Source organism: Mycolicibacterium sediminis, from assembly GCF_010731735.1.
Lineage (GTDB): Bacteria > Actinomycetota > Actinomycetes > Mycobacteriales > Mycobacteriaceae > Mycobacterium > Mycobacterium sediminis.
The window spans coordinates 4,449,651-4,506,132 of record NZ_AP022588.1 but is presented as its reverse complement, the minus strand read 5'-3'; the positions used below and the strand labels follow the sequence as shown (position 1 = coordinate 4,506,132).

Genomic DNA, 56,482 nt, shown 5'->3' with positions numbered 1-56,482 from the left:
CAGCCGGTCGCTGCGCGAGGAACTCGCCGATCGCGACAACGTGCAGACCCTCCTGGGTGAGGCGATCCGGCTCGACCCCGACGCCCGGACGGTCACCGCGCGCCGCCCCGACGAGACGGAGTACACGCTCGACTACGACTATCTGGTGATCGCGGCGGGGATGCGGCAGTCCTACTTCGGGCACGAGGAGTTCGCGGCGTGGGCGCCCGGCATGAAGACACTCGACGACGCACTCAGCATCCGCCGCCGGGTGTTCGCGGCGTTCGAGATCGCCGAGACGCTCCCGCCCGGTCCCGAACGGGACGGCTGGCTCACGTTCGTCGTCTCGGGCGGCGGTCCGACCGGTGTCGAGTTGGCCGGACAGATAAGGGAATTGGCGACACGGGCGCTGGCCAACGAGTTCCACGCGATCGAGCCCGAGGAGGCACGGGTCCTGCTGTTCGACGGCGGCGACCGCGTCCTCAAGTCGTTCGCGCCGAAGATGGCGCACCGCGCAGGCCGGACGCTGGAGGCGCTCGGAGTCGAACTGCACTTCGGCGTGCACGTGACCGACGTCCGGCGCGACGGCGTGACCGTACGTCCCAAGGGCGGCGGGCCCGACGAGGAGTACGCCGCGCGCACGGTGCTGTGGACCGCCGGCGTCGAGGCGGTGCCGTTCGCCAAGCACGCCGCGAAGATGCTCGGCGCCGACACCGACCGGTCGGGCCGCATCACTGTCGGCCCCGATCTGTCGGTGTCCGGCCATCCCGACGTGTTCGTGATCGGCGATCTCGCGGGCCGCGACGGACTACCGGGCGTGGCGGAGAACGCCATGCAGGGTGGGCTACACGTCGCCGCGTGCATCCGTCGCGACCTCGGCATGCGCGGCCGCAAGGACTTCCGGTACCGCGACCTCGGCTCGGCGGCCTACATCAGCCGCGGCCACGCACTGCTGCAGGCCGGACCGGTGAAGCTGACCGGCAAGCTCGGGTGGCTGGGCTGGGGGTTCATCCACATCGCGTTCCTCACCGGCGTGCAGAACCGCGTCAGCACCGTCGCGACGTGGATGGCCACGATCGCGCGGGCCAACCGGACGGACCGCACGTTCATCCTGGGCGGCTCGGGTCACCCCGAGGAGCCGTACACGTGGGAGTCCCCGGTGCACCAGGGCAATCATTCGACCGACGACGGTCAGAACGCGTAGCGGATCCGGCCCGCTGCGACGGACCTCACCCCTCGCGATGGCCCGTTGATAACGCGACGGGCGGGCTGCGCGATAGGCTGTCAGAGGTTCGACCCAATACCGGAAGCGATGTGAATGCCGTGAAGCGCGCGATTCTCCTGTTCGGATGTGCCGTGATCGCCGCGTCGGCGCCCCTCGTCGCTGCCGCCCCCGCCTCTGCCACGTGCCCCTACGGCACTGCCCAGACCCGCTTCGACGGCGTCTGCACCAAGAGCGGATCCAGCGGACCCGCCTACCTGCCCCCCGCCGCGTCGCGGCCCAGTGCGGACGTCGTACTGAACCCGAACGGGTTCTCCACCGTCAACGGCATCCCCTGCACGCCCGAGCGCATCGGCAAGTGCTACGCCCTGCAGGAGAGCCAGGGCGGCTGACGCCGTTCGCCTTCGGTCGAGCACCTACGTCACGGCGGATCGACGACGTCCCGGAACGCGCTCGCCGGATGAACGGTGGCACCCGCCGAACGGGCGCGACGCGTCAGCGTCGAATCCGACGTCACGACGCACACTCCCCCCGGATCGTCCGCGCCCAGCAGTAGTCGAACGATCTCGTCGTCGGCGGAGTCCGGCCCCGCGGCATCCGCGTGGTCGACGTCGATCACCGTGGAACGGATCGGCGGATCGGGCGGCCGCTCGAACACGACCGTGACCTCGAGGCGCTCGGAGGTCGCCCACCGCTCGAGGCGGTGGACCAGGGTGACCATGGCGCCGTGGCGGTCCCGCCACCATCCGTCCGGCCGTGAGCCGATGACGTTCATCCCGTCCACGATCCACCGCACCCCCCGACGGTACGGCGGGACGGGTCAGGTCGTCGTGCGCGTGCGGAGCAGGTCGGCTGCCTCGTCCTGGTAGGCGTGCTCGGCCCACTGCAGCGGGGTCGTGCCGAACCGTGCGTCGACGGCCGACGGATCCGCACCGGCGTCGAGCAGCGCCCCGACGAGGTCGAGGTCCCCGTCCCACGCCGCGTGGTGCAACGGGGTGACGCCGTCGTCGTCGCGGGCATTCGGGTCGTCGGGGAAGCGTGGCGTCACGAGGTCGACTCCCGAGACGTCGATCCCGTGCCGTGCGAACAGTGCCAGACGATCGGCGAAGCCGTGCTCGGCCGCCCAGCGGACCTGCCGGCGCCACATCTGCGGACGCGTCTCCATGGCCTCGCCGAGGCGGCGCTCCCACGGACTCGGGCCGGCATCGGCCAGGCCGTGGGTGAACAGCAGGTGCAGATGCGAGTCGTCGGGCCGGAACATCCGGTTGTAGAGCGTCTGCTGATCCGCGGGATGCGCGCCGCGCCGAAGCAGCAGGTCCGCCAGCGCCGTGGCGCACCGGTGCCGGGGCTGGCGTCGGGGGCCCTGCTCGCCTTCGCCGAACACGCCCGTCAGCACCGTGAACGGCGTCGACATGCCGCGCCACAGGTACCCGGCGTCGGCATCGGCGCCCGCGTCGAGGAGCAGGCCGGCGGCCGCGAGCACCTCGTCCTCGCCGCGGTCGACGGGGACGCGCGAGTAGGCCAGGTACGTCAGCGGCGTCCACCCGAACGGTCCACCGCGTTCGTCCGCCAGACCCGGCCGGGACGCGAGGTGGCGTCCGAGAGCCCGCGGATCGTGCGCCGTGGCGGCCGCCCACACGTGCCGGTCGACGAGGGTGGGGTCCGATTGCAGCACGTCGGCCGCGGCCTGCCACCGCGGCGGCGCGTCGGTGTCGTCGTAGTGCAGCGTCCCCGCGGCGCAGAACCGGTCGGCTGCGTCGAGGCCGTCCTCGTCGACGCGGGTGGGGTCGACGGCGAGGTCGCGGACGGCGTGCAGATATCGGACCAGCGCGGGCCACCCGGTGAAGCCGTAGCCGCGAGCCACGGCCAACTGGGCCGCGTGCAGTGCGGTGCCCGACTCACGCTGCAGGTCGCGCGCGGCGGCGCGCAGTCGGTCCAGCGAGGGATTGTCGGGTAGGGAACTGGCCATGACGGCCTCCTCTCGAGAGCCCGGCGTCCGCGAGGTCGGGCCGAGAAGAGGTCGGCGGCGATCATCGTCAATGCAGGGAGGCTGAGCCTCTTCGAGCGGACGTCGGGCGGTCCTGCGCGCCCACCGGGGAAGTTATCAGTCCCCGATGACGGGCGCCACCCTCATGGGAACCACACGCGCCGCTCAAGGCCCGGTGGTGGGCGCGCCGACCTCGACCAGCATCTTGCCGACGTTCGCTCCGGTGAACATCCCGTTGAGCGCGTCGACGCACGACTCGATGCCGTGGTAGATGGTCTGCCGGTGCTTGAGCAGACCATCCTGCTCCCACCGGTGCAGCGCGGTGAAGGCCTCGTCGAAGCGGCCCCACTGGTCGAGGGCGTTGAAGCCCTGCATCGTCGCCGTCTTCGCGAGCAGGTTCACGTAGTTCGACGGTCCGGGATGCTCGCCGCTGAGGTAGCTCGAGATGACCCCGCACAGCACCACCCGCGCGTTGCGGGCGAGCCTGCCCAGCACGGCATCGAGGATCGGGCCGCCCACGTTGTCGAAGTAGACGTCGACGCCGCGCGGACAGTGCGCCTTCACGGCGCTCGCCAGATCGGCCTCGCGGTAGTCGATGCACGCGTCGAAGCCGAAGGACTCGACCACCGCCTCGCACTTCTGCGGACCGCCCGCGATGCCGACCACGCGTGCACCGTGCACCTTGGCGATCTGCCCGGCGATCGATCCGGTGGCGCCTGCCGCGGCGGACACGACGACGGTCTCCCCCTCCTTCGGCCTACCGATGTCGGTCATCCCGAAGTACGCCGTCGCGCCGGTGGGTCCGTAGACCGACATGATCGCCAACTGGTCGGTGAGGCCGGGCATCGGCGTGCTGAACAGATCGTCGCGGATCAGGCAGTACTCCTGGAAGCCCGAGAGGGTCGTCACCAGATCGCCCACCGCGTACGCGTCGCAGCGCGACGCGACGACCTCGCCGATGCCCGCCGCGCGGATCACCTCGCCGAGCCCGACCGGCGGCAGGTAGCTCGGCTGGTCGTCGAGCCACGTCCGCACCGCGGCGTCGATCCCGACGTACGTGGTGCGCAGCAGCGCCTCACCCTCCGCGGGTTCCGGCATCGGCGACTCGACGAGCTCCGTGTCGTCCGGCGCGACGAGGCCCGTCGGCCTGCGTCGCAACAACACCTGGCGGTTCACGGAATCAGGCACGCCGTGAACCTACCCAAACCCGGGGCGGCGTCGGCGAGAATCCTCGGGGTGACCGATGGAAGACCGACCGTGCCCGTCCTGCTGCGGGATGCCGCGGCTGTATTCGGCGACCACGACTACGTTGTGACCGCCTCGGACCGACTGACCTACGCCGACGCCGAGCGGCGGTCCGCGGAGGCGGCGCGGTGGTTGCTCGCGCGAGGCGTCGGCAAGGGTGCGCGCCTCGGGCTCTTCCTCCCCAACGGTGTCGACTGGGTGGTGTGGTGGCTCGCTGCGTCGCGGATCGGGGCGCTCGCGGTCCCGATCAGCACCCTCTACACGCCGGCCGAGATCTCGAAGGTGGTGCGGTCCGGGGACATCGGTGTGCTGGTGGCTCCCGACAGGGTCCTCGACGTCGACGTCGGCGACCGCTTCGAGGCCGCCTTCGGAGACCTCGTCGATCAGACGGCGGATCGCATCGTGCTGGTCGACGCGCCCTACCTCCGGTCGATCGTGACGGTCGGCGCCTCGGCACGCAGTTGGGCGACGCGGTGGGGCGGCGACGACGGGGTGCCCGACGCGGTCCTGGCCGCCGTCGAGGGGGAGGTGTCCGCCGCGGACCTCGCCGTCATGATCCACACGTCAGGGTCCACCGCCGACCCCAAGGGAGTGCTGCACACCCACGGCACCCTGGTGCGCCAGACGTCGACGTGGCCCGCCGCGATCCGGGCGGTCACCGGTTCCGACGGACCGGCGCGCATCCTCTGCGCGATGCCGTTCTTCTGGGTCGGCGGGCTGCTGGCCGCCACCGGCGCACTGCACGAACCGGTCACCGTCATCGTCATGCCGAAGCTGGACGCGGGGTCGGCGCTCGACCTGATCGAGCGCGAACGGGCCACCGGCGTCATCGGATGGCCCGCCTTCACGCAGCGGCTGCGCGACCACCCCAGCTTCGCCGGACGGGATCTCGGCAGCGTGCCGCAGCTGCGCGACGGTCCCCTCGACATCGCCATGACCGGGGTGCCCGATGGACATCCCGTGCACCGCACCATGTCCGAGACCGCGGGCGGCTTCGCGTTCACCGAGATCGCGGTGGTCGACGACGACGGCCTGCCCGTGCCGGACGGCACGGTCGGCGAACTGTGGATCCGGGGGGCCGGCGTCATGAGCGGTTACAACAAGCGCGAGCGAGCCGACACGTTCGACCCGGACGGCTGGTACCACACCGGGGACCGGGTGTACCGGCGCGCGGGCGATCCGCGCCTGTTCTACGTCGGCCGCACGAGCGAACTGATCAAGGCGGGCGGCGCAAACGTGTCCCCGCTGGAGGTCGAGGCCGTCATCGGCGGGTTCGACGACGTCGTGCAGTGCGTCGTGGTGGGAATCGACCACCCCGAGCGAGGTGAGGAGGTGTGCGCGGTCATCGTGCCCGCCGCACCAGTAGACCCGTCGTCACTGGCCGCGCGCGCCCGCGAACGGCTGTCCGGCTACAAGGTGCCGACGCGGTGGCTGACCGCGAGCCACGACCAGATACCCACGCTGCCGAGCGGCAAGCTCGACCGCCGGACGGTACGCGCCATGGTCGTCGACGGCGTGGTCGCTCCCCTGGTGGCGCCGTGACCGCGGAGGACCGGAGGCGGTGGGACGAACGGCATTCCGCCCACGGGCCACGACCGATCGGACCGCCCGAGGTGTTCGCGGACCACGTCGATCAGTTCCCGTCCGCCGGGTACGCGCTCGAACTCGCCTGTGGGAGTGGCTCCGTCGCCGTGTGGCTGGCACGCCGCGGGTCGCACGTCACTGCGGTGGACGTCTCGCCGGTGGCCATCGCGGCCGCCGTGAGGCTCGCCGAGGCGGCGGGCGTCGCGGACCGCTGCAGGTTCTCGGTCGTCGATCTCGACGACGGTCTCCCCGAGGGCCCGCCGGTGAACGTGCTGGTGTGTCAACGGTTCCGCGATGGCCGGCTCGATCGGGACGTGCTCGCCCGCATCGCACCCGGCGGGGTGCTCGCCGTGACCGCGCTGAGCGAGGTGGGCGCGGAGCCCGGCCGATTCCGTGCCGCAGCGGGCGAACTGACCCGCGCGTTCGGATCCCTCGACGTCATCACCGCGGGCGAGGCGGACGGACTGGCCTGGCTCCTGGCCAGGCGGTAGGACGCGTCAGACGCGCGCCGGCTCCACGGGTGCGAGTTCGGTGAAGCCGCTGATGGTCAGCACCGGGACCAGGATCGGGTTCGCCACCACGCGGATGCGGTCGGCATGGGTGAACAGCACGTTGATGCCACCGCTGTCGAGGTAGTCGACCCCGGTCAGGTCGACCTCCACCCGCGGGGCCTCTGCGTCGGACCCCTCCACGGCGGCCTCCAGTGCCGTCGTGAACGACGCGACGTTGCTCAGATCGATCTCTCCGGTGGCGACCACGGCGCGGGAACCGTCGTCGCGTCCGACGGTGTCGAGCGTGAGCGGCGTGGTCACGAGGTCATCCTCGAGAGGAGCCGGACCGTCGTCCCCGAGTCCTCCCTGTCGATGGCGACGTCGTCGAGAAGCCCGCGCATGAGCGCGATTCCCCTGCCGCGGGTGATGTCGGGCGACGTGCGCTCGGGCTTCCAGGTGCCCGTGTCCACGATCGAGAGCTGGACCTCGTTGACGAGCATGGTGGCGTCGAGGGTGATGAGTCCGTCGGGCCGGTCCCGGTGCCCGTGCTCGATGGCGTTCGCGACGGCCTCGCCCACCGCGACCAGGATGCTCTGCATCTGCTCGTTGGCCAGCTCGGCGCGACCCATCCAGTTCCGCAACGCCGTTCGGGTGTCGGCGAGATAGCTCGCGTGGGCGGGGAACGTCATGTGCAGCGGCGCCGGCTGCCGGTAGAGCAGGACCGCGACGTCGTCCTCGTAGCCGTCGCCGGCGGCGAGGTCGGTCATGACCCGGCCTGCCAGTTCCTCCAGGGCCGTCGCGCTGCCGTCGCGCATGACCTCCGTCGCGCGCGCGATGCCCTGATCCAGGGAATGGCGGCGGCGCTCCACCAGACCGTCGGTGTAGAGGAGCAACGTGGCGCGGGGCGGGATCACCACGTGCGCCTCCGGACGCTCCCGGTTCGTCCTGATCCCGATCGGGATCGTGTGTCCGTCGGCGAGTTCGGACGAGGACCCGTCGGCGTTGACCAGGATCGGCGGCGGGTGCCCGGCGCTGGAGTACGTCAGGTCGCCGGTGTCGGTGTCGAGGACCGCGCAGAAGGCCGTCGTGCACGCTGCCCCGGGCAGTCGCACGGCGAATCGATCCAATGCAGACAACGCCGCACTCGGACTGAGCTTTTCGAGCAGCAGTGCGCGGCACGCGCTGCGCAGCTGCCCCATGATGGTCGCCGCGATCAGCCCGTGGCCCACGCAGTCGCCGACGATCAGGCCGAACCGGCCGTCGTCGAGTTCGACCACGTCGTACCAGTCGCCGCCGACCTGCAGTGGCTGGGTGGCGGGCTGGTAGCGCACCGCGAAGCCGTTGGGCAGGCTGACGGGTCCGAGGATCGAATGTTGCAGCGCCAGAGCAGTTTCCCGCTGTTGGTCGACCTGGAGGACTCGTTGCAGGCCCTGGCCGACACGACCCGCCAGGACGACGAGCAGGGTCTGGTCCTCCGCGGTGAACGGCCGTCGCTCCGACAGGTCGATCCAGAACACCAGCACTCCGCGCGGGTGCTGCAGAGCTATGCCCGCGGACCCGGTCCGGTCGGTGTCGGTGACCAGCAGGTCACCCTCGCTCAGGGCCTGGATGGCACGGCGCACGTCGGTGGACAGATCCACCCATCGCGAAGGCTCCCCCACCGATGAGAACTCGACGTCGGCTGCGCCGGTGAAGGTGACCGCGAGCACCCGCCGCGCGTTCCACAACCGCCGCAGTTCCTCGGCCGTGGAACGCAGGGCCTGGTCCAGCGTGTCGGCCTCGGCCAGGATGCTGTTCACCTCCGCCAGTGAGGTCTCCCGCTGCACTGTGTAGTGCTCGGCGGTCGCGTCGCGGAGCGTGCCCACCGTCGCCTTGAGCCCGGAATTCGGGTCGGTGGCCTGACTGAAGTTGAACGTCACCCACACCCGGTGGCCGTCCCGGTGAATCACGGGCACCGTGTAGCTGCCGCGGTCGCGACCGACGAGGCCGGCGAAGGACTGCGCCACCAGCCGGTAGGCCTCGGGATCGGCTCGCTCGTCCGGCCACCACGGGTGCACCGCCTCGTACGGCAGCCCCTCCGGCCCGTATCCGAGGACATCGGTGAACGCGGCGTTGATCTCGATGACGGTGCCGTTCTCGTCGCAGACGAAGAACGCCTCCTGCAGGGACTCGACGAGTGCCGTCCTCCACCGGGAGTGGTTGTTGCGCAGGCGAGCCATCTCGACGTTCGCGCGCACCCGTGCGAGTAGTTCGGCGGCGGCGAAGGGCTTGACCAGATAGTCGTCCGCACCTGCCTGCAGGCCCTCGATCGACTCGTCCTGACCGGCCCGCGCCGAGAGCAGCAGCACCGGCACCGCCGCCGTCCGGGAATCCGTGCGCAGCGCCCCGACCAGCGCCAGCCCGTCAAGTCGGGGCATCGTCACGTCGCTGACCACGAGGTCGGGCATCGTGGCGCGGACCCGTTCGAGGGCCTCCTGACCGTCGACCACCGCGGTGACGTCGTAGCCGGCAGCCCGCAGGAGCCGGGTCAGGTACTCCCGCATGTCGGCGTTGTCGTCCGCGACGAGGACCCGGGTGGGTGCATCCGCGTCGGCGGAGGCGGGCACGGTCGGATCCAGGGCGAGGGCGTCCGTCGGCCGGCTGTCCTCGGGCAGCCAGCGCAGCGCCTCCTGCACGAAGGGATCCGCGGTGGCGGCGGTCGATCGCGCGCCGGGCGCGGCCACGATCGACTCCGGTGCCAGGTGTGCCGAGCCGAACGGCAGGCGGATGGTGAAGGTGGTGCCGACGCCCTCGCGACTGTCGGCGGTGATGCTGCCGCCGTGCAGGCTCACCAGCTCCTGGACCAGGGCGAGCCCGATCCCGCTGCCCTCGTTGGACCGGGCACGGGCGTTCTCGATGCGGTGGAAGCGTTCGAACAGGCGGGGAACCTCGTCGGCGGCCACCCCGATGCCGGTGTCGGCGATCGTCACGACCGCCTCGGCGCCCACCCGTTCCACGCGCACCTCGATGGACCCCTCGAAGGTGAACTTCACGGCGTTCGACAGCAGGTTGAGGACGACCTTCTCCCACATGTCCCGGTCGACGTAGACGTCGTCGGCGAGGGCGGCGCAGTCCACCACGAGGTCGAGTCCCGCCCGGTCGACCGCGGAGCGGAAGACGCTGGCGAGGTCGGCGGTGACCGCCGCCAGGTCGACGGGCTGGTAACTGGCCTGCATGCGGCCCGCTTCGATGCGGGAGAAGTCGAGCAGCGTGTTGACGAGCTTCGACAATCGTAATCCGTTGCGGTGCACGACGTCCAGCTCCCGTCGGGCGCGGTCGTCGATGCCGTCGGTCCGCTCCCGCAGTTCCGCGACCGGCGCGAGGATCAGCGTCAACGGCGTCCGGAACTCGTGGCTGATATTGGAGAAGAACGTGGTCTTCGCCCGGTCGAGTTCGGCGAGTTCCTCGGCGCGTCGCCGTTCGGCGAGGAAGTTTCGCGCCGCGGCGATCTCCGCGGCGACGTGGGCGGCGACGAGTTCGACGAAACCCTGGTACCCGTCGTCGAAGGGCCGGTACCGGTTGAGACCCGCGACGAGGAAGCCGCACGGCGTCGCGCCCTGCTGGAGCAGCGGGACGATCAGCGCCTGTCCGGGTGGGTCGGGCCAGGCCCCGCGCGGCAGCTCGGCGTACCGCTCGCCCGTCAGGTCGATCACGGTCGACCGGCCCGCGAGCGCTTCGTCGAAGGGCCACGGGGCGTCGGCGTCGTCGGTCAGCGCGGTGGGCGCGGCTGGGTGCCCGGGGGTGATCCCGCTCGCGGCGCCGAGTCGGGCGCTGCCCTCTCGGTCGAAGAGGTAGGTCAGAGTGAACGGCAGATCGCGCAGGTTGCGTCCGAGTTGGTGCGCCGACGCCGCCAGCATGTCCTCCTCGGCGAGCATCACGCTGGGATCCGATCCCAGGTCGCGAAGCGTCGCGAGGCGCCGCTCGCTGATCACGCGGTCGGTGTCCTCGCTGACCACGCAGAGCATGCCGACCACGTCGCCGGCGTCGTCGCGCAGCGGGCTGTAGGAGAAGGTGTGGTAGCTCTCCTCCGGATATCCGGACCGCTCGACGAACAGCAGCAGCGACGAATCCCAGGTGGCCAACCCCGTCGACAGCACCCGTTCGATCCGCGGTCCGATGTCTGGCCAGATCTCGGCCCACACCTCGCTCGCCGGCCGGCCCAGTGCCCACGGGTACTTGCCCGCGAGCGTGTCGCGGCGGTAGGCGGCGTTGCAGAAGAAGGCGAGGTCCGGACCCCACGCCATCCACATGGCGAATCGCGACGACAGCAGGATGCTGACGGCGGTCTGCAGGCTCTGGGGCCACTGCGCCGGCGCACCGAGCGCCGTCGCCCCCCAGTCCACCCGCAGCAGGTCGGCACCGATCTCGGGATCGGCGTCGAAGACCGCGGCGTCGGTCGTCGCGGGCGAGCGTCGCTCGGCGCGCCTTTCGCTCACCCGATGTCCTCTCGCCGACACGCTGGAACGGCTCTCGCCAGAGGCGCGCCCCACGTGGACGCGCGACGACCAGGTCGCTGAGGTGTCTACCCTAGGATCTGCCGTTGGCAAACGTCACCGGGGAGGTCGTCACCCACCGTCTCCTTCGGATCGCGATGACCAGAAACCGTGACGGACGGCGGCGCGACCGCGAGCATCGGGTCAGTGACACGCATCATTCGCTTCAACGCCTTCGACATGAACTGCGTCGCCCACCAGTCCCCCGGTCTGTGGCGCCATCCCGAGGACCGGTCCGCCTCGTACAAGGACCTGTCCTACTGGGCCGAACTGGCGAAACTCCTCGAGCGCGGCCGGTTCGACGGGCTGTTCATCGCCGACGTCCTCGGGACCTACGACATCTACGGCGCCAGCGACGAGGCGGCCATCCGGCAGGCCGCACAGATACCCGTCAACGATCCGCTGCTGCTGGTGTCCGCGATGGCCCTGGTGACGGAGCACCTCGGCTTCGGGATCACCACCGGCACCGGCTTCGAGCACCCCTATCCGTTCGCCCGGCGGGTGTCGACGCTCGATCACCTCACCAAGGGCCGCGTCGGCTGGAACGTCGTCACCGGGTACCTGCCCGCGGCGGCGCGCAACATGGGCCAGACCGACCAGCCGGCGCACGACGCACGCTACGACCACGCCGACGAGTACCTCGAGGTGCTCTACAAACTGTGGGAGGGCTCCTGGGAGGACGACGCCGTCGTGCGCGACCGCGAGCGCGGCGTCTTCACCGACCCGGACAAGGTGCACCACATCGGCCACCAGGGTGCGCACTTCAGCGTCCCGGGCATCCACCTGTCGGAACCGTCTCCGCAACGGACGCCGGTGCTCTTCCAGGCCGGCGCCTCCCCGCGCGGCGTCCGCTTCGCCGCCGAGAACGCCGAGGCAATCTTCACCGCCGCACCGACCAAGGCGATCCTGCGGGAGACCGTCGACACGATCCGCCGGGAACTCGAACTCGCGGGCCGCGACCCGTACGCGGCGAAGATCTTCAACCTGTCGACGGTCATCACCGCCGCCACCGAGGACGAGGCGCGCGCCAAGCACGCCGAATACCTGTCCTACGGCGATCCGGAGGGCGCACTGGTCTTCATGTCGGGGTGGATGGGCGTCGACCTGTCCCGGTACGGCCGCGACGAGCCGATCGGGAACGTGGACTCGAACGCGATCCTGTCCGCGGTCAAGGCGTTCCAGTCCGCGGATCCCGACGGTGGCGAGTGGTCGGTCGACGACATCGCGACGTGGGGGAAGATCGGTGGGATCGGTCCGCTCATCGTCGGTTCCGGCGCCCAGGTCGCCGACGTGCTGCAGGAGTGGGTCGACGAGACCGACGTCGACGGCTTCAACCTCGCCTACGCCATCACGCCGGGGACCTTCGCCGACTTCGTCGAGCACGTCGTGCCCGTGCTCACCGAACGCGGTGCCTACCAGTCCGACTACGCGCCGGGGACGTTGCGCAACAAGCTCTTCGGCCGCGGCGACAAGCTGCCCGAGGAGCATCGCGGTGCGAGCTACCGCGTTGGCGGCGCACGCTCCACCATCATCGAGCGTCCGTCGACCGTTCCCTCCTCGGCCGCCTCGTCGGCGCCGCAACCCACCTCCGGTCGTTAGGATTTCACCGTGTCCGTGAAACTGCACTGGTTCCTGCCCACCTACGGCGACAGCCGACTGATCGTCGGCGGCGGCCACGGCACCCCCGCGGGCGTCGCGCACAGCGACCGCGACGCGTCCGCCGACTACCTGGCCTCGATCGTGCGCGCCGCCGAGACCTTCGGCTTCACCGGCGCGCTGATCCCGACCGGCGCGTGGTGCGAGGATGCCTTCGTCACCGCCGCGCTGCTGGCGCGCGAGACGACGTCACTTGCCTTCCTGGTGGCGTTCCGGCCGGGACTGGTCAGCCCGACGCTGTCTGCGCAGATGGCCGCCACGTTCGCCCGGCACGCACCCGGGCGGATCCTGCTCAACGTCGTGGTCGGCGGCGAGGCGCACGAGCAGCGGTCCTTCGGCGACTACCTCGACAAGGACGCCCGCTACGAGCGGTGCGACGAGTTCCTCGACGTCGTGCGCCGACTGTGGGCCGGTGAGACCGTCACGCTCGACGGCAACCACATCAAGGTCGACGAAGCCGCTCTGGCGCTACCGCCGAACCCGGTGCCGCCGTTGTACTTCGGCGGCAGCTCGAAGGCAGCCGGCCCGGTGGCCGGGCGCCACGCCGACGTCTACCTCACCTGGGGCGAGCCGCCCGAGGCCGTCCGCGAGAAGGTCGAGTGGATCCGCAAGGAGGCCGCCGACCAGGGCCGCACGGTGCGCTTCGGCATTCGGCTGCACACGATTTCGCGGGACACCGCCGACGAGGCGTGGGTGCAGGCGGGCCGGCTCATCGAGGCCCTCGACGAGGAGACCGTGCGCGACGCCCAGGCGGGTCTGAGCCGTAGCCAGTCCGAGGGGCAGAAGCGGATGCTCGCCCTGCACGAGGCCAACCGCGCCGACGGCAGCTGGAACGACGCGCGCAGCCTCGAGATTGCACCGAACCTGTGGTCGGGCGTCGGACTGGTCCGCGGCGGCGCCGGGACGGCCCTCGTGGGCAGCCACACCGACGTCGCCGACCGCATTGCCGAGTACGCCGAGATCGGCATCGACGAGTTCATCTTCTCCGGCTACCCGCACCTCGAGGAACTGTTCTGGTTCGGCGAGGGCGTCGTGCCCATCCTGCGCGAGCGCGGCCTGTTCGACGGCGGGCGATCGACCGCCGCACCCGCGTCGATCCCGTTCGTCGGTACGCCTCGGTGACCTCGACCGCCGCCGTGGCCGATGCGCTCGCGGCGGACGACGTCCCCGCGGTGGCCCGTCGGATCGCGGCGGAGTTCGCGGCGGGTGCCTCGACGCGGGACGCCGAACGCCGCCTGCCGCACGACGAGGTTCGGACGCTGAAACGGTCTGGGCTGCTGGCCCTCTCGGTACCGGCCGAGTTCGGCGGGCTGGACGCGCCGGCGACCGTGGTCGCCCAGGTGTTCCGCACGATCGCCGAGGCGGACCCGTCGCTGGCCCAGATCCCGCAGTCGCATTACACGTTCCTCGAGGCGTTGCGGTCGCAGGGCACCGCCGCGCAGCAGGAGTTCTTCTACTCGCTGGTGGAGGCTGGGGCGCTGTTCGCCAACGCCCAGACCGAACGCGGCCCGCACGCGGTCGACGTGGACACCACCACGCTTGCTCGGGACGGCACCGACTTCGTCCTGTCGGGGCGCAAGTTCTACTCGACGGGCGCACTGTTCGCCGACTGGCTGATCGTGCGGGCCTCGCTCGTCGAGGGCGCGGGGGAACCGGACTCGTCGACGCCGAAGTCGTTGGCGTTCATCCCGATCGAGGCGGCCGGCGTCGAGGTGGTCGACGACTGGGACGGGCTCGGCCAGCGCACCACCGCCTCGGGCACCGTCACCTTGGACGATGTACGGGTGCCCGCCGAGCACGTCGTACCGTTCTCGCCGATCTTCTCTCGTCCGACCGTCTACGGCGCGCACGCCCAGCTCATCCACGCGGCCATCGACGTCGGCATCGCCACCGGCGCCCTCGCCGAGGGCGTCCGGCAGGCGGCTTCTGCCCGTCCGCACTTCGAGGCCGGCGTGGCGACGGCCGCCGACGATCCGACGTTGATCCACGTGGCGGGCGAACTGGTGGTCACCGTGCGTGGGGCCCGCGCGCTGCTGGCCGACGCCGCACGCGAGGTCGACGCCGCTCGCGCCGACCTCACCGACGAGTCCGCTGCCGCGGCGTCCATCGCCGTCGCCGTGGCGAAGGTTGCGGCCGTCCGCGCGTCGCTGGAGGCGTCGAGTGTGCTGTTCGACCTCGGCGGGACTCGCAGTGCGTCGGCGTCGGCGAATCTGTCCCGCTACTGGCGGGATGCGCGCACGCACACGCTGCATGACGCGACCCGGTGGAAGCTGCAGCACATCGGCCGGCACGCCCTGTCGGGCACGCGACCGCCACGCCACGGTCAGGTGTAGAGACTCCCCCGACTGTGACTCTCACGACGCTGAGCGGCTCCGAGCGTCGTTAGAGTCACACTCGGCGTTGAAAATTGAACGCCGCCGGCTACGCGTCGAACGCACCGTCGAGGTACGCCGTGCGGCAGGCGCGGCGGGCCAACTTGCCGCTGGTGGTCCGCGGGATCGCCCCGGCGGGCACGAACCGGACGTCGGTGACCTAGACGCCGTGCCGGTCGGCGACCGCCGCCCGGATCGCCTCGGCGGCGGGCGCGGGATCGGCCCGGCCGGCGCCGGTCGCCCGCTCGGCGACGATCACCACGTCGTCGTCGGAAGCGGTGAACGCCGCCGCGTAGCCGCGTCGCACCAGCGCGGACGCGTTCGCGGCGGTGGCCTCGAGATCGTGGGGATCGTGTCGGCGCCCTCCGGCGGCGACGACGTCGGCGAGCCGTCCGAGAACGTACAACTCGCCATCCAGGTAGAACCCGAGGTCGCCGGTGCGGAGCCAGGCGGCGTCGGCCGGCACCTCGCCCGCGTGACCGTCGGGGCGTCGTGACGTCACGGTCGCCGCGAAGGCGTGCCGCGTCTCCTCGGGCCTACCCCAGTAGCCGCGTCCGACGTTGGCGCCGTGCAACCAGGGCTCACCGACGGTGCCGTCGGCTACCTCGGCACCCGTCTCCGGGTCGACGATCACGCACCACTGGCTGCGCGCCACCTGCCCGCACGACACCAGCTCGACCGCTTCGGGGGCGTCGGCCGACACCGGCACCACGTCGCCGCGCGTCAGGCGGTCCCGGTCGGCGTGCAGGACGGTGGGCCGCGCGTCGGGCCCGATGGTCGCGACGAACAGCGTGGCCTCGGCGATGCCGTAGGACGGCTTGAATGCGGTGGGCGACAGGCCGTACGGCGCGAAGGCCTCGGTGAACGTCTCGATCGCGGCGCTGCTCACCGGTTCCGAACCGATGATCATCACGGCGTTGCTCAGGTCGACGTCGTCACCGGGACCGGGCCGGCCCCGCTGAGCGGTCCACTCGTAGGCGAAGTTCGGGGCGGCGGTGATGACGCGGCCCTCGCGGCCGCCGTCGGACAGTGCGCGGATCCAGCGCTGCGGGCGCCGGATGAACGCCGTCGGCGACATCAGCGTCGAGTGGCCGCCGTACACCGCGGGGAACCCGATCATGGACAGGCCCATGTCGTGGTACAGCGGTAACCAGCTCAGGCCGTGCGTGTTTCGGTCGAGTAGGTCGATCGACAGGATCATCTGGATGAGGTTGGTGCCGACCGCGCGGTGCGTCACCTCGACACCCACCGGTGCCCGTGTCGCACCGGAGGTGAACTGCAGGTGTGAGACGTCCCCGAGGTCGAGGTCCTGCGGCGTGAAGTCGTCGCCGGCCGCATCCGCGACGCCGTCGATGGACAGCACGCGTGGCCGACGGGACGCCGGGACGGTGTTCAGGAAGCCCTCGACCGAGGCGCGCGCGGCGTCGGTCGCCAGCACCAGTGCGGGCGTCGCGTCGGCGAACGCGGTGCCGAGCCGCTCGGCGTGCCCCTGGAGTTCGGGTGCGAAGAGCGGCACCGCGATGGTGCCGGCCTTGATGGCGGCGAAGAAGCCGACGACGTAGTCGATGCCCTGCGGGGCCAGGATGGCCACGCGATCGCCGTGCGAGGCGAACCGCTGGATCTCGGCCGCGACGGCCGCGAGGCGGACACCGAGGCGGCGCCACGTGATCTCGACCGGCTGGCCGGTGTCCGAACGGGTGTGGTCCAGATACCGGTAGGCGACGTTCTCGCCGACGGCGGCGATGTTGCGCTCGATCAGCGAGATCAGGTTGACGCCAGGGGGGAGGACGACCCCGCCCCGTGCGTCCAGGCAGTCCTCGATGCGCAGAAGGCCGGTGCGACTTGATGACTCGTCAGCGACGCCGGTGACCACGAGTTCAGTCTAGGCGGGCTCGCGAGTGCTGGTCAGGTGTCGGTGACCACGGTCACCGGACGGTCGCACCGACCTCTGCGGTGGACGGAAGGGCTATCCGGCGGCGGCGAGTGCCGCGTCGTAGTCGGGCTCCTGGCCGATTTCGGGCACCAGTTCGGTGTAGGAGACGTTGCCGTCGGAGCCGACCACCACGACCGCACGGCCGAGCAGTCCGGCCATCGGGCCGTCGGCGATTGTGATGCCGTAGTCCGCACCGAAGCTGTCGCGGAACGCCGAGCCGGTGGTCACGTTCTCGATGCCCTCGGCACCGCAGAATCGCTTCTGCGCGAACGGCAGATCGTTCGAGATGCACACGACGGTCGCACCGCTCGCGGCGGCGCGCTCGTTGAAGGTGCGAACGCTGGTGCCGCAGACCGGGGTGTCGACCGACGGGAAGATGTTCAGCACGATGGACTTCCCGCGGAACTGCTCACTCGTGATCTCGCCGAGGTCGGTACCGGTCAGCGTGAACGACGGGGCCGGGCTGCCGACGGCGGGCAGTTCGCCGACCGTGTTGATGGGGTTTCCGCGCAAGGTTATCTGTGCCATGGACACAGTCTGCCAAGCCGGACGGGTGGGTGGGCGGTCAGGGTGCTCGCCGGCGTCACGTCGCGGCGCGCGTCACCACTCGATGATGCGCGACAGGTACGGCGCCATGTCGGTGGTGCGGACGGGAGACACGGCGACGGCGGTGTCGCTGACGCCGATCATCTTGCCGTCGCCGATGAACATCGACACGCTCTGCGTGCCGTCCGGGCCGAAGAACAGGAGGTCGCCCGGCAGTGCTTGGGACGGGAGGATCTTCCGGCCGACCTTGTACTGCTCGCCCGAGGACCGCGGCATCTTGATGCCGACGCCGCCGAACGCGTAGACGATCAGCCCCGAGGCGTCGAAACCGGGAACGCGAGGCGCCGCGGGCGCCGCCGGGGCCGCGGGGACGAGCAGGCTCGGGACCAGGGGGTCGGGATTCGCGGCGGCCAGACCGGTGGCGGACTGCTCGGGCTGCACCGCGCGCTCGACCGCGGCCGGCGGTAGCGAGGGCCCGTTGACGTCGCCACCGCCGTAGGTGAAGGGCACGCCCACCTGCGACATGGCGCGCTTGATGACCAGGTCGATGGCCTGCTGGCGCTGCGCGGGCGTCGCGTAGGTGTCCGCGCTCGCCACGCCGGCGAACAGCATGGCGACGCTGATCACGACGGCGGTGATGGCGGTGAAGGCCCTGGTGCGTGTCATCGTTCTTCCTAGTTCTGGAGTCGGCCCCGCGGTGCTGGAGCCTTGGTCGGCGGTGTCACACGAGTCACTCGAGTCACACTCGTCTCAAGTGTGCCAGTCGCCTCGTCAATAACCGGCCGCCGACCACGAACTTTGTCGGACCGTGACCCAACGGTGACCGCCGGGTGTGGGCTGAATCACCCTTTGCTGGTTGCTGTTTCGTACGTCGCGTCCAGCGCGGCCGCGTGACAGCATGGGCGGCGTGACCCAGCCGACCGAACAGCCCTGGTCCACCGCGCTCTGGGGCGCGATCGAACCCGTGTACGACGCGATCGGAGCCCACCCGTTCATCTCCGGCCTCACCGACGGAACGCTCGACGACGCCGCGTTCGCGCACTACGTGGTGCAGGACGTGCACTACCTGCGCGACTACGCACGCGCGCTCGCGATCGTCGGCGCCAAGGCGCCCACCCTCGCGGCCACCGCGACGTTCGCCCGGCACGCAGCCGAGGTTCGCGACGTCGAACTCGCCCTGCACGAGTCGCTGCTCCCCCGGCTGGGGCTGACGGCCGAACTGATCGAGACGACCCCGCCGAGTCCCACCACCGTGGCCTACACCAGCTACCTGTTGGCAGCCGCCTACGGCGCCGGCTTCGCCGACGGACTCGCCGCGATCCTGCCCTGCTACTGGATCTACGCCCGGGTGGGTGCCGCTCTCGCCGAACGTGGATCGCCCGACCCGAGATACCAGCTGTGGATCGACGGCTACGCCGGCGAGGAGTTCGCCGCGACCGTCGCCGAGGTGTTGGTGCTCACCGACGCCCTCGGTCCCACGCTGTCGGTGACCGAGGAGGCGTCGGCTCGCGCCCGCTTCGTCACCACCGCCCGCTACGAGTGGATGTTCTTCGACGCCGCCTACCGCCGCGAGCGCTGGCCGGTCTGATCGCGAACGTGCCGATCACGCTGCTGCACAGTCGGTTTCGTAGGATCGGCCACTGCGACCGGTCGGTGCCGGCGCGCACCGCCTGCGGCCCGGCGCAACCGCCTCGACGTGGGATCGGACACCGTGCGTTTCAGGCGGGTGAGTCCGGGAACAACGGGACCACTGCCGACGTTGACGTGACGCCGAACAAGAACTCGAGAGGACGTCGCCATGGCTACTGACTACGACGCACCACGCAAGACCGAAGCCGACGATGTCGCCGACGAGTCACTGGAAGCCTTGGCGGGCCGTCGCAACGACGCCGCCACCGCAGTGCTCGACGTCGACGACGGTGACGAGGGCGAGCTGTTCGACCTGCCCGGCGCCGACCTGTCCGGTGAGGAACTCACCGTCCGGGTGATCCCGAAGCAGGCCGACGAATTCACCTGCTCGCGTTGCTTCCTCGTCCAGCACCGCAACCGCATCGCGCTGCAGACCGATCAGCAGCAAATCTGCTCCGACTGCGTCTAGAGCGCGTCGAGCGTCCTGGCGATCCGGTCGAGCATGGCATCGACCTGATCGGTGTCGAGCCCACGCTTGCCCATCGGCGGCTTGGAGAACGCGACGCCGCGTACGTCCTCGGCGGACAGGTGACCCCGTCCGTCGAGGCGTCGGGCCGCCAGTTGAAGGAAGTCGTACACCGCCTTCTCCTCGTACCCCTTCTTGATCCAGGGCGACCTGTCGAACGTCGCGGTGCGTACGTCGTCGGCCGTGAGTGCGGGTTCGCCAGTGGTCACGGCTGCCGATGCTATTCGGGTCACCGCGAGGTGAGGTAACCGACGATCGTCTGCGCCATGGCGGGGATCGCTCCGCGTGCGACGACCTCGTAGCCGTGCGTGCTCAGGGTCGGCAGGCACAGCAGGCCGGCCCTGGCTGCGAGACCGCCGGCCTTCGCGTGCGAGGCGTCGGATTCGAAGGCGCCCAGTACCGCTGCCTGCGGTGAGAGGCCGGACTCGGTGGCGCACCGCATCAGGTGATCGGCGACGGACTTGTCGTAGACGCACAGCGCGTCGCCGTATCCGACGATCGGTCCCCCGGCGACCGTGGTCGAGTACTCCGCCTCGGCGGGTCCGACCTCGAGGGCGATGACGAGGTCCCCGGGGAGGGTGCGGACGGCGTGCGCCCCGCCGACGCCGCCGATCTCCTCGTTCGTCGTGAACACCAGATGGGTGTCGACCGTCGGCCGGACAGCCCGGTCGCGCATGGTCCTGGCAGCGACGAGCAGGGCCGTGATCGGCGCCCGGTCGTCCATGAAGTAGCTGCCCAGGTAGTCGCCGAACTCGATGAGTGTCCGCTTGCTCGCGTCGACGCACAACCGCGTCCCCGGCCCGACGCCCGCTGCCGCCAACTCCTCGGTGGTGCGGCCCGTGAAGACGTAGACGTGCAGCCAGTCCATGGCCTGGTCGCCCTGATCGGGCTTCGTCTCCCAGATCCGCCGGCTCTCCTTGGTGGTGTGTTCGGATCCGAGCGTCAGCACGCCGCACAGGGTGTCGTGATCGCCGAGGATCGCCACCGGTCCCAGCCCGAAGTTCCCCGGGTACATCGTGCCCAGCGGTGTCAGGCGCAGGGACCCGTCGGGTTCGACGCGCTTCACCAGCATCGACAACTCGTCGAGGTGCGCGAGCACCCGTGTCCCCCGCGCGTCGTCGCGGTCGACGCCGCGGAGCAGACCGACGAGGTTGCCGGCGTCGTCGACCCACGTCTCGTCGACGAGCGGTTCGAGTTCCCGGCGGCACACGTCCCGCACCGCGTCCTCCTGCCCACACGGTCCGTAGGCGCTCAGCAGTTCCCGGAGCAGGGGTCGGAAGTCGTCGTCGGTCACGCTGTTCGACTACCCGGTCGAGGCCCGGGGATGCACCGTCGTCAGTCGAGGACGGAGCGCACCAGCCGTCGCCACCGCTCGACGGTCGCGGGATCGGTTGCCGCGTATCGGGCGACCAGTGCGGGGTCGGGGCCTGGCGGCATGGGCGCAACGGGCAGTCGGCCGTCCCTCGGGATAAGCGACCGCGCGTCGCCGACGACGTCGCCGTCGAGCAGCAGACGGGTGCCCAGCGCACACGCGTACGGCAGGACGGGCAGCGACCCGGCCAGCGCCAGTGAGGCCGACAGCCCGATCGTCGTGCCGTACGAGGAGGCGACTACGCACTGCAGCCCGATGGTCTCGGCGACGCGCAGCGCGCGGCGCACCCCGCCCAGGGGTGCGGCGGCCAGGACCGCGACGTCGGCGGCCTCGGCCAGGGCGGTGCGGTCCGCGCCGTCGGCGGCGACGGGAACTGCCAGTCGGACGTCGACGCGGCGGCGCACGTCGGCGACGGCAGTCAGGTCACGACACGGCCGCTGGACGTACTGCAACTCGCCCACCGCGGCGACCAGGGCGCCGATGGCCCGCACCGCGGTCTCGACGTCCCACCGGCCACCGCCGTCGCACCGGACGGCCCCGCCGGGACCGAGCGCGTCGCGCACCGCGACGACCCTCGCGACGTCGTCGTCGATCGAGCCCGCACCGACGGCGACCTCGGCGACCGTGCATCCCGAGTCGGCGGCCAGCCGTGCCGCGAGCACGGGGTCGACCGCCGGGATCGTCGCGGCGACGGGCACGTCGCCGCGCAGCGGCTCCGGCCAACCGACCGTGCCGGGTTCGGTGGCGGCGGTGAGCCATCTGGTGAGGTCGCCGGGCGTACTGCCGGGCCACGGGGCGAACTCGCCCCAGCCCTGCGGGCCCTCGAGCAGGACGCCCTCGCGCACGGTGAGGCCGCCGGCTCCGTGCCGCACCGGGATCGCGAAGACCGGTGCGGCGTCGAAGTCGATCAGCGTCCTCATCGGCCCCAAGCTAGTCACACCGGCACCCCGGGGTGCGGCTACCCGCCGGGCGCCGTCCAGTGCACGACCTTGACGCACGTCATCTCGTCGAGCAGTTCGGGACCGAAGCCGAAGCCGTTGCCACTGGCCCGTCGCGGCTGGGCGGCGCCACCGGGCGCACCGCCGAACACCGCGTTGATCTTCACGGTGCCCACGGGCAGCGACCGCCACGCCGTCTGGGCGTGGGTCATGTCGGCGGTGAGCACCGTCGCCGCCAGGCCGTACCGGTCATCGGACGCCTCGGCCAGCGCCGTCGCGAAGTCCGGCACCACGCGGACGGGCGCGACCGGGCCGAACGTCTCCTCCCGCAGCACGAGCATGTCCGGCGTGCAGTCGGTGAGCACCGTCGGCGGGTAGTAGGTACCGGCGCCCGGCCGCGGTCGTCCACCGGTCAGCACGCTCGCACCGCCACGGACGGCATCGGTCACGTGCTGATGGACGACGTCGCGCTGTCGCTCGTCCACGACCGGGCCGATCCGCGACTCCCACTCCCGTGCCGCGGTCACCAGCGCGTCGACGAAGGCGTCCGCCATGGCAGCGACGACGTAGATGCGCTCCACCGACGTGCAGATCTGGCCGGTGTTCGCGAAGGCAACCAAGGCCGCCTGGTCTGCAGCCCATCGGGGATCGACGCCCTCGTCGACGATCAGCGCGTCGTTGCCGCCGTTCTCGAGCAGTGCCTTCGCGCCGCGGCGAGCGCACGCCGTCGCGATCTGCCGACCGGTGGCGGTGCTCCCCACGTGCGCCACCACCGCGACCCGGTCGTCGTCGGCCAGTCGCGCTCCGACGCCACCGTCCCCGTCGAGGATCTGCAGCACGCCGTCCGGGAGGTGGTCGGCGAGGATTTCGGCGAAGCGCCTCCCCGTCCGGGGGCAGCGCTCACTCGGCTTGTAGACGACGGTGTTGCCGGTGACGAGCGCGGCGCCCAGCAGCCCGGCCGCGGCGGCCACGGGATCGTTCCACGGGGTCAGCACCGCGACGACCCCACGCGGGCCGGGGACCATCAGGTCGGTGGCCGCCCAGTCGCCCTGCAGGACGCGGCCGCCGTGCAGCGGGCCGAGTTCGGCGTACTGGACCAGGGTCGCCGCACCGGCCTCGACGCCGCCCAACGCGTCCCCCCGGGGCTTGCCGGTCTCGCGCTCGTTGAGGTCGGCGAGTTCGTCGGCGGCAGCGGTGACGGCGGCCGCCGCCGCGGTGAGGGCGGCGGCGCGTTCGGCCGGCGCCGTCCGCGCCCAGCCCTCACCTGCCCGGTGCGCGGCATCCACCGCCGCGTCGCACGCCGACGGCTCCGTCACCGGTATCCGGGTGACCACGTCTCCCGTCCGCGGATCGAGCACTGTCAGTTCCATGGTGTCGGTCACTCGGGTGCCGTCCTCCTCGTCGCGCGGCGGCCGGTTCGCCGCGCCTGGCGACCACCGGATCGCGGCGCGGAGTACCCGATGGGGTTCGCTGAAACCTCCGTCACGCCTCGGATACGACCCCCGCGAACGGCGCCCCGCGTGACGTAGCGCACTAGGCTGGACCCGTGGTCGGTCGAATGGCGGAACGTCGGGTGCTCCGACGCGCGGCCGACGATGCGCTGACCACCCCGCGCGCACATCCCGACTTCCACCGGCACGAGACCGACCTGCGAGCCGACTTCCCGCCCGGCTTCGGCCCGAGTCGGATGGGCAGTTCGCATGCGAGCGTGCTGTCCGACATCAGCACCATGGCGCGTCGACGACGTGCGACGCCCTGGTACCTGACCCGCCAAGCGTTCACCGTGCTGGCGCTGATCGTCATCGTGGCACTCACCGCCTGGGGGATCAGCGCGGTACTTCGCAGCGACGACACCGACGGCGTCGCGCCCGCCGTCTCCCCCGCCGCACCGGAGGCCCCTCGACCCGAGCCGGTCCAGGGCAGTCGCGGCGATCCGATCGAGGCGCCCGTGCCCGCGCCCCCCGCACCGCCGCCGCCCCCGCCCGCGCCGCCACCACCGACGGCCGAGCAGCTCGTGCCCAGGACGCAGTATCAGGATCCCTACCCGCGCTCGTCTCGGGCGCCGGACCGCGAACCCGAGGTCGGCGTGACCAGGACACCGGTGACCCGTGCGCCGATGAGCGTCGCGCCCGTACCCCGGCAACCGCCGGTCAACAACTCGGCCACGCCCGGCGACGCCAAGCGAGGCGGCTGGCACTGGTGACGCCGCCCGGGCGCTCGCCGTAGACCCTGCTGACACGATGGACGTCGTGGCGACCGGCGACGACATGGGCAGGCTCGTCGCGGCGCAGGTGGACGCCTGGGACCTGCGGCCGGACGGGGAGCCGACGCGCGGAAGCAGGTCGGCGGTGCTGCCCGTGACGACGTCCGACGGCGCACCGGCGGTCCTGAAGGTCGGCGACCCCGCCGCCGAGCCGGTCGCCGACCACCTGGTGCTCCGCCGCTGGGCGGGCAGCGGTGCGGTTCGTCTGCTGCGGGCCGACCCGCACCGCGGTGCGCTGCTGCTCGAACGTGCCGGGACGCCCGACCTCGAGGGCTTCTGGGACGTCGAGGCGTGCGAGATCGTCGCGACGCTCTATCCGCGTCTGCACGTCGCCGCGATGCCGCAGCTGCCCGATCTCGCCGACCTCGTCGACGGGTGGATCGGTGACCTCGCCGCCCTGCCGCGCAGCGCCCCGATCCCACACCGGCTCGTCGAGTGGGCCATCGGCGTCGGTCGCGACCTCGTCACCGACGACGCCACCAGCGGCACGGTCCTGCACGGCGACCTGCACTACCGCAACGTGCTGTCCTCCGAACGGGAGCCGTGGCTCGCGATCGACCCCAAGCCCGTCAACGGCGACCCGCACTTCGAGGTCGTCCCGATGCTGTTCCACCGGTGGGCCGATCTCGAGGGCGACACCCGCGACGGCGTACGGCGCCGATTCTTCGCACTGGTCGACGCCGCGGGACTGTCGGACGAGCGGGCGAGGGACTGGGTGGTGCTGCGCATGGTGCGCGACGCGATGTGGGCGCTGCGCGAGCCGGAGGTCGACCGGGCCTGGTTGACCACCTGCATCGCGGTGGCCAAGGCCGTGCAGGGCTGAGGGTCAGACCCGGCGCGGGAGTTCGGCGGCGATCAGCGCGGCGATCTTGTCCGCCATGTAGGCGTGGCCCGCGTCGGTCGGATGGACGCCGTCGCCACCGATCAGCTCGGGTCGACCCACGAACCAGCCCTCGGCGAGCGGATCGATGAACGTCGCCCCGGCGATTCCCGCGGTGAGCCGCAGGACGTCGCGGATCTGCAGGACGGCCGGTGGGACGTCGGCGGTCGGCCACGGCGGCCCGATCACCAGCAGCCGTGCCGCCGGAGCCGTGCGGCGCGCGAAGTCGAAGGCGCCCTGCGCCGCCGAGGCGAGCATCAGCGGGTCGGCGTCCTGGTCGTTGCGGGACCCGTAGAAGACGACGAGCGCGTCGTCGGGCCGCACGGCGCGGGGAGCCAGGTCGCCGAAGACGCTGTTCTGGTATCCGCGGACCACGTAGCCGGCACGTCCCTCGGCGGCCACCTCGGCGTCGACCTGCAGGCCCTGCCTGGCGAGCTTCTGCCACGCGAGCCCCGTCCAGTTCCTGGCACCGTTGCCGCCTTCGTTGCTGCCCGTGGTGTACGAGTCGCCGACGACGGCGATCGGCACCATCGCGGTCTCGCGACCCGCCGGCGCGTACGCGGGTTGCTGCGTCGGGAGCAGCGTGCCCGCCATGACGACGAGCGCCAGCACCACCGCGGCCGAACGGCCCACCACTACCTCCACAGTCAGCCGGCTCGGCCGGAGCGACGTCAGCCGGCGCGGGCCGGACGGGATTCCGATCGCGACTCGTGGTCGCCGAGGTTCTGCAGCCTACCGGCGGTGGCTGTGTCCTTGGCTGGAGCCTCACGCGGTGCGGGCGCCACTCCCCTGACGTCGACCATCCGCCGCATCCAGTGCCGCGCGGGTTCCTCGACCAGGTGGTAGATGAGGCAGGCGATGCCCAGCGCCACCGCGAGCAGCCCCAGCAGCATGACGATCCCCATGGGTCCGGTGAGGGTCAGCTCGAACTGCTTGGTCGCCCAGATCCACGCGTTGTGCACGATCTCGTGCACCATGTACAACCCGAACGACACCTGGCCCAGGTAGACCATCACGCGGGTGGACAGCAGCCGGGGCAGCGTGCCCGCGCCGATCGCCAGCGTGACGACGAGCGGCATGAAGAGGAGATCCACCAGTCCGCCGGCGTCGGTGATCCTGGGATTGGGGTGGGCGTCGAAGTAGTACAGCGCCCCGACGACCGCGGCCACCAGGAGCAGCGACGCCGCGCCTGCCGCGTACCGGGTGCGGTCGCCCGGCCGGAGCTTGCGCACCGCCGCGCAGGCCAGCGCGCCCGCGGTGAACTGCATGACGATCCTCGGCAGCCAACTCCAGGGACTGTAGAACTGACCGGACGCCAGCAGCAGCACCACCGGTGGCAGCGACGCCGCCATCGCGAGCACCAGCAGACTGCGGGCCCGCGTCGCGCGGGCGACCCGGAACACCACCAGGATGAGGCCACCGAACAGCAGGTAGGCCAACCACTCCGCGCTGATCGACCACGCCGGGCCGTTCCAGCTGGAGAAGTCGAAGTACGGCTGGAACCAGAGTTGCACCAGGAACAGCTGCCGCAGATAGCTGACGGCGTTGAACTCCGCGGTGCTCTCCGGCGGCACGTGGCCGACGTAGATGGTGAAGATGACGAGCGCGGCGGCGAGATGAAGGGTGACGAGGTACACCGGCCACACCCTCGCCAGCCGCAACCACAGGAAGCGGATGGTCGCCCGGGTGGACCAGGTGCGTCCCATCTTCTCCAGGTAGTTCCAGGTCAGCACGAAACCGCTGAGGATGAAGAAGAGGTCGACGCCCTGCGCGCCGCGATCGAGGACCGGGCTCAGTGCCGAGGAGAACCCCGGTGCGGCCTCCCAGAACAGGGGCCGGAAGTGGAAGAGCACCACCCACACGGCGGCGACGATGCGAAGACCCGTCAGGGCCTTGATCTCACCGCTGGGCAGAACACTCATTCCGTACGACTTCTCGAATTCCGTCTTCGCGTGGTTGGCACGTCATCGCCCTCGGCTGCCGGGGTTCGGTGACCAGGCGGGCAGCACTGGCAGGGTAGCAGCGCGGGGGGTCCGGTCGCGCGCTCCACGACCTGGGCGATCGCTGCCAACGGCGGTGGACGGGAGCACGCGTCGCGTCGCCGCGAGGCGTGACGGTCGTGCCGCCGGACGGGGAGCTTCCGGTCCGCCGGGCACCCGACGGCATTTCGGGACAACGGGATTCGCGAGCCACCTGCCGCACGCGTTCGGCGGCTGCGGCACCGAGCGGGGTTCGATCGCCCCGGCCGGCCATCGGCACCGGGCGAACCGCCGGATCGACACCTCGCCGGGCGCGTCGTCGGCGCCGATCGAGACGTGTCGGTGACGGTTTCTCCGTAGTTGCGCGCCCGCGGTTCGAGCGGGTCCAGACTTCCAGTACAGGTCCGTGCCACAGCCCCGGCGCGGCGTGACCGAAGCGAGCCCGCATGCCCCTGAACGACCTCCACCCGCCACGCCGCGCCGTCCTCGCGGGCGCCGCACTCGGCGTCGTCGCCACGGCCGCCGCGTGCAGCGGTGCCGGCGACGGCGCTGCGCCGTCCGCGACCTCGAGCGCCGACGGCGCGCCGGCCACGTTGGCCGCAACGGCGGACGTTCCCGTCGGCTCCGGCGTGATCGTCGACGACGTCGTGGTCACCCAACCCACCGCCGGCGTGTTCAAGGGCTTCTCCGCGGTGTGCCCGCACGCCGGGTGCAACGTCTCCGAGGTCGACGACGCGAACATCGTCTGCCGCTGCCACGGCAGCAGGTTCGACCTCGAGGGGGCCGTCGTCAAGGGTCCGGCCACCAAGCCGCTCGAGGCCAAGGCCGTCGTCGTCCGTGGGGAGTCGATCGTCGCCGGCTGACGATCGGCGGGCGGTGCGAGGATGGCCAGATGAGTACGCGCTGGCAGGAGACCGACGCCCCCCGCGGTGACGACTACGACGCACGCTGGCGGACGCTAGCGGCCGACGGCCAGGAGATCCACGGCGAGGCGGACCTGGTCGACGGTCTGCTGAGCGAGATCGGTGGGTCGCGGGTGCTCGACGCCGGATGCGGCACGGGACGCGTCGCCATCGAACTCGCCAGGAGGGGGCGCACGGTCGTGGGCGTCGACCTCGACGAGGCGATGCTGGACACCGCCCGGGCCGAGGCCCCCGAGCTGACGTGGCTGCGATCCGACCTCACCGCGGTCGCCGGACTCGCCGACGCGCCGTTCGACGTCGTGGTCCTCGCCGGGAACGTGATGATCTTCGTCGCGCCCGGAACGGAGGTGCCGGTCCTGTCGGCGCTCACCGCGCAGTTGGCGCCCACCGGCCTGCTGGTCGCCGGCTTCCAGCTCGACCGGCTCCCGGTGGACCGCTACGACGCGTTCGCCGCCGACGCGGGCCTGCGTCTCGTCGCGCGGTGGGCGACCTGGGAGCGCGAACCGTTCACCGGCGGCGACTACGCGGTGTCCGTGCACGCCAGGATGGCCGGATGACCGGCTTCGCCGCACTGCCGGCGCCGGACGACGGCGTCCCCCACCTCGCCGACGTGGTCCCCGCGGTGCTGACCGCCATGGGCGCGTCGGGCTTTCCCAGTTCGATCACGTTGCCCGCCGACGTCTCGGGCGCGTGCGTCCTGCTGATCGACGGTCTCGGCGAGGAGTTGCTCGACGCCCACGCCGCCGACGCGCCCGTGATGGCGGGGATGCGGGGGCGCGCGCTCAGCGTCGGCTTCCCGTCGACCACCGCGGCCGGGCTCGCCGCCGTCGGCACCGGCCGCCGGTCGGGCGAGCACGGGATGGTCGGCTACAGCTTCCTGCTGCCCGGAACCGGTGTCGTCAACGCCCTCACCTGGCGACCGCACCCGTGGGGCGAGGATCTCCGCGATAAGGCGGAACCCGAACGGGTGCAACCGCTTCCGACCACCTTCGAGCGCGCCGAAACCGCGGGCTTGGCGGTCAGCGTCGTCTCCGCGGCGAAGTTCGCGGACTCCGGCCTGACCCGGGCGGTCCTGCGCGGCGGTCGCTACGTCGGGGTGCACGCCATCGGCGACCTGGCCGCACGGGCGCGATCCGTGGTCACCGACGGCGGATTCTGCTACGGCTATCACGCCGACCTCGACATGCTGGGCCACCTGTACGGCCCCGGTTCGGAGGCCTGGCGGATGCAACTGCGGCAGGTCGACCGCCTCGTCGAGTCCGTCGTCGAGGGCCTGCCGCCCGGCGGCCTGCTCGCCGTGGTCGCCGATCACGGGATGGTGGCCGTCGACGGAGGGAGCACGGTCGACCTCGACGACTCCCCCGCACTGCTACGCGGCGTCGCCGCGATCGGTGGCGAGGTCCGAGCCCGCCACGTGTACGTCGACCGCGGCGCCGCCGAGGACGTGCTCGCCGCCTGGCGCGACGGGCTCGGCGACCGGGCCTGGGTGGTGTCGCGCGACGAGGCGGTGGCCGCCGGCTGGTTCGGCCCGCGCGTGTCCGACGAGGTGCGGGCGCGGATCGGCGACGTGGTCGCCGCCGCACGCGACCAGGTGGCGCTCGTCCGCCGGGCCACCGAACCCGTGGAGTCGTCGTTCATCGGGCACCACGGGTCGCTGACGACGGCCGAGCAGCGGGTGCCGCTGCTGCTGGCCCATCGCTGACCCGGCTACCCTCGACGCCCGTGATCGTCCTGCTGCCGCCGTCGGAGACCAAGCGCGACGGCGGTGACGGTCCGCCGCTGCGGTTCGACGCCCTCGGCTTCCCCGAACTCGACCCGGTGCGCCGCCGGCTGGCCGACGAGGTCGTCGCGCTGGCCGCCGACCGTCCGGCCTGCCGCGCCGCGCTGGGCATCTCGGCCGCGCAGGACGGCGAGATCGACCGCAACGCCGCCGTTCCGACTGCGCCGACCATGCCCGCGATCAGCCGCTACACGGGAGTGCTCTACGACGCGCTCGACGTCGAATCGCTGCGCGGCGCGACGGCGGTACGGGCGCGGGCGCGGCTGATGGTGGGCTCGGCACTGTTCGGGCTGCTGCGCGCCGACGACGAGATCCCCGCCTACCGGCTGTCGGCGGGTTCGAAGCTCCCCGGCGCACCCACGATGGCCGCCCGGTGGAAGCCGGCGCTCGAACCCGTCCTCGCCGACCTGTCGCGGCGCGAGCTGATCGTCGACCTGCGCTCGGGCGCCTACGCGGCGCTGGGTCGCGTGCCCGGCGCCGTCGACGTCGACGTGGTGTCCGAGCGGCCCGACGGCACCCGCACGGTGGTCAGCCACTTCAACAAGGCCCACAAGGGTCGGCTGGCCCGTGCGCTGGTCACCTCGCGCGCCGAACCCGACGACGCCGGCAAGGTGGCGGCGATCGCACGGCGCGCGGGCATGACCGTCGAACGCGACGGCAACGCGCTGCTCGTCGTCATCCCCGCCTAGGGGGCGTTTCTTTCGGCGAGCGTGCGTGTCTGCGGCCGACACGCCGGGTCAGGACCTGAGTTCGCTGGAGCCGCTTGCGGAACGCTCGCGGGTCAGGGCTCGGCGGTGATCCCCGGCGCCGGCGCGTCCCAGTGATCGGCGTTGACGGCCGCCTGCCATGGACGCCGGCGCACCGGTCCGTGCCTGCCCTTCGGCCACCCCACCACGACGTGGCCGGCCAGCATCCAGTCGTCGGGCACCCCGATCGCGTTGCGCAGCAACGTCTCTCCGCCGTAGGACGACCAGCTGGTCAGGCACGCGCCGAGCCCCTGGGCGCGAGCGGCGAGCAAGAAGTTCTGCATGGCGGGGAAGATCGAGCCGCCGAGCAGCATGTCGGACGCGAGGCGCAGCCGCCGCTGGGCGAACAGGACAGACGTGAACTCACCCGCCCGGTCGTGCAGCTCGTAGGTGGCCCGGTTGTCCCTGGCGCGCCGGGAGTCGTCGTCGGCGGCGGGCCGGGTCATACCGTAGGCCTCCTCGATGACGGTGAGCGCCCGGCGCGCTGCCTCGGCGACCACCTCCCGCTGCTCGGGTGAGCGCAACACCACGAAGCGCCACGCCTGCGCGTTGGCGCCCGACGGCGCCCACGTCGCGGCCTCGATGCAGCGGGCCAGCACCGCGTCGTCGACCGGCTCGTCGGTGAAGCGACGGATCGTCCGGGCGGTCGACATGACCTCCCAGATCCCGTCGCAAGCATCGGGCACGGTCACCTCGGATCGGGTGCGGACGGGCGTGCGGCCACGCTCACAACGTCCCGAACAGCTCGATCGAGTTGCCGTCCGGATCGGCGATGAACATCCAGCCCATGCCGGGCACCGGTGCGAACTCGGTCGGCGGTTCGACGATCTGGTAGCCGGCCGCCTCCACCTTCTGCGCCGCCGCGGCGAGACCGGTGACGCCGATGGTGAAGTAGCGCAGCCCGGCCTGTGCCTTGCCGCCGCCGGGAACGGGTGGCGCCGCGGGCGGGGTGTGGTAGCTGACCAGTTTCAGCACGCTCGCGCCGAGGACGTAGCGGCGTTGCGAGCCCTCGGCGAACTCGATCTCGCCCTGCAACTCGAGTCCCAGGAAGCCTTCGTAGAAGTCGACCATCGCGTCGAGATTGGTGGTGACCAACCCGATCTCGACGGTGGGGCTCAGCAGTTCAAGGTTCACGGTCACCTCGCGCACTCGCAGTGGGTCTTCGACGGTCGGAGCGTAACCGGTGGGGTGCGGTGCCGGTGGTCGCCATGACGTCGATTGGCCTACCGCGGGCGGTCGGCGACCGTAGTCTCACCGGACGGCCCGGACGCGAGACGGGAGGGCGGCCGGTGCAGACCTTCTGGCGGTACCTCCGCATCCAGGCCTTCGTGCTCGTGTGCGGCATCGTCGGCCCGATCTTCCTGTTCGGCTACTTCCTCTTCCAGCCCGACCCGACGCTGAGGTGGATGTACTGGTGGGGCCTGTTCATCACCGCAGCCGACGTCCTGATCGCGCTCTGGCTCGCCTCGGCCACCGCGGGTCCGGCGACGCAGGCCACGCCCGACGCGGACGACTGAGCGGCGCCCAACGTGCGGCCGTGGCGGCGACACGGCCGAATCCTCGCCGTACCCGCACGTACGGCGGCCCGTGGCGGGGACGGGCGCCTGGGAGACGCCGCGGACACGCCGCGACACCGGTCCGATTTTCCGGACTGGCAGCGATCTGACAGACTGTGCCGCGAGGGGAGTATTCCTTCGCCGCGGTTTCGTCATCACGTCGTCCAACGTTGGGCGGCCGGTGCCGCGGGCCGCATCATGCGGTGGCAGAGACCTCGGCCGTTTTGTCGCGACCGGAGGAACTTGTGAACGTAACCAGCATCGAGTGGGCAGTCACCCTGGGCGTGACGCTCGCCGTACTGCTGTTCGACATCGTCTTCATCGCTCGCAACCCGCACGAGCCGACGTTCAAGGAATGCGCGATCGCGCTGTCCTTCTACGTCGGCCTGGCCGTCGCGTTCGGCGTGTGGGTCACGTACTTCCACGGCAGCCAGTTCGGCGTCGAGTTCTTCGCGGGCTGGCTCACCGAGTACAGCCTCTCGATAGACAACCTGTTCATCTTCCTGATCATCATGGCGAGCTTCAAGGTGCCGAGGAAGTATCAGCAGGAGGCGCTGCTGATCGGCATCATCCTGGCGCTGATCTTCCGCGGCATCTTCATCGCGCTCGGCGCGGTGGCCATCAACCAGTTCTCCTGGATCTTCTACGTCTTCGGCGCGTTCCTCGTCTACACCGCGATCTCGCTGGTCCGCGACACCGACCACGACGACGACGGTGAGAACGCCGTCGTGAAGTTCGCCCGCAAGCACGTCACCATCACCGACAAGTGGGACGGTCTGAAGCTGTGGATCAAGGAGGACGGCAAGCGTCTGATGACGCCGATGTTCCTCGTGATCGTGGCGCTCGGCACCACCGACCTGCTGTTCGCGCTGGACTCGATCCCCGCGATCTACGGGCTCACCAAGGAGCCCTACATCGTGTTCACCGCGAACGTGTTCGCGCTGATGGGTCTGCGCCAGCTGTACTTCCTGCTCGGTGACCTGCTCAAGCGGCTGGTGTACCTGTCGTACGGGCTCGCGTTCATCCTCGCCTTCATCGGCGTCAAGCTCGTCCTGCACGCGCTGCACGAGAACGAGTTGCCGTTCATCAACGGTGGCGAGCACGTGCCGGTGCCCGAGATCCCCACGCTGGCCAGCCTCGGCGTCATCATCGTGACACTGGTCATCACGACGGTCGCGAGCCTCTACAAGACCCGTGTGGTCGACAAGAAGGACGTCGACACGTTCGCCACCGACACCGACACCGACACCACGACGGACGAAACCGTGGAGAAGGACCGCAACGTCGGCGGTCCGAGCTAGGAGTCACCCGTGTCCGAGTCGCGGCCACCGTTCCCTCCGTTCGACTTGGCGTCGGCGACGGCCAAGGTCCAGGCCGCCGAGGATGCGTGGAACACCCGCGACCCCGAACGGGTGAGCCTCGCGTACACGGAGGACTCGCAGTGGCGCAACCGCGACGTGTTCGTCACGGGCCGCGCGGCGATCGTCGACTTCCTGACCGCGAAGTGGAACCGGGAACTGGACTACGCGCTGCGCAAGAGCCTGTGGTCCTACGACGGCGATCGCATCGCCGTGCGCTTCCAGTACGAGTGGCACGACGCCGCCGGCGCGTGGTTCCGCAGCTACGGCAACGAGCTGTGGGAGTTCGACGAGCACGGCTTGATGCGGCGCCGCGAGGCCAGCATCAACGACGTGCCGATGGCCGAGTCGGAGCGCCGGCTGTTCGGTCCGCGGCCCGAATCGGAGCACGGGGTCGACATCCCGCTGCGGTGACCGGGCGTCGGGTTGCCGAACCGGCTGGGAGCCCGCATGATCCGAGTCGATGGACCTCACCTCTGCACGCGAATTGGCCGACGTCGACGCCCTCGGGCAGGCCGCCCTGGTGGCCGCAGGCGACCTCACCGCCACCGAACTCCTCGAGGCGGCGATCCTCCGGGTCGAGGCCACCCGCGGCCTGAACGCCATCGTCACCGACCTGTTCGACCCCGGCCGGGACCAGGCGAAGACGGTCGCACGGGGGGGCGGTCCCCTGGCGGGCGTCCCCTTCCTGCTGAAGGACCTCGGCGCGTCGCTGGCCGGTGCGCCCGAGGCGATGGGCTCACGGGCACTGCGTACGCACGTCGCGACCGAGAACGCGTGGATCGTGGACCGCTACCTCGACGCGGGCCTCGTCGTGTTCGGCAAGACCAACACCCCCGAGTGGGGCAATCACTGCACCACCGAGCCGTCGCTGTTCGGTCGGACGGCCAACCCGTGGTCGGATGGCGTCACGCCCGGTGGGTCGAGTGGCGGGTCGGCCGCCGCGGTGGCAGCGGGTGTGGTGCCCGCCGCCTCCGGCGGTGACGGCACGGGTTCGATCCGGGTGCCCGCGTCGTGCTGCGGGCTCGTCGGGCTGAAGCCGCGCCGCGGCCGGACGTCGTTCGCCCCGGGCGGCGGGCACGGCCTGGAGGGGCTGGTCAACGAGCACGCACTGACCCGCACCGTCCGCGACAGCGCGGCGCTGCTCGACGCCGTCGCCGGATCTGCGCCCGGTGACCCCTACACCGCGCCGTCGTCCACCGGCTTCCTCGCGGCGCTGGCCGCCCCCGTCGAGGGGCGACGGATTCTCACCACCTCCGAGTCACCCTTCCCCGGTGCCGGCACCCATCCCGAGGTCGCCGCCGCCGTCCACGCCGTGGCAGGCGTGCTGGAGGAACTGGGTCATCACGTCGACGCGGGCGCTCCGACCGTCGACCCCGACGCGGTGGCCGACGCCATCGCCGTGCTGCACACGGTCAGCAACGCCCAGTTGCACGCGTTCGCCAAGGAGCACCTGGGTCGCGAACCCCGCGAGGACGAGTTCGAGGACAGCACCTGGGTGATGATCCGGGAGGGATTCCACACCACCGGGGTGGCCTACGCCGAGGCGATCGGCGCCGTGCACGCCCAGACCCGGCGGTTCGTCGCGAGCATGGGCGAGCACGACGTGCTCTTGGTGCCGACGCTGCTGACGTTGCCGCCGCCGTATGCGCTGCTCGACCGGCCCCGCGGCACCACGCGCGCGTTCTTCGACGTGGAGTTCGCGACGACGGGGTGGACGACGCTGGCCAACGTGACGGGGTGGGCGGCGATCTCGCTGCCGCTGGGCGTCAGCGCAGAGGGTCTGCCGATCGGTGTGCAGCTGATGGCGGCCGACGAGACGGTCCTGCTGCAGCTCGCCGCCCAACTCGAGGACGCGATGCCGTGGTGGGACCGGCACCCTGCCGCGTGGATCGGCGTCTAGGGGCGGGTCACTCGGCGGCGACGAGTTCGGCCGCGGGCACGGGGATGCGTGCGGTGACCGTCGTGCCGACACCGGTCCGGCTCGCAACGGCCAGCTCACCCGAGACGGCCGCCACCCGGTCCTTGAGGCCGATCAGGCCGCTGCCGCCTCCGGTCGCCGCTCCCCCGACGCCGTCGTCGGCGATCACCAGCGTCAGTGCGGCGTCGTCGAGGGTTGCCCGCACCACCACCTCGGACGCCTCGGCGTGCTTGGCGACGTTGACGAGCGACTCGGCCACCACGTAATAGGCGGCGACCTCGATCGGCTCGGGCAACCGGCCCGCCACCGACAGCTCGAGCCCGACGGGCACTACCGAACGACGCGCCAGCGTCTTCAGTGCGGGTGCGAGCCCACCCTTGGACAGGATCGCCGGGTGGATGCCGCGGGACAGCTCCTGGAGTTCGGTATAGAGGTCGGCCATGCCGTTGATCAGGTTCTCCACCTGGTGGCGCAGCGCGGCGTCGCCCTCGGGCATCGACGCCTCCAGCGTCCGCAACCCCAGACCCAGTGACACGATGCGCTGCTGGGCGCCGTCGTGCAGGTCGCGTTCGATCCCGCGGCGGGCCTGGTCGGCCGCCGCGACGATCCGCGAGCGCGACGCCTTGAGTTCCTCGCGGTTCTCCGCGTTGCGGATCGCGGTGCCGATCAGGTCGGCGAAGTCGCAGATCTGCTCCTCGGCCTGCGGTGGCATCGGGTCGGACGCGGCGGAGCCGACGATCAGCGCACAGCGGGTCTTGCCGTCGACGACGACGGGCGCGCCGACACCCGAACGCAGGCCGAGATCGCGCAGTCGCGTCGCGATCGAGCCCGCGACCCCGTCGTAGTCGTCGACCCGGGCGGGCGTGCCGGTGCGGTGCACCCGTGCGGTGACGCTGTCACCGTCCAGCGACAGCCGCTCGCCGACGACCAGCTTCAGCCTGTCGGTCGCGTCGACCGCGGCGAGCACCACGCAGGTGTCGTCCGTCTCGTACTTCGTCAGCGTGACGTGCTCGACGCCGAGACCGCGCGCGAGCTCCGTGACGGCCACCGGATAGACCTCGCTGGGCTCGGCGCCGCGGGCGACCAGTGTGGCGACGCGGCGCAGCGCGGCCTGCTGACGGGCCAGCGCGTCGGCCTCCCGTCTGCGCCGCTCGGACTCGGCGGCCCGCAGCCGTGCCTGCCCGGCGAGGACGTTGGCCAGCAGCGCCACCGGAAGGAACACGAACAGCGCGGCGGCGACACCGTCGAGGTGGAAGGACAGGTAGACGAGCGTGCTGGCGATCGACATCGCGACGGCGAGCCCGACGTGCCAGCCGGCGGATACGACGAGCACTCCGAGCAGGAAGATCGCGCCGAACGCGTTCTCCGGCGCCACGCGCGCCAGCACCAGCACGACCGCGGTCTCGGCGGCGAGGAAGCCGATCGCCACCACGATCCCCCAGCCGAGCGGCCGTGCGTCGGGGCGCAGCACCACGCCGAGCAGGCGACTGCGGAGCGGCCGCTGCGCGTCTCGACGTTCTCCGTGGTCGGTCATCGATCCGGATGGTAGTGCGTCAGCGGGAATGCGGTGTTTCCAGCTAGCAGCAATGCCCTGGCTGCGCGCCGCTGCCACACTCGAAGGATGTCGTATTCAGGAGGTATCTCGTGCGCTGCCTGATCGTCGACGACAGCGCGAACTTCCGGGACGCCGCGCGCACCATGCTCGAGCGGGCGGGGATCCAGGTCGTCGGGATCGCGAGCAACACCGCGGATGCGCTCGCGCAGTATCGCGACCTGCACCCGGACGTGACGCTCGTCGACGTCGACCTCGGGGTCGAGAGTGGCTTCGACCTGGTGGCCGAGCTGAACGAGTGCGAGACGCCTGCACCCTCGACCATCCTCATCTCCACGCACTCCGAGCATGACTTCGCCGACATGATCGCGGCGAGCCCGGCGCTGGGGTTCGTGCCGAAGTTCGCACTGTCGGCGGCCGCGATCCGCGACCTCGTCGCACACCGGGACTGAGGGACTCAGAGCGAGTCGAGGTACATGATCACCGCGCGGACGCGTCGGTGGTCGTCGCCGGTCTCGGGCAGGCTGAGCTTGGTGAGGATGCTGCGCACGTGCTTCTCGACGGTGCCCTCGGTGACCCAGATGCGCCGCCCGATGCCCGCGTTGGACAGTCCCTCCGCCATCAGCGTCAGCACCTCGCGCTCGCGGGCACTGAGCGCTCCCAGTGGATCGTCGCGACGGCGTGCCGAGACCAGCTCGGCGACGAGCGCGGGGTCGACGACCGACGCGCCGCCGGCGATGCGGCCGACGGTGTCGACGAAGTCCGCGACGTCGGTCACGCGGCTCTTGAGCAGGTAGCCGATGGAGTGTCCGCCGGCGAGCAGTTCCATCGCGTGGTCGACGTCGACGTGCGAGGAAAGCACCAGGATCGCGATGCCGGGCCACTCCTCGCGGATCTTCCGTGCGGCGTCGAGCCCCTCGGTGCTGTGCGTCGGGGGCATCCGGATGTCGACCACCGCCAGCGCGGGCTGGACGTCGCGGACGAGGTCGAGGAGCCCGGTGGCGTCGCCGGCTTGCCCGACGACGTCGAACCCGGACCGGTCGAGCAGGCTCGCCAACCCCTCCCGCAGCAGGACGTCGTCGTCGGCGACCACCACCCGTATGGCACTCATTCCCGAGATTCTCGCACCCACAGCCACTTCGATGCTCGTTGGCAGGGAATGTGGTCGGAAGCGGTTTGCCACCGTGTGCCGGGGCGAAGCCGCCAAGCCGGTCGGAGCGGCCTGCCGGGCGTGCGACACTCTTGCCCATGGTCATGTCAATCGAGCGCCCCAAGCTGGAAGGCAACGTCGCCGTCGGGGCCAACCGCCAGCTGGGCTTCGCCGAGTTCGGTGATCCACTGGGCCGCGCGATGTTCTGGCTGCACGGCACGCCGGGCGCGCGCCGTCAGATCCCCGTCGAGGCGCGCGCATACGCCGCGCACCACGGGATCCGGCTGATCGGCATCGACCGCCCCGGCATCGGCTCGTCGACCCCGCACACGTATGCCAACGTGCTGGCGTTCGCCGACGACCTGCGCACCATCGCCGACGTGCTGGGCATCGGCCAGATGGCCGTGATCGGCCTGTCCGGTGGCGGCCCCTACACGCTGGCCTGCGCCGCGGCCATGCCCGACCGCGTGGTCGTCGCCGGCGTGCTCGGCGGCGTCGCGCCCACGGTCGGCGAGGAGGGCATCGGCGGCGGACTGATGGGCTTCGGCTCGAAGGTCGCCCCCGCGCTCCCCCTCATCGGGCTACCGCTGCGACTCGCGGCGGTCGGGATGGTGCGCGCCATCCGGCCGATCGCCCCGGTGGCGCTGTACGCCTACGGCCGGATCTCCCCTCCCGGTGACCGTCGCCTGCTCGAACGGCCCGAGTTCGGCGCGATGTTCCTCGACGACCTGCTCAACGGGAGCCGCAAGCAACTCGCGGCGCCGTTCGCCGACGTGGCGGTGTTCGCGAAGGACTGGGGTTTCCGGCTCGACGAGGTCAAGGTGCCCGTGCGGTGGTGGCACGGCGACAAGGACCACATCGTGCCGTTCGCGCACGGCGAGCACGTGGTCGGGCGGTTGCCCGACGCCGAACTCACCGCGCTGGCCGGCGAGAGCCATCTCGGCGGGCTCGGGGTCGCCGAGGAGATCATGGGCTCGCTGATGGAGCTGTGGGACGCGGTCGACGAGAAGCGTTGACCGCGGCGGTCAGCCCGGCCGGCCCATCACGCCGTCGAGCCAGTCGAACACGTAGCCCTCGAACAGGGTGGCGCCGAACCCCTCGCAGTGTCCGCCCGCGCCCTCCTCGGCGCTGAACGTCGTCAGCCGCTTGGGGCACCTGAGCTTCTCGTAGAGGATCTCGCCCTGCGCGGCGAAGTCACCCTCGCCCTCCGTCAGCAGCGTCGGGCACCGGATGTCGTTCACGACGCCGTCGAGGGTGAACTCCAGCTGCTTGCGCAGGAAGTCGCCGACGGTGCGGGTGCCCATGGCCGCCATGCGCGATCCGAACCACTCCCGGGACCGCGGATCGGACACCACCTCCTCGAGGGCGGCGTCCAGTTCGGGATCGGCGTCGGTCAGGCGGTCCAGGAATCGCTCGGGATCACCGGGGACGCGGTCGGCCAGGCCACCGAGGCGGGACTCGAAGTCGTACTGACCGGGATCGGCGATGAGCGCGGCGACGCGCGGCTCGAAGGCGGTGGCACGAGGCCCGAGGAAGCCGCCGAACGAGCGGCCCAGGACGGCGACGGCCTGGGGGTGGACGCCGATCCGGCCGAGCAGCCAGTCGAAGGCGGCCCGGAACGGCACCTCGTAGTCGGGCCGGAAGGTCTTGCCGTGCTCGAAGAGCATGCCACCCTGCCCGGGACCCTCGAAGACGAAGAAGTTGTAGCCGCGCGGTAGGGCCATGTACCCGGTGGCGAGGTACCCGGCCTCGGCGGTCGAGTCGAAACCGCAGGGGGCCATCACGGTGGGCCGCGGGACGCCGTCGTCGGCGGCCTTGAAGAAGTACCCGGTCATGGTCACGCCGTCGTACGGAATCTCCGCGATCACGCTGGACCACTCGAGCAGTGGCAGCGCCGCCCGGAACGCCGCGCGATGTTCGCGCCACGCGCGCAGCAGCCGTTCGTCGGTGATGTCGTGGCGGATGAAGAAGAACGACTGGCGCCAGTACTCCGCGGCGCGCAGGTAGGCCTTGCGGGCGGTCACCGCGCGGCCCTTCGCCAGCGCGTCGTCGGCGAGCTGGCGGGCCACCTCGGCCGTCGCCGACCACTCCTCGAACCACGAGTCGTAGTCCCCCGGGATGGTCCGTCCGGCGGTCGCCAGCGCCTCGCCCAGATCGGCCGCCTCGGCGGCGACGGCGATCAGCGTCCGGCTCAGCTGGGCGTCCATCTCGACGTCGTCCAACAGTTGCGTCACGTTCCGCTTCCTCCCCACACGGATCGTCCTTCCATTCGATCGATGTCCCCCCTCGACGTCGCTCGGCGACGTCACCGTATCCGAGCGTTCGTCGGATCGTAGATCGGCCTGCGCGACAGCGTGATCGGGTACCGCGTCCCACCGACGTTCACCTCGTAGCCACCGGTGTCGAGCCACGCCGCGTCGACCGGTGACCCGTCCGCCGAGCGCACGTTCGCCAGCCCTACGCACGATCTGCATGTCTCGCCCCACGCCGCCGACGTGACCTGTCCTGCGACGACGCCGTCCCGCAGGACCAGCTCGCCACCCCACAGCATCGCGTCGGGCGAGGCCACGGCGAAGCTCACCACCCTGCTCGGACGTCCGTCGGCCCTGGCCTTCTCGACCGCGGCGCGACCGAGGAAGTCGACGTCGGTGCCGAGCTTGCACGTGAACAGCAGCCCGGCCTCGACGGGATCCACGTTCGGGGTCAGCTCGCGGCCGAACGCCCGGTACCCCTTCTCCAGCCGCAGCGACTCGATGGCGTAGTAGCCGCCGCGCGCGACGCCGAGCGCCTCGCCCGCGGTCAGCAGGTCCTCGTAGACGCCGACGGCGAACTCCGCAGGCACGTAGAGCTCCCACCCGAGTTCACCGACGTAGGTGATGCGGGTCGCGCGAACACCGCCGTAGCCCAACGTGATCCGACGGCTGGTGCCGAACGGGAACGCCTCGTCCGACAGGTCGGCGTCGCTGAGCGGCGACAGCAGTTCCCGGGAGCGCGGCCCCATCACGCCGAAGACCGCCATCGCGGAGGTGACGTCGACGACCTCGGCGCGACAGCCCGCGGGCAGGTTCCGCGTGACGTGGTCCCTGTCGCGTTCCGTGGTGGCCGCGCTGCTGACCATCAGGTACTCGTTCTCGGCGGTCCGGGTCACCGTCACGTCAGCCTCGTAGGTGCCGCGCGCGTTCAACATGCCGGTGTACACGCACGAGCCGACCTCGACGGCCATGTCGGCGGTGCACAGCCACTGCAGGGCGGCCTCGGCGTCCGGGCCGACGACGAGGTACTTCGAGAACGACGTCTGGTCGAACACGGCGACCGCGGTGCGGGTGGCGGTCTGCTCGGCGGCCGACCACGGCAGCCAGTTCTGCTTGCCCCAGGAGTACTCGATCACCGGTTCCGACCCGGCCGGTGCGAAGAAGTTCGCCCGTTCCCATCCCATGCGGCTGCCGAAGTTGGCGTTCGCCGCGGCCAGCAGGTGGTGCACCGGCGAGCGGCGGAAGGGACGCGCCGTGCTCATCTCTCGGTTCGGCCAGGGGATCTCGTAGTGCAGGCCCAGGACCTCGGCGACACGGTCGTGCAGCCAGCGGTTGTTGCCGTTGAACGGCGCGAAGCGGCGGATGTCGACGCCGGTGAGGTCGGTCGTCGGAGCCCCCTCGACGATCCACTCGGCCAGTGCCCGCCCGGCACCGCCCGCCGACGCGATCCCGACGGAGTTGAAACCCGCTGCCACGAAGTAGTTCCCGCACTCCGGCGCCTCACCGAGGATGAACTGGTTGTCGGGTGTGAAGCTCTCGGGGCCGTTGTAGAGCTTCTTCAGCCCGGTCTCCTCCAGCACCGGGATCCGCAGCAGGGCGTTGTCCATCAGGATCTGGAAGTGCTCCCAATCCTCCTCCAGTAGCTGGAATTCGAACGGGTACGGGATGGCGTCGGGACCGACCCACGGTTTCGCCTCGGGCTCGAACCCGCCGATGACGAGCCCGCCGACCTCCTCCTTGAAGTAGGTGTAGCCGTCGGGGTCCCGCAGGATCGGCATGTCGGTGTGCACGCCGTCGATCGACTCGGTCACCACGTAGAAGTGTTCGGCGGAGTGCAGCGGCACGTTGACCCCGGCGAGTGCGCCCACCTGCTTGGCCCACTGGCCGGCGCAGTTGACGACGACGTCCGCCTCGACGTCGCCCGCGTCGGTGCGCACCCCGGTGACGCGGCGTCGCCTGCGGTCGTCGCCGTCGCTCGTGGTGGTCACGCCGATCACCCTGGTGCGCTCCCGGATTCGCGCTCCGCGCATCCGCGCGCCCTTGGCCAGTGCCAGGGTGAGGTCGGTCGGGTTGGCCCTGCCGTCGGCGGGCAACCAGATCGCGCCGACCAGGTCGTCGACGCGCATCACCGGGTAGTGCGCGAGCGCCTCGTCGGGGGTGAGCAGTTCGCATTCCATGTCGAACGCGGCGGCGTTGGCGGCGGTGCGGCGCAACTGGATCATCCGGTCCTCGGTCCGCGCCACGGTCACGCCACCGCACTGGCGGTAGCCCGCGGTCAGTCCCGTCTCCGCCTCGAGTTCGGTGTAGAGCGCGGTGGAGTACTGCACCAGCCTGGTGCCGCCCTCGGAGGCGCGCAGCTGACCCACCAGCCCGGCGGCATGCCAGGTGGTGCCCGATGACAGCCGGCCCTGCTCGAGGAGCAGCACGTCGGTGTAGCCGAGCTTGGTCAGGTGATACGCGACGCTCGTGCCGATCACGCCGCCACCCACGATGACAACCCGGGCGCGGTCGGGCAGCACGGATCCGGTCGTTTCCTCGGTCAACTCGTCCGCCTTCGATCGGGTGTCCGCACGTCGTCGAGCAGGCGTGTGAAGTCCGGCCCCCGGAACTCCTCGACGGCGCGTTCGTAGCGCTCCATCCCCCACTCCCAGAAGTCGAAGTCGAGCGGACTCGATCCGTTCTGGATGCAGCCCCAGAGGGTCCAGCCGTACTGAGACACCGTGCCCTGCAGTCGGGCCCGCGCGATCGATCGCCGCTCGGCGCGCCCGTGGTAGCAGGTGACGAGCTCCTCGAGCTGGTCGAGCGAGAGCCGGCACTCGCGCCACACGTTGCCGAGTTCGAAGCAGGGGTCGTTGTTGCCCGAGTACTCGTAGTCGATCAGCCACACGTGGTCGCCGTCCTCCACGAAGTTGGCGGCCAGCAGGTCGTTGTTGCACGGCACGCTGGCCTCGTCGCCTGCGAGCGCCGCCCGGATGTCGGAGAATTGGCCGGCGTAGGCGTCGTAGTCCGATGGGATGCGGAAACCGTTGTCCAGCGCGGTCTTCAGGTAGCGCGGCTGGATCTCGAACATGTCGAAGTCATTGCCGAACCGCGGTCCCTCGTGCAGCGTCCGGCAGCCTGCGGCCACCTTGGCGATCACGCCGGGGCGGTCGAAGTCGTCGTCGCTCAGGGTGTGGCCCGGGACGAACCCGATCAGCAGGATGCCGAGGTCGGGGCGGTAGTCGACGACGGGCGCACCGACACCGGCCTCCTCGGCCGCGCGCGAGTTCTCGTACTCGACGTCGCGGTCGATGGCCAGCAGGCTCGTCGACGTGTCGCAGCAGCGGGCGACGTACACGCCGGTCGGGGTGGTGACCTTGACGTTGCGGTTGGTGAGCCCGCCGGGAAGGTCCTCGAGGACCCGGGGCTGATCGGCGAGCACCGGGAACCCTCCGAGCATCTCGTCGAGGTCGGCGTCGGGCATGGCGGCGAACGACACCGCGGTCAGTCTCCGTCTCCGCCGCTCAACGCGCGAGCCAGCATGTGCATCGCCACGGTGGTGGACCGCTCCCTCACGTCGGAGCGGCTGCCGGGGAGCAGCAGGGTTCGTGTGGTCGTGGTCCCGTCGCCAAGTGCGACGCTGAAACACACGGTGCCGACCGGCTTCTCGGCACTTCCGCCGCCCGGGCCGGCGATGCCGGTGGTGGCGATCGCCGTGTCAGCGCCGAAGCGCCGCAGCGCGCCGGCGGCCATCGCCTCGGCGACGGGCTCGGACACCGCGCCGTGCTCGGCGATCAGCGCGGCGTCCACGCCGAGCAGGTCGGACTTTGCCTCGTTGGAGTAGGACACCACACCGCCGGCAACGTACGCCGACGACCCGGCGCGGTCGGTCAGTCGCGCGGCGATCATTCCCGCCGTGCAGGATTCGGCCGTCGCGATCGTCCGGCCGCTGAGCAGGGCCGCCACCTGGTCGTCGATCAGGGCACCGTCGGTGGAGAACATCTCCCGGGCGTGGTGGTCGCGCAGCAGCCCCACGAGGCCGGCGTAGACGTCGACGTCGTCCGGTTCGTAGCGCGTGACGATCTCGAGTTCACCGCGCCGCAGGCACGTCGTGATCTCCATCCGCTCGAAGCCGGCGATGCTCTGCTCCCCGATGCGCAGCGTCTCGGCGAGACCCGACTCGGGCAGACCGAACATCCGGATGGTCTCCTGGCGGTACGTGGTGCGTCCGGCGGTCGCCTGCTGGACCGCCGCCGTGGCCACCGCGCGCGCCCACATCGGCTGCAGTTCCCGCGGCGGCCCGGGCAGCACCACGACCGTCGGCGTACCGGGAACGACGACGCCGGGTGCGGTACCGACCGGCTCGAGGATCTCGGCGCCCACGGGCACCATGGCCTGCTTGCGGTTGGCGGCCAGGACGGCCTCGAAGTCGACGGCGGTCGAACTCGTGGTCCGGCGTTGAATCATCCGCCGCAGGATGTCGGCGATGCGCTCCTCGAGTTCGGGGTCGAGCAGGAGTTCGCGGCCGCAGAACTCCGCGACGGTCGCCACGGTCACGTCGTCGGCGGTGGGGCCGAGGCCACCGCTGGTCACGATCAGGTCCACGCCCTCGGCCGCCAGGAACCTCAGCTGCGCCAGGATGTCGGCGGGACGGTCGCCGCAGATCGTGATGTGGGCCAGCTCGACGCCGAACTCGAGCAACCTGTCGGCGAGCCACGGTCCGTTGAGGTCCCGAACCCGCCCGGTCAGGACCTCGGTACCGGTGACGACGATTCCCGCGCGAACACTCACGGAACTGACACTACGACCAAGGCCACCCTCGCGAGCGGCGGTGGTCGCGGACGCGCCGCCCGCCGGCCGCACGACGGGTTCGTCGGGCCCGTCCGGGGTGCTCGGCGTTGCGGCTACCGTGGTCGCATGGCCTCCACATCCAGCGAAGACCGCGCCGCCGACGTCGCACCCGGCGACCTCGTCGACGTCGACCGGGGCGACGGCCCGCGCCCGTACAAGGTCGTGCACCGCGATGACACCACGTCCGGCGGCGCCGCCGCCGTGCTGTTCACCTTCGAGGACGACGACGGCGAGACCTTCGACGTCGAGTTCGCCGCCGACGCGGTCGTCACCCGCGCGCTCGAGTCGAAGTGGGAGTCCGAGCAGGCGGGACACGAGCCCGGCGCGCCTCAGTAACGACGCCGGTCGTCGTCGTCCTCGTCGCCCACGATCGATTGGTGCTGCTCGACGTAGTCCGCGGGATCCGACTCCAGCGCCGGCTCGTCGACGGCCGTGACGCCGCCGTCGGGCCGTTCGGCGGTCTCGCGGGCCTGTTCGGCGACGTCGGCCGGATCGGCCTCCTGCGATGGCTCCATGCTGGACATCGTGCGATCTCCCTTCCGTCGACGCGGGGCAGGCGTGCCCCGACGGGGGCGCGTACCCCGACCGTCGGGGCTCGTAACGCCGAGGGTCAGCGCGGTTCGATCGGGACGCCGATCGCGTCGGCGTCGTACGGCGTGACCCGCGCCCAGGTGGCCGTGGCCGTCGTATCGGGGACCGTCGCGTGCACCACGACCGTCTCGCCCGGGAACACGGTCACGTAGTTGTCGTCGTAGGTGATCGGGAGTATCTCGTCGCCGTCCCGGGTGGGGGTCACCTCCACCCGCGCGAAGAACGCGATCCGGCTGGAGGGGTTGGTCAGTCGGACCGCGATGCCGTCGCGCCCGTCACCGTCGACCTCGCTGCTCGCCGAGACCGTCAGCGGCGCGGGCGGGAGCGAGTTCAGCGCCGTCATGTCCGCCCAGTTCGACTGGTTGAGCACGAAGGCGAAGTCACGATCGGGATCGCCGACGTCGTCGTTCTGCCGGGACTGCCAGTACACGTTCTCGGTGATCACGCGCCCGTCGCGGTCGAGGAGCTCGGCACGCACGAAGGACACCGGCGAGTCACGGGCCACCCGCGGCAGGTTCAATGCGGTCACCGCACCGCCGGACGGCACCGTCAGCGGCCCGCTGGTCCTGTCGTCGCGGACCCGGCCCGCGGTGTCGTACACCCGGACCCGGACCCGCAGGTCCGATTCGTCGCGCGGGGTCTGGTTGACGGCGGTCACCACGGCGCGGTCGTGATTGCCGGTGGCATAGGAGTCGAACGTCACCGTCAGCGGCCGCAGGCCCTTCTTCGCGCCGAAGTAGGCGCCGCCGGGTCGCAGGTAGTAGTCGAAGACGTTGCCGAAGAAGGACGGCCAGTGGTTGTTGAGCATCCAGTAGAGCGTCATCTTGTGCCCGGCCCAGCCGAGCGCGGCGAACGACTCGAACTGGGCACGCGTCGACTCGTAGTGCGCGAGTTGGGCCTTCGCGGTGAACTGCTCGGCACTGCTGGACGGGCCGTACCGGCGGTTGACGGCGCGCTGGATGCTGCGCAACGCGGCATTGTCGGGGTTGGAGCCGGCGTGGAAGTACCAGTCGTCGTTGATGGGCCACAGCTTGTCCGGCGGGATGAAGCGCTTCAGGCTCGCGAAGGGCGGGATGTGCTCGTTGTCGCCCTGTTCGGCGGAGGCGCCGCGTGCGGCGCGGTACTCGCCGCTGAACCAGTACGTCGGCGGCCGCCACGTGTAGGGGCCCGCCATCTGGATGCCGTCCCACAGTCGGCGACCGGTGGCGTCGACGGTGTAGGAGGACACGCTGTCGACGACGGCGTTCTGCCAGTGCAGGTCTCGGAGGATGGCGTGGTAGGCGTCGGCGACGGGCGCGGGTGGCCGCCCATCGCTCGCATTGGCCCAGACGAACGCCGACGGGTGCGATCGCAGCATGGTGACCTGTGACCGCAGGCTCGCCCGCGCGACACGATTGTCCTCGGCGTCCCACTGCGGCCACTTCTCCCACTGGTTGCAACACATCCAGCCGACCATCAGCGGGATGCCCAGTTCGTCGGCCCGCTCCGCGAAGCGCGCGGTCGGGATCTTCGACTCCAGGCGCAGCATGTTCAGCCCGAGGTCGCGGGTGTAGCCGAGGACGGCGTCCTCGCGGTCGGGGTCGTAGTCGTAGAGCAGGTCGGGGGTGTAGGTGGCTCCGCGGACCAGGAAGTCGCGCCCGTTGACCCTGAGGTAGAAGCTGCCGCCCAGACCGAGTTCGGGGAACTTTTCGTCGTCGTCGCGGAACTGTTCGACCTCCCGCACGCCGAACCGCTGCGACGTCGTGTCCACCGCCTTCCCGAACTGGACGAACTCGAGGCGCAGGTCGTACAGCGCGGGGTCGCCCATCGTGTACGGCCACCACAGTGTGGGCCGATCCAGGGTCAGCGCCGCGAAGTCGTCCGGGCTGAACTGGGCCTCGACGGTCTCCCGCGGGCCCAGGCTGACCGGGCGCTCGACGGTGATCGGTGGGGTGCCGGGCCGCTCGATGGTGGCTCTGAGCACGCCGCGCGACCGCTCGGACGACGCGTTCGACAGGGTGGCGTAGATCGTGAGCCGCGCGCTGTCGGTGGCGGGCAGGGGCAGGTCGGTGGTGACGGTCGCGGGGCCGATGGCGACCGTGCCGGACGACCTGAGGTACACGGGCTTCCAGATGCCGGCATTGCGGTCGGCGACGAACGAGTTGCCGTTGCCCGGATTCTTGTTCGGGCCCTGGTATCCGAGGTAGTTCCAGTTGATCCAGTCGAACCAGCTGTCGGCGAGTTCGACGCCGTCGACGTCCTGTAGCGCGCGCTCGGGGGTGACCTTGACCGCGAGCGTGTTGGCCCGGCCCGGCTGGATCCAGCGCGAGACGTCGACGTCGTGGTCGACGTACATGCCCACGATCTCGTCGTCGTCGGCCACCAGCGAGCCGTTGAGCCAGATCTGGGCCCGGTAGTTGATTCCGGGGAACTCGAGTCGGTAGTCGGTGTGCCCCGCGGGTGCCTCGAATGTCGTTCGGTACCACCAGTCCTGCCGCCAGAGATCCTGCGGCACGTCCTCGAGCAGGTTCTTCCCGTAGTACAGGTTCGGATAGGTGCCGTCGTCCTCGAGGGCCTGCAGCACCGTGGCCGGCATGTCGGGCACGCCGTGCCATCCGGCGGGCCGGTAGTCCGCACGCGACATCGCGGCCCCGTCGTCGCCCACGTCGCGGGCGGATGCCAGTTGCCAGCCGTCGGAGAGTTCGGTCTGCGTCGCGGGCGGCTCGGGTTGGGCGAAGCGCGGCAGGTCGCCCGCGCCGAGCAGCAGCACCACCACCGAGATGACGAGCCCAAGGACGGCCGTCCGGCGCATCTCGGTCGCGATGGCGCGGCTCCCCTTCGTTCGAATGCACGGGTCGATCGCGAGGTGCGCGACGTCGCGCCCATTCTGCCCGTGCGGTGGGCTAGCGGCGCGGGCTACCCGCGATACCGCTGATCAGACGGTCGCAGACCACGTACATCTGCCGCAGCGCCTCCCCCGGGTCGTCGGCGCGCGCCACGAACAGGGCTGCCTCGTCGAGCGCGCCGAGCAGCACGTGCGCGGTGGGCCGCAGCGGCTGGTCGGGGATGACGCCGTCGGTCATCGCCTGCGCGAGCATCGCCTCGATCACACCGAGGCCGTAGCGCATGCCGACCTCGCGCCACCGTTGCCATCCGAGGACGGACGGAGCGTCGATGAGCACGATGCGCTGCACCCTCGGCGACGAGCACTCCTGGAGGAACAGCCGTGCGCCGACCCGCATGGCCTCGAGTTGATCGGTCGGCACCTCCTCGACGATGCGGGCGGTGATGGCGGTGACCAGATCCCGTTCGACGTCCTCGTACACCTCGGCGAAAAGTCCTGCCTTATCGCCGAATTGGTGGTACAGCGCACCGCGGGTCACGCCGGCGGAGTCGACGATCGCCTGGGTGGACACCGCGGCGAAACCTTCGTCGGCGAACAGCGTTCGGCCGGCCTCGAGCAGCCGTGCCCGGGTGGCGGCGGTGCGCTCGGCCTGGGTGCGCCGGGTGGACGCGTTCACGTCGTCGTTGACTTTCATACAGTCTGCACGTAACTTTCATACGAAGTGTTCGCAAGTGTGGGAGAAGGGTAGCGGAGATGCCGGAGATCACGGTGCCGGGCGCGACGATCCGCTATTCGATCGTCGGTCCGGACGAGTCGCCCCACCCGCCGGTGGTGTTCGTGCACGGAATACTGGTCGACCACCGGCTGTGGACGACCGTGGCGGAAGAACTGGCACGCAACGGCTTTCGCTGTTACCTGCCGGACCTGCCGCTCGGTTCGCACGTCCTGCCGGTCGACGACCACGTCGTGGAGAGCCCCGACTCGGTCGCCGAGCTGGTCCACGCGTTCCTGGTCGGGCTCGACCTGGACGACGTCACGCTGGTCGGCAACGACACGGGCGGCGGGCTCTGCCAGTTGCTCGTCGACGCCCACCCCGACCGCGTCGGCCGGGTCGTCTTCACCAACTGCGACGCCTTCGAGAAGTTCCCGCCGTTCCCCTTCAACGCCGTCTTCGCCACGATGCGCGGGCCGCGCAGCATCAAGGCACTCGCCGGGCTGATGCGGGTCCCCGCACTGCGCAATTCACCGCTCGGCTACGGCCTGCTGCTGCGACGCGACGACGAGCTCACCGCGTCCTGGGTGCGGCCGTGCGTCGACGACCCACGCATCGCACGCAACCTGGCCACCCTGTTGCGTGGCGTCGGCTCGACGGATCTCACCGACGTCGCGACGCGGCTGCACCGGTTCGGCAAGCCCGTCACGCTGGTGTGGGGCCAGGCCGATCGCTGCTTCACCCCGGAGCTGGGCCGACGACTGGCCGCACTGTTCCCCGACGCCACGCTCGTCGAGGTACCCGGCGCGCGGACGTTCGTCGCCCTCGATGCGCCGCACGCGGTGGCCGACGCCATCACGCGGGTGGGTGCGGCGCACTAGCCGCTAGAAGAGGTCCTTGTGCGGCACGTCGGTGACGAGGCCGCCGTCGACGACGAATTCGGCGCCGGTCGAGAACGACGACTCGTCGCTGGCGAGGAACACCACGAACGTGGCCACCTCCTCGGACTGGCCGGGCCGGCCGAGCGGTGCGGTGACCATGTCGTCCGGAAAGTGCTTGGTCATCGGGGTCCGGATGAAGCCCGGATGCAGCGAGTTGACCCGAATGTTGAACTTGCCCAACTCGATCGCCGCGGACTTGGACAGCCCGCGGACCGCCCACTTCGTCGCGACGTAGGGGTGCACCATGGGCGCACCGCGCAGGCCCTCGATGGACGACACGTTGATGATCGAGCCGCCACCCGCCGCCTTCATCGCTCCCACCGACGCCTGCATGCCGAGGAACGTGCCGGTGAGGTTGACGTCTAGGACCTGCTGCCACTTCGTCATGTCGAACTTGCCGATCTGGCCCAGGGCGACGATGGCGGCGTTGTTGACCAGAACCGACAGCGAGCCGAACTGGTCGACGGCGGTCGCGACGGCGTCGTCCCACTGCTCGGCGTCGGTGACGTCGAGGTGGACGAACCGGGCGCTCTCACCGATCTCGTCGGCGAGTGCCTTGCCCTCCTCGTCGAGGATGTCGCCGATGACCACCTTGCCGCCCTCGGCGACCAGCGCCCGGGCGTGCGCGGCTCCCATGCCCCTGGCGCCGCCGCTGATCAGTACGACTTTCCCGTCCACGCGTCCCATGACGCGACAGGCTACCTCGTGCCCGAATCGAACTAGAACCTGTTCCAATTCGGGTGTCCAGCACGCATACTGCGGGGGCATTCGTCGCGAGGCCGGGAGCATCGGCCGGGAGGAGGAACGGCATGGCGATCCGCGTCGCGCTCGTCGGAACGGGGAACTGCGGCAGCCTCGCGCTGCGGCAGCTCGTCGAGGACCAGCGGTTCGACCTGACCGGTGTGTGGGTCTCCAGCGACGCCAAGGTCGGCAGGGACGCAGGCGATCTCGCCGGCCTCGACGTCCACACCGGCATCGCCGCCACGGGCGACCTCGACGCCGTCATCGCGTCGGCACCGGACTGCGTCGTCTACTGCGCCATGGGTGACACCCGGCTGCCGGACGCGATGGCCGACATCCGGCGCCTCCTGTCCGCCGGCATCGACGTGGTCGGCTCGGCGCCCGGCGTGCTGCAGTACCCGTGGGGCGTGGTGCCGGACAAGTACATCGGACGCGTGGAAGACGCTGCGCGCGAAGGCGGTTCGACGGTGTTCGTCACCGGTGTGGACCCCGGGTTCGCGACCGACCTGCTCCCGTTCGCGCTGGCGGGTACCTGCCAGAGCATCCGTCAGATCCGCACGATGGAGATCGCCGACTACGCCACCTACGACGGCGCGACGGTCATGTTCGACGTGATGGGCTTCGGCAACCAGATCGGCGACCTCCCGATCCTGTTCCAGCCGGGCGTGCTGAGCATCGCCTGGGGTACGGCCATCCGGCAGTTGGCGGCGGGTCTCGGCGTCGAACTCGACGAGATCCGGGACTCGGTGGAGCAGGAGCCGGCCCCCGAGGACATCGACGTCGCGGTCGGGCGGATCGCCAAGGGGACGGTGGCCGCGCTGCGGTTCCAAATCGAGGGTCTCGTCGGTGGCGAGCCCGTCATCGTGGTGGAGCACGTCACCCGTCTGCGCGGCGACCTGCGACCCGACTGGGCGCAGCCCGCCCAGGAGGGCGGCTCGTACCGCGTGGAGATCACCGGCGAACCGTCCTACGTCATGGACGTGTGCCCCACCAGCCGCAACGGTGATCACAACTACGCCGCGATCCTCGCGGCGGCAGGCCGCATCGTCAACGCGATCCCGGACGTGGTGGCAGCGGCGCCGGGTATCCGGACGACGCTCGACATGCCCCTGGTGACGGGGCGGGGCCTGCTGCGCTGAGGTCAGCCGGCCAGGACGCGCGCCACGTTCGACCACTCCAGGTGCACGTGGGTGCCCGTCTGGGTCGCCTCGATCGAGGCACTGTCCGACAGCGCCTCCATCAGCGGGATGCCGCGGCCGCGACTCAGTTGGCTGGGCGAGTCGGGGTTGCGCCACGACCCGCGGTCGGCGACCACGACGGCGATGGTGGACCGTGACGGGTCATACCAGGCGCGCAGGTCCATGGTTCCCACGTGATCGGCGCCCACGTAGGCGAACTCGGCACAGTTGGCCAGTGCCTCGTTGATGGCGAGGATCAGGTCGCTGGACCTGATCGGATCGAGGGTGAAGAACAGACGCAGCCACTCGGCGAACTCGTCGCGGATCCGCCCGGCGGTACGCGCGTCGGCGACCACCCCGATGCGCTCGAAGCGCTCGGCGTTGGCTACGTCGGCAGTAGGCATTGAATCGATCATCGCAGGCGACGGTTACCCGGTCGATCCCCCCGATAAGCGCGACCGCGTCTCGAGTTGGTCTCAGGAGTTCAGCGCGGCCAGGGCCTCGTCGAGGGTGGCGTACAGGGGGACGATGTCGGCGATGCCGACCAGTTTGAGCGGACGGCTGGTGGCGGGTCCCTCGGCCACCAGGAAGAAGGTGGTCGAGTCGTCCTTCTCCTCGTGCGCGGCGACGATGACGCCCATGCCCGCCGAGGCCAGGAACTCGACCGCGGTGAGGTCGACGACCAGTCCACTGGGCTTCTTGCCCATCGCGGTGCGGATCGCCTCCTCCAGCTGCGGCGCGGTCAGCATGTCGACCACTCCGGACGGCGCCACCACGGCGACCTCCCCGATCTGCCGCTCGCTGACCTCGCACGCCGATGACGACGACGAGGCCGCGTTGGCGGCTGATGCTTCGCGATGTTCGTCCAAGGCCCATCTTCCCTGTTCGGCCGCTATCGCTGGCTGCGAATCGGCGCCATGTCCATGCTCGCGAGGCTGCCGACTGAACCAGGCGAGAACGAAACCGTCGAGGTCGAACCTAGCCGATGACCACAGCACCGTGGGTATCGGCTACCTGCTCGCGGCACCCCACGTCGGCCCGCGATGCTCAAATGGGAGGGATGAGACGCACACCGGCACGGCCGACCCGTTCCACGACGTCGTGACCGCGAACCGCCTCGGCCAGACCACGCCCGAGGCACAGCTCTCGGCGATCGCGGCGAGCCCGGCCGACGCGTCGATCGGCGCCTTCTTCGATCTCGACGGCACCCTGGTGTCCGGCTTCACCGCCACCGCCCACGCCGGCCATCGCATCCGACGGCGTCAGGCCCGCGCCGGTGAGGTCCTCGGGGTGATCGAGGCAGCCCTGCGCTACCGGCTCGGCCGGATGGAGTTCGAGCGTCTCATCGTGAAGGCCGCCGGCTATCTGACGGGCGACTCGCTCGCCGATCTCGACGACCTGGGCGAATACCTCTTCCGCGAGCACATCGAGACCAGGATCTTCGAGGTGATGGGTCGCATCGTCGCCGCGCATCAGGACCGCGGCCACACCGTGGCGCTCAGTTCGTCGGCGCTGACGATCCACGCCGAACCGGTGGCGCGGTTCCTCGGCGTCGACACCGTCATCTGCAACCACTTCGAGGTGGACGATCGCGGGCGCCTGACCGGAGGCATCGCCGCCCCGATCGTGTGGGGCCCGCGGAAGGCGGAGGCGGTGAGTCGGTTCAGCGCCGCACACGGCGTCGCGCTGGACCGCAGCTACTTCTATGCCGACGGGGACGAGGACATCCCGTTGATGCAGGCGGTCGGCATGCCGCGGCCGGTGAACCCCCGGTCCGGCCTCGCGGCCGAGGCGGCGCGTCGGGGCTGGCCGGTGTTGCGGCTCAGCGATCCGAATCCCGGGCGCCTGTCGAGGATCGTGGCTGCCCGAAGTGCGCGTCGATGATCGACCGCACCGTCCGTCGGCAGCGTCCGCACTCCGAGCCCGCGCCGCAGGCGGCCGCCACCTCGTTGGTGGTCCTCGCACCCGCGGCGACGACCGCAGCCACCGTCTGACTGGTGACGCCGACGCACAGGCAGACGAACATCAGTGGGCGCCCGTGGCGTCGGACTCCTCGATCCGCAGCATCCGACGCAACCGGCCGACGAACACCGGTGGGTAGGCGCCGATCCCGGCGCGGCCCAGCCACTCCGACGACAGATCCGAGTCGCGCAGCCAGTGCCGCGCATGTCCCTCCTCGTCGATCTGGAAGAGCATCATCACCTCGCGGGGGTCGTCGAAGGCGCTGAAGATCGACATCTTGCGGATGCCCGACGCGCGGAGGTCCGGCAGCGTCTCCTGCACGTGGGCGATCAGGTTGGGGACGTCCTCCACGGGGGTCACCACGGCGACGAGCACCTCGGGCGCCGACGGGTGGGTCTCCCCCGTCAGGTCGAGGCGCTGCAGCAGTTCACCGGCGAACACCGCGGGGATGTCGTCGACGCCGACCGCGTCGAACCAGTCGAAGAACACCCGCGATCGGAGCAGTTCGACGACCGTTTCCCGGGTGTGGATGGCGATCACTACCATCACCCGGCCCGGATCCGTCGTCGACGTGTAGACGAGGACGTGGTGGGCGCCCATGTCGGCGAGCGCAGCCTGGCGCCGTTCGAGCAGCGGCAGGACCTTCTCGGGTTCGGGGATGCGGTAGTCCGAGGCGAGGACGAGCGAGTGGTTCAGCCAGTGCGTCACGGTCTGCTGCCCTTCGACGACACGATCGCCTCTGCGAACACGGTCCTCGACGACGGTAAGGGCATTCTCCGCCGGTGTCGAGGCACGTTCGGCCCCTTTCGAACGGGCCATTGACCAATCGGTGCCCGGACGGGTACTAAACTAGAACACGTTCCAATTCGGTTCCACTCCGCTCACGCCCCCTCAAGGAGCTGGCATGCACACCCCTCTCTGCGATCAACTCGGCATCGAGTTCCCGATCTTCGCCTTCACCCACTGCCGCGACGTGGTGGTCGCCGTCAGCAAGGCGGGCGGTTTCGGGGTGCTCGGAGCGGTCGGCTTCACCCCCGAGCAGCTCGAGATCGAACTCAACTGGATCGACGAGCACATCGGCGACCACACCTACGGCGTCGACATCGTCATCCCGAACAAGTACGAGGGCATGGACTCGAACCTGTCCGCCGACGAGTTGGCGAAGATGCTCGTCGACATGGTGCCGCAGGAGCACATCGACTTCGCGAAGAAGATCCTGACCGACCACGGCGTCCCGCTCACCGACGAGGACAACGAGAGCACGCTGCAACTGCTCGGGTGGACCGAGGCGACCGCGACACCCCAGGTCGAGGTCGCGCTCAAGCATCCGAAGATGACGCTGATCGCCAACGCGCTCGGCACTCCGCCGCGGGACATGATCGAGCACATCCACGCCGAGGGCCGCAAGGTCGCCGCGCTGTGCGGCTCGCCGTCGCAGGCCCGCAAGCACGCCGACGCGGGCGTCGACATCATCATCGCCCAGGGTGGCGAGGCCGGCGGGCACAGCGGCGAGATCGGCTCGATCGTGCTGTGGCCACAGGTGGTCAGGGAGGTCGCCCCCGTGCCCGTGCTCGCCGCCGGCGGCATCGGCAGTGGTCAGCAGATCGCCGCCGCGCTGGCGCTCGGTGCGCAGGGCGCGTGGACCGGCTCGCAGTGGTTGATGGTCGAGGAGGCCGAGAACACGCCGGTGCAGCAGGCCGCCTACGTCAAGGCCGGCAGCCGCGACACCGTGCGCAGCCGCTCGTTCACCGGCAAGCCCGCCCGGATGCTGAAGAACGACTGGACCGAGGCGTGGGAGAACCCGGACAACCCGAAGCCGCTGGGCATGCCGCTGCAGTTCATGGTGTCGGGGATCGCGGTCTCCGCCACCAACAAGTACCCCAACGAGAGCGTGGACGTGGCGTTCAACCCGGTCGGTCAGGTCGTGGGTCAGTTCGAGAAGGTCGAGAAGACCTCCGTCGTCATCGAGCGGTGGGTGCAGGAGTACCTGGACGCCACCGGCACGCTCAACGCGCTGAACGAGGCGGCGTCGGTCTAGCCGCCTGTTTGGCCGACGCGTCGGTGGGTAGACGCCGACCCGTGTCGTCGATGGGTTCCGGAGCGAACCGCAGCGGGTGCCTGACGTCCTTCGTCATCGCCAGCCGCGACCGGTCGCCGGAGGTGGTCGCCGTCGTGACGCGGCTGCTGAGGGAATCCGCGTGCCCGATCATCGTCGTGGACAACGGTTCTCGTGACGACACGGTGGCCGCGCTCGGCGTCCTGGCGGCTGGTGCACCCGACCGCGTCACGGTGATACCGCTGGCCGAGAACCTCGGAGCGGTGGGACGCAAC

The 56,482-nt window shown here is 70.8% G+C and carries 56 protein-coding genes and 1 pseudogene (2 of these 57 only partly in view); 27 read left to right on the top strand and 30 right to left on the bottom strand.

Annotated features, from left to right (window positions below):
• Both G6N64_RS21535 and G6N64_RS21530 read left to right on the top strand, forming a co-directional pair.
• A protein-coding gene (locus tag G6N64_RS21535; RefSeq protein ID WP_163799606.1) for an NAD(P)/FAD-dependent oxidoreductase crosses the window boundary here: on the top strand, positions 1–1,183 show its 3' portion. 176 nt of this gene lie to the left of the window's left edge; the window shows 1,183 of its 1,359 coding nt (coding positions 177–1,359); its start codon lies off the left edge, out of view; its stop codon occupies positions 1,181–1,183.
• Positions 1,184–1,302: 119 nt separating this feature from the next.
• Entirely contained in the window at positions 1,303–1,593 is a 291-nt protein-coding gene (locus tag G6N64_RS21530; protein ID WP_163799605.1) for a hypothetical protein, read from the top strand.
• 29 nt (positions 1,594–1,622) lie between these two features.
• Here the strand turns inward: G6N64_RS21530 and G6N64_RS21525 are convergent, their stop codons facing one another.
• From G6N64_RS21525 to G6N64_RS21515, 3 genes are all read right to left on the bottom strand, one after another.
• Positions 1,623–1,997, bottom strand: a complete 375-nt coding sequence (locus G6N64_RS21525; protein ID WP_197748296.1) for an NYN domain-containing protein — start codon at positions 1,995–1,997, stop codon at positions 1,623–1,625.
• A 24-nt stretch (positions 1,998–2,021) separates the two neighbouring features.
• Entirely contained in the window at positions 2,022–3,170 is a 1,149-nt protein-coding gene (locus G6N64_RS21520; RefSeq protein ID WP_163799603.1) for an ankyrin repeat domain-containing protein, read from the bottom strand.
• A 183-nt stretch (positions 3,171–3,353) separates the two neighbouring features.
• Positions 3,354–4,376 (bottom strand): NADP-dependent oxidoreductase, encoded by a 1,023-nt coding sequence (locus G6N64_RS21515; protein ID WP_163799601.1) that lies wholly within the window; start codon positions 4,374–4,376, stop codon positions 3,354–3,356.
• Between the two features lie 48 nt (positions 4,377–4,424).
• Here G6N64_RS21515 and G6N64_RS21510 point away from each other — a divergent pair, with 48 nt between their 5' ends.
• A complete protein-coding gene (locus tag G6N64_RS21510; protein WP_163799599.1) occupies positions 4,425–5,975 on the top strand; it encodes a class I adenylate-forming enzyme family protein in 1,551 nt (516 codons plus the stop codon).
• Positions 5,972–6,508 carry an SAM-dependent methyltransferase gene (locus G6N64_RS21505; RefSeq protein WP_163799597.1) on the top strand — a complete coding sequence of 179 codons (537 nt, stop codon included), beginning with the start codon at positions 5,972–5,974 and terminating at the stop codon, positions 6,506–6,508. Before G6N64_RS21510 ends, G6N64_RS21505 begins: the two co-directional genes overlap by 4 nt.
• Before the next feature lie 6 nt (positions 6,509–6,514).
• Here the strand turns inward: G6N64_RS21505 and G6N64_RS21500 are convergent, their stop codons facing one another.
• Both G6N64_RS21500 and G6N64_RS21495 read right to left on the bottom strand, forming a co-directional pair.
• Positions 6,515–6,829 carry an STAS domain-containing protein gene (locus tag G6N64_RS21500; protein WP_163799595.1) on the bottom strand — a complete coding sequence of 105 codons (315 nt, stop codon included), beginning with the start codon at positions 6,827–6,829 and terminating at the stop codon, positions 6,515–6,517.
• A complete protein-coding gene (locus G6N64_RS21495) occupies positions 6,826–10,983 on the bottom strand; it encodes a SpoIIE family protein phosphatase (protein WP_163799593.1) in 4,158 nt (1,385 codons plus the stop codon). The genes G6N64_RS21500 and G6N64_RS21495 overlap by 4 nt, the downstream gene beginning before the upstream one ends.
• A gap of 204 nt (positions 10,984–11,187) precedes the next feature.
• Here G6N64_RS21495 and G6N64_RS21490 point away from each other — a divergent pair, with 204 nt between their 5' ends.
• The 3 genes from G6N64_RS21490 to G6N64_RS21480 are packed head-to-tail and all read left to right on the top strand — an operon-like array spanning position 11,188 to position 15,029.
• On the top strand, positions 11,188–12,639 hold the full coding sequence (locus G6N64_RS21490; protein WP_163799591.1) for an LLM class flavin-dependent oxidoreductase: 1,452 nt from the start codon (positions 11,188–11,190) through the stop codon (positions 12,637–12,639).
• A 9-nt stretch (positions 12,640–12,648) separates the two neighbouring features.
• Positions 12,649–13,818: an LLM class flavin-dependent oxidoreductase gene (locus G6N64_RS21485; protein ID WP_163799589.1), complete on the top strand. Its 1,170-nt coding sequence runs from the start codon at positions 12,649–12,651 to the stop codon at positions 13,816–13,818.
• A gap of 14 nt (positions 13,819–13,832) precedes the next feature.
• On the top strand, positions 13,833–15,029 hold the full coding sequence (locus tag G6N64_RS21480; protein WP_163801996.1) for an SfnB family sulfur acquisition oxidoreductase: 1,197 nt from the start codon (positions 13,833–13,835) through the stop codon (positions 15,027–15,029).
• Positions 15,030–15,117: 88 nt separating this feature from the next.
• On the opposite strand, the pseudogene G6N64_RS21475 reads toward G6N64_RS21480, so the two are convergent.
• The 3 genes and pseudogenes from G6N64_RS21475 to ripD form a co-directional block, all read right to left on the bottom strand.
• Positions 15,118–16,941 (bottom strand): annotated as a pseudogene (locus G6N64_RS21475) (fatty acyl-AMP ligase).
• 93 nt (positions 16,942–17,034) lie between these two features.
• Positions 17,035–17,529 carry a thiol peroxidase gene (tpx, locus tag G6N64_RS21470; RefSeq protein ID WP_163799587.1) on the bottom strand — a complete coding sequence of 165 codons (495 nt, stop codon included), beginning with the start codon at positions 17,527–17,529 and terminating at the stop codon, positions 17,035–17,037.
• Between the two features lie 72 nt (positions 17,530–17,601).
• On the bottom strand, positions 17,602–18,213 hold the full coding sequence (ripD, locus tag G6N64_RS21465) for an NlpC/P60 family peptidoglycan-binding protein RipD (protein WP_163799585.1): 612 nt from the start codon (positions 18,211–18,213) through the stop codon (positions 17,602–17,604).
• Between the two features lie 232 nt (positions 18,214–18,445).
• Here ripD and tenA point away from each other — a divergent pair, with 232 nt between their 5' ends.
• Together tenA and G6N64_RS21455 are read left to right on the top strand one after the other, a co-directional pair.
• A complete protein-coding gene (gene tenA / locus G6N64_RS21460) occupies positions 18,446–19,135 on the top strand; it encodes a thiaminase II (RefSeq protein WP_163799583.1) in 690 nt (229 codons plus the stop codon).
• 210 nt (positions 19,136–19,345) lie between these two features.
• Positions 19,346–19,645 carry a DUF4193 domain-containing protein gene (locus tag G6N64_RS21455; RefSeq protein WP_163799581.1) on the top strand — a complete coding sequence of 100 codons (300 nt, stop codon included), beginning with the start codon at positions 19,346–19,348 and terminating at the stop codon, positions 19,643–19,645.
• On the opposite strand, the gene G6N64_RS21450 is transcribed toward G6N64_RS21455, so the two are convergent.
• From G6N64_RS21450 to G6N64_RS21435, 4 genes are read right to left on the bottom strand one after another with little or no spacing between them, the layout of a single operon-like run.
• Positions 19,642–19,911 (bottom strand): DivIVA domain-containing protein, encoded by a 270-nt coding sequence (locus G6N64_RS21450; RefSeq protein ID WP_163799579.1) that lies wholly within the window; start codon positions 19,909–19,911, stop codon positions 19,642–19,644. The two genes, G6N64_RS21455 and G6N64_RS21450, sit on opposite strands and share 4 nt — an antisense overlap.
• 20 nt (positions 19,912–19,931) lie before the next feature.
• Positions 19,932–20,996, bottom strand: coding sequence for a M42 family metallopeptidase (locus G6N64_RS21445; protein WP_163799577.1), 1,065 nt, complete (start codon positions 20,994–20,996; stop codon positions 19,932–19,934).
• Between the two features lie 41 nt (positions 20,997–21,037).
• Entirely contained in the window at positions 21,038–21,994 is a 957-nt protein-coding gene (locus tag G6N64_RS21440) for an enolase C-terminal domain-like protein (RefSeq protein WP_163799575.1), read from the bottom strand.
• 38 nt (positions 21,995–22,032) lie between these two features.
• Positions 22,033–23,382, bottom strand: a complete 1,350-nt coding sequence (locus tag G6N64_RS21435) for an aldehyde dehydrogenase family protein (protein WP_174266983.1) — start codon at positions 23,380–23,382, stop codon at positions 22,033–22,035.
• A gap of 176 nt (positions 23,383–23,558) precedes the next feature.
• Between G6N64_RS21435 and G6N64_RS21430 the strand changes: the two genes are divergently transcribed.
• Both G6N64_RS21430 and G6N64_RS21425 read left to right on the top strand, forming a co-directional pair.
• The gene (locus G6N64_RS21430) at positions 23,559–24,215 is read left to right on the top strand and encodes a hypothetical protein (protein ID WP_163799573.1); all 657 of its coding nucleotides are present in this window, start codon (positions 23,559–23,561) and stop codon (positions 24,213–24,215) included.
• A 37-nt stretch (positions 24,216–24,252) separates the two neighbouring features.
• Positions 24,253–25,098 (top strand): aminoglycoside phosphotransferase family protein, encoded by an 846-nt coding sequence (locus G6N64_RS21425; protein WP_163799571.1) that lies wholly within the window; start codon positions 24,253–24,255, stop codon positions 25,096–25,098.
• 3 nt (positions 25,099–25,101) lie between these two features.
• On the opposite strand, the gene G6N64_RS21420 is transcribed toward G6N64_RS21425, so the two are convergent.
• Positions 25,102–25,788 carry an Rv0518 family GDSL lipase gene (locus G6N64_RS21420; RefSeq protein WP_409370770.1) on the bottom strand — a complete coding sequence of 229 codons (687 nt, stop codon included), beginning with the start codon at positions 25,786–25,788 and terminating at the stop codon, positions 25,102–25,104.
• A gap of 38 nt (positions 25,789–25,826) precedes the next feature.
• The gene (locus G6N64_RS21415) at positions 25,827–27,068 is read right to left on the bottom strand and encodes an acyltransferase family protein (RefSeq protein WP_174266982.1); all 1,242 of its coding nucleotides are present in this window, start codon (positions 27,066–27,068) and stop codon (positions 25,827–25,829) included.
• A 512-nt stretch (positions 27,069–27,580) separates the two neighbouring features.
• Here G6N64_RS21415 and G6N64_RS21410 point away from each other — a divergent pair.
• From G6N64_RS21410 to yaaA, 4 genes are read left to right on the top strand one after another with little or no spacing between them, the layout of a single operon-like run.
• On the top strand, positions 27,581–27,997 hold the full coding sequence (locus tag G6N64_RS21410) for a Rieske (2Fe-2S) protein (RefSeq protein WP_163799567.1): 417 nt from the start codon (positions 27,581–27,583) through the stop codon (positions 27,995–27,997).
• A gap of 29 nt (positions 27,998–28,026) precedes the next feature.
• The gene (locus G6N64_RS21405) at positions 28,027–28,614 is read left to right on the top strand and encodes a class I SAM-dependent methyltransferase (RefSeq protein ID WP_163799565.1); all 588 of its coding nucleotides are present in this window, start codon (positions 28,027–28,029) and stop codon (positions 28,612–28,614) included.
• A complete protein-coding gene (locus G6N64_RS21400) occupies positions 28,611–29,759 on the top strand; it encodes an alkaline phosphatase family protein (RefSeq protein WP_163799563.1) in 1,149 nt (382 codons plus the stop codon). The genes G6N64_RS21405 and G6N64_RS21400 overlap by 4 nt, the downstream gene beginning before the upstream one ends.
• 20 nt (positions 29,760–29,779) lie before the next feature.
• On the top strand, positions 29,780–30,526 hold the full coding sequence (gene yaaA / locus G6N64_RS21395) for a peroxide stress protein YaaA (protein ID WP_163799561.1): 747 nt from the start codon (positions 29,780–29,782) through the stop codon (positions 30,524–30,526).
• A 92-nt stretch (positions 30,527–30,618) separates the two neighbouring features.
• On the opposite strand, the gene G6N64_RS21390 is transcribed toward yaaA, so the two are convergent.
• Together G6N64_RS21390 and G6N64_RS21385 are read right to left on the bottom strand one after the other, a co-directional pair.
• Entirely contained in the window at positions 30,619–31,236 is a 618-nt protein-coding gene (locus G6N64_RS21390; RefSeq protein WP_163801993.1) for a nitroreductase family protein, read from the bottom strand.
• 73 nt (positions 31,237–31,309) lie between these two features.
• Entirely contained in the window at positions 31,310–31,723 is a 414-nt protein-coding gene (locus G6N64_RS21385; protein WP_163799559.1) for a VOC family protein, read from the bottom strand.
• A 149-nt stretch (positions 31,724–31,872) separates the two neighbouring features.
• Between G6N64_RS21385 and G6N64_RS21380 the strand changes: the two genes are divergently transcribed.
• The 4 genes from G6N64_RS21380 to G6N64_RS21365 all read left to right on the top strand — a co-directional run bounded on the left by G6N64_RS21380 (position 31,873) and on the right by G6N64_RS21365 (position 35,400).
• Positions 31,873–32,100: a hypothetical protein gene (locus tag G6N64_RS21380; RefSeq protein WP_163799557.1), complete on the top strand. Its 228-nt coding sequence runs from the start codon at positions 31,873–31,875 to the stop codon at positions 32,098–32,100.
• A 284-nt stretch (positions 32,101–32,384) separates the two neighbouring features.
• Positions 32,385–33,440 carry a TerC family protein gene (locus tag G6N64_RS21375; protein WP_163799555.1) on the top strand — a complete coding sequence of 352 codons (1,056 nt, stop codon included), beginning with the start codon at positions 32,385–32,387 and terminating at the stop codon, positions 33,438–33,440.
• A gap of 9 nt (positions 33,441–33,449) precedes the next feature.
• Positions 33,450–33,911 carry a nuclear transport factor 2 family protein gene (locus G6N64_RS21370; protein ID WP_163799553.1) on the top strand — a complete coding sequence of 154 codons (462 nt, stop codon included), beginning with the start codon at positions 33,450–33,452 and terminating at the stop codon, positions 33,909–33,911.
• 49 nt (positions 33,912–33,960) lie between these two features.
• Positions 33,961–35,400, top strand: a complete 1,440-nt coding sequence (locus G6N64_RS21365; RefSeq protein WP_163799551.1) for an amidase — start codon at positions 33,961–33,963, stop codon at positions 35,398–35,400.
• Between the two features lie 7 nt (positions 35,401–35,407).
• Here G6N64_RS21365 and G6N64_RS21360 read toward each other — a convergent pair whose 3' ends face one another.
• Entirely contained in the window at positions 35,408–36,952 is a 1,545-nt protein-coding gene (locus tag G6N64_RS21360; protein WP_163799550.1) for a histidine kinase, read from the bottom strand.
• A gap of 110 nt (positions 36,953–37,062) precedes the next feature.
• On the opposite strand from G6N64_RS21360, the gene G6N64_RS21355 reads away from it, so the two are divergent.
• Positions 37,063–37,422, top strand: coding sequence for a response regulator transcription factor (locus G6N64_RS21355; RefSeq protein ID WP_163799548.1), 360 nt, complete (start codon positions 37,063–37,065; stop codon positions 37,420–37,422).
• A 5-nt stretch (positions 37,423–37,427) separates the two neighbouring features.
• On the opposite strand, the gene G6N64_RS21350 is transcribed toward G6N64_RS21355, so the two are convergent.
• A complete protein-coding gene (locus tag G6N64_RS21350; protein WP_163799546.1) occupies positions 37,428–38,081 on the bottom strand; it encodes a response regulator transcription factor in 654 nt (217 codons plus the stop codon).
• A 137-nt stretch (positions 38,082–38,218) separates the two neighbouring features.
• Between G6N64_RS21350 and G6N64_RS21345 the strand changes: the two genes are divergently transcribed.
• Positions 38,219–39,136: an alpha/beta fold hydrolase gene (locus G6N64_RS21345; protein WP_163799544.1), complete on the top strand. Its 918-nt coding sequence runs from the start codon at positions 38,219–38,221 to the stop codon at positions 39,134–39,136.
• A 9-nt stretch (positions 39,137–39,145) separates the two neighbouring features.
• Here G6N64_RS21345 and G6N64_RS21340 read toward each other — a convergent pair whose 3' ends face one another.
• The 4 genes from G6N64_RS21340 to G6N64_RS21325 form a co-directional block, all read right to left on the bottom strand.
• On the bottom strand, positions 39,146–40,354 hold the full coding sequence (locus G6N64_RS21340; RefSeq protein ID WP_163799542.1) for an alpha/beta hydrolase family protein: 1,209 nt from the start codon (positions 40,352–40,354) through the stop codon (positions 39,146–39,148).
• A 71-nt stretch (positions 40,355–40,425) separates the two neighbouring features.
• Positions 40,426–42,915 (bottom strand): GcvT family protein, encoded by a 2,490-nt coding sequence (locus tag G6N64_RS21335; protein WP_246230743.1) that lies wholly within the window; start codon positions 42,913–42,915, stop codon positions 40,426–40,428.
• Entirely contained in the window at positions 42,912–43,850 is a 939-nt protein-coding gene (locus G6N64_RS21330; RefSeq protein WP_308206619.1) for a phosphotransferase, read from the bottom strand. The genes G6N64_RS21335 and G6N64_RS21330 overlap by 4 nt, the downstream gene beginning before the upstream one ends.
• Before the next feature lie 5 nt (positions 43,851–43,855).
• Positions 43,856–45,142 (bottom strand): competence/damage-inducible protein A, encoded by a 1,287-nt coding sequence (locus G6N64_RS21325; protein WP_163799541.1) that lies wholly within the window; start codon positions 45,140–45,142, stop codon positions 43,856–43,858.
• Positions 45,143–45,268: 126 nt separating this feature from the next.
• Between G6N64_RS21325 and G6N64_RS21320 the strand changes: the two genes are divergently transcribed.
• Entirely contained in the window at positions 45,269–45,538 is a 270-nt protein-coding gene (locus tag G6N64_RS21320; protein WP_163799538.1) for a hypothetical protein, read from the top strand.
• Here the strand turns inward: G6N64_RS21320 and G6N64_RS21315 are convergent.
• The 3 genes from G6N64_RS21315 to G6N64_RS21305 all read right to left on the bottom strand — a co-directional run bounded on the left by G6N64_RS21315 (position 45,532) and on the right by G6N64_RS21305 (position 49,311).
• Entirely contained in the window at positions 45,532–45,717 is a 186-nt protein-coding gene (locus tag G6N64_RS21315) for a hypothetical protein (protein WP_163799537.1), read from the bottom strand. The two genes, G6N64_RS21320 and G6N64_RS21315, sit on opposite strands and share 7 nt — an antisense overlap.
• A 95-nt stretch (positions 45,718–45,812) precedes the next feature.
• Positions 45,813–48,584, bottom strand: coding sequence for a glycoside hydrolase family 2 protein (locus G6N64_RS21310; protein ID WP_163799535.1), 2,772 nt, complete (start codon positions 48,582–48,584; stop codon positions 45,813–45,815).
• Between the two features lie 91 nt (positions 48,585–48,675).
• On the bottom strand, positions 48,676–49,311 hold the full coding sequence (locus G6N64_RS21305) for a TetR/AcrR family transcriptional regulator (protein ID WP_163799533.1): 636 nt from the start codon (positions 49,309–49,311) through the stop codon (positions 48,676–48,678).
• Between the two features lie 59 nt (positions 49,312–49,370).
• Here G6N64_RS21305 and G6N64_RS21300 point away from each other — a divergent pair, with 59 nt between their 5' ends.
• Entirely contained in the window at positions 49,371–50,210 is an 840-nt protein-coding gene (locus G6N64_RS21300; RefSeq protein WP_163799532.1) for an alpha/beta fold hydrolase, read from the top strand.
• Between the two features lie 3 nt (positions 50,211–50,213).
• On the opposite strand, the gene G6N64_RS21295 is transcribed toward G6N64_RS21300, so the two are convergent.
• Complete coding sequence (locus G6N64_RS21295; RefSeq protein WP_163799530.1) at positions 50,214–50,957, bottom strand: glucose 1-dehydrogenase; 744 nt, start codon at positions 50,955–50,957, stop codon at positions 50,214–50,216.
• 122 nt (positions 50,958–51,079) lie between these two features.
• Here G6N64_RS21295 and G6N64_RS21290 point away from each other — a divergent pair, with 122 nt between their 5' ends.
• Positions 51,080–52,150, top strand: coding sequence for an NAD(P)H-dependent amine dehydrogenase family protein (locus tag G6N64_RS21290; protein ID WP_163799527.1), 1,071 nt, complete (start codon positions 51,080–51,082; stop codon positions 52,148–52,150).
• Between the two features lie 2 nt (positions 52,151–52,152).
• Here G6N64_RS21290 and G6N64_RS21285 read toward each other — a convergent pair whose 3' ends face one another.
• Together G6N64_RS21285 and G6N64_RS21280 are read right to left on the bottom strand one after the other, a co-directional pair.
• Positions 52,153–52,605 carry an ATP-binding protein gene (locus tag G6N64_RS21285; protein ID WP_163799525.1) on the bottom strand — a complete coding sequence of 151 codons (453 nt, stop codon included), beginning with the start codon at positions 52,603–52,605 and terminating at the stop codon, positions 52,153–52,155.
• A gap of 60 nt (positions 52,606–52,665) precedes the next feature.
• Positions 52,666–53,058 (bottom strand): STAS domain-containing protein, encoded by a 393-nt coding sequence (locus G6N64_RS21280; protein ID WP_163799523.1) that lies wholly within the window; start codon positions 53,056–53,058, stop codon positions 52,666–52,668.
• Between the two features lie 232 nt (positions 53,059–53,290).
• Here G6N64_RS21280 and G6N64_RS21275 point away from each other — a divergent pair, with 232 nt between their 5' ends.
• Positions 53,291–54,073, top strand: a complete 783-nt coding sequence (locus G6N64_RS21275) for an HAD family hydrolase (RefSeq protein WP_163801990.1) — start codon at positions 53,291–53,293, stop codon at positions 54,071–54,073.
• On the opposite strand, the gene G6N64_RS21270 is transcribed toward G6N64_RS21275, so the two are convergent.
• Positions 54,012–54,215, bottom strand: coding sequence for a (2Fe-2S)-binding protein (locus G6N64_RS21270; RefSeq protein WP_163799521.1), 204 nt, complete (start codon positions 54,213–54,215; stop codon positions 54,012–54,014). The genes G6N64_RS21275 and G6N64_RS21270 overlap by 62 nt on opposite strands.
• On the bottom strand, positions 54,215–54,859 hold the full coding sequence (locus G6N64_RS21265) for a fatty-acid--CoA ligase (protein ID WP_163799519.1): 645 nt from the start codon (positions 54,857–54,859) through the stop codon (positions 54,215–54,217). Before G6N64_RS21265 ends, G6N64_RS21270 begins: the two co-directional genes overlap by 1 nt.
• Positions 54,860–55,055: 196 nt before the next feature.
• Between G6N64_RS21265 and G6N64_RS21260 the strand changes: the two genes are divergently transcribed.
• Both G6N64_RS21260 and G6N64_RS21255 read left to right on the top strand, forming a co-directional pair.
• A complete protein-coding gene (locus G6N64_RS21260) occupies positions 55,056–56,189 on the top strand; it encodes a nitronate monooxygenase (protein ID WP_163799517.1) in 1,134 nt (377 codons plus the stop codon).
• A gap of 50 nt (positions 56,190–56,239) precedes the next feature.
• Positions 56,240–56,482 carry the 5' end (the start) of a glycosyltransferase family 2 protein gene (locus tag G6N64_RS21255; RefSeq protein ID WP_163801989.1) on the top strand. The gene runs 651 nt beyond the window's last position, so only the first 243 of its 894 coding nucleotides appear in the window; its start codon is at positions 56,240–56,242; its stop codon lies off the right edge, out of view.

Coding starts and splice junctions, on each gene's coding strand:
- G6N64_RS21360 (WP_163799550.1), bottom strand. CDS start 36,952: ATGACCGACCACGGAGAACGTCGAGACGCGCAGCGGCCGCTCCGCAGT.
- G6N64_RS21345 (WP_163799544.1), top strand. CDS start 38,219: ATGGTCATGTCAATCGAGCGCCCCAAGCTGGAAGGCAACGTCGCCGTC.
- G6N64_RS21285 (WP_163799525.1), bottom strand. CDS start 52,605: ATGATCGATTCAATGCCTACTGCCGACGTAGCCAACGCCGAGCGCTTC.
- ripD (WP_163799585.1), bottom strand. CDS start 18,213: ATGACACGCACCAGGGCCTTCACCGCCATCACCGCCGTCGTGATCAGC.
- G6N64_RS21315 (WP_163799537.1), bottom strand. CDS start 45,717: ATGGAGCCATCGCAGGAGGCCGATCCGGCCGACGTCGCCGAACAGGCC.
- G6N64_RS21320 (WP_163799538.1), top strand. CDS start 45,269: ATGGCCTCCACATCCAGCGAAGACCGCGCCGCCGACGTCGCACCCGGC.
- G6N64_RS21455 (WP_163799581.1), top strand. CDS start 19,346: ATGGCTACTGACTACGACGCACCACGCAAGACCGAAGCCGACGATGTC.
- G6N64_RS21435 (WP_174266983.1), bottom strand. CDS start 23,382: ATGGAACTGACAGTGCTCGATCCGCGGACGGGAGACGTGGTCACCCGG.
- G6N64_RS21365 (WP_163799551.1), top strand. CDS start 33,961: ATGGACCTCACCTCTGCACGCGAATTGGCCGACGTCGACGCCCTCGGG.
- G6N64_RS21260 (WP_163799517.1), top strand. CDS start 55,056: ATGCACACCCCTCTCTGCGATCAACTCGGCATCGAGTTCCCGATCTTC.
- G6N64_RS21425 (WP_163799571.1), top strand. CDS start 24,253: ATGGACGTCGTGGCGACCGGCGACGACATGGGCAGGCTCGTCGCGGCG.
- tenA (WP_163799583.1), top strand. CDS start 18,446: ATGGGCGGCGTGACCCAGCCGACCGAACAGCCCTGGTCCACCGCGCTC.
- G6N64_RS21305 (WP_163799533.1), bottom strand. CDS start 49,311: ATGAAAGTCAACGACGACGTGAACGCGTCCACCCGGCGCACCCAGGCC.
- G6N64_RS21270 (WP_163799521.1), bottom strand. CDS start 54,215: ATGTTCGTCTGCCTGTGCGTCGGCGTCACCAGTCAGACGGTGGCTGCG.
- G6N64_RS21440 (WP_163799575.1), bottom strand. CDS start 21,994: ATGAGGACGCTGATCGACTTCGACGCCGCACCGGTCTTCGCGATCCCG.
- G6N64_RS21290 (WP_163799527.1), top strand. CDS start 51,080: ATGGCGATCCGCGTCGCGCTCGTCGGAACGGGGAACTGCGGCAGCCTC.
- G6N64_RS21400 (WP_163799563.1), top strand. CDS start 28,611: ATGACCGGCTTCGCCGCACTGCCGGCGCCGGACGACGGCGTCCCCCAC.
- G6N64_RS21405 (WP_163799565.1), top strand. CDS start 28,027: ATGAGTACGCGCTGGCAGGAGACCGACGCCCCCCGCGGTGACGACTAC.
- tpx (WP_163799587.1), bottom strand. CDS start 17,529: ATGGCACAGATAACCTTGCGCGGAAACCCCATCAACACGGTCGGCGAA.
- G6N64_RS21350 (WP_163799546.1), bottom strand. CDS start 38,081: ATGAGTGCCATACGGGTGGTGGTCGCCGACGACGACGTCCTGCTGCGG.
- G6N64_RS21390 (WP_163801993.1), bottom strand. CDS start 31,236: ATGTCGACCGCCCGGACGATCCGTCGCTTCACCGACGAGCCGGTCGAC.
- G6N64_RS21295 (WP_163799530.1), bottom strand. CDS start 50,957: ATGGGACGCGTGGACGGGAAAGTCGTACTGATCAGCGGCGGCGCCAGG.
- G6N64_RS21310 (WP_163799535.1), bottom strand. CDS start 48,584: ATGCGCCGGACGGCCGTCCTTGGGCTCGTCATCTCGGTGGTGGTGCTG.
- G6N64_RS21520 (WP_163799603.1), bottom strand. CDS start 3,170: ATGGCCAGTTCCCTACCCGACAATCCCTCGCTGGACCGACTGCGCGCC.
- G6N64_RS21410 (WP_163799567.1), top strand. CDS start 27,581: ATGCCCCTGAACGACCTCCACCCGCCACGCCGCGCCGTCCTCGCGGGC.
- G6N64_RS21300 (WP_163799532.1), top strand. CDS start 49,371: ATGCCGGAGATCACGGTGCCGGGCGCGACGATCCGCTATTCGATCGTC.